Annotated in this window: 54 protein-coding genes (2 of these 54 running past the window's edge); 24 read left to right on the top strand and 30 right to left on the bottom strand. The window is 68.1% G+C overall.

Features of this window, described 5'->3' with window-relative positions; all coding sequences use genetic code 11:
- Positions 1 to 281 carry the 3' end of a response regulator gene (locus AC3WQR_RS06850; RefSeq protein WP_159276685.1) on the top strand. 358 nt of this gene lie to the left of the window's left edge, so 281 of the gene's 639 nt are visible here — the last part of the coding sequence; its start codon lies beyond the left edge, outside the window; it ends in the stop codon at positions 279 to 281.
- 28 nt (positions 282 to 309) lie between these two features.
- Positions 310 to 2,148: a sensor histidine kinase gene (locus AC3WQR_RS06845; protein ID WP_390343578.1), complete on the top strand. Its 1,839-nt coding sequence runs from the start codon at positions 310 to 312 to the stop codon at positions 2,146 to 2,148.
- 15 nt (positions 2,149 to 2,163) lie between these two features.
- Here the strand turns inward: AC3WQR_RS06845 and AC3WQR_RS06840 are convergent, their stop codons facing one another.
- The 4 genes from AC3WQR_RS06840 to AC3WQR_RS06825 form a co-directional block, all read right to left on the bottom strand.
- On the bottom strand, positions 2,164 to 3,648 hold the full coding sequence (locus AC3WQR_RS06840) for a Do family serine endopeptidase (protein ID WP_159276681.1): 1,485 nt from the start codon (positions 3,646 to 3,648) through the stop codon (positions 2,164 to 2,166).
- Positions 3,649 to 3,735: 87 nt separating this feature from the next.
- Entirely contained in the window at positions 3,736 to 5,064 is a 1,329-nt protein-coding gene (locus tag AC3WQR_RS06835; RefSeq protein ID WP_492741526.1) for an ATP-binding protein, read from the bottom strand.
- Between the two features lie 11 nt (positions 5,065 to 5,075).
- The gene (locus AC3WQR_RS06830) at positions 5,076 to 5,735 is read right to left on the bottom strand and encodes a response regulator (protein ID WP_062478105.1); all 660 of its coding nucleotides are present in this window, start codon (positions 5,733 to 5,735) and stop codon (positions 5,076 to 5,078) included.
- Positions 5,736 to 5,796: 61 nt separating this feature from the next.
- The gene (locus AC3WQR_RS06825; protein ID WP_070060906.1) at positions 5,797 to 6,567 is read right to left on the bottom strand and encodes an IclR family transcriptional regulator domain-containing protein; all 771 of its coding nucleotides are present in this window, start codon (positions 6,565 to 6,567) and stop codon (positions 5,797 to 5,799) included.
- Between the two features lie 154 nt (positions 6,568 to 6,721).
- Here AC3WQR_RS06825 and pobA point away from each other — a divergent pair, with 154 nt between their 5' ends.
- A complete protein-coding gene (gene pobA / locus AC3WQR_RS06820; RefSeq protein ID WP_492741525.1) occupies positions 6,722 to 7,903 on the top strand; it encodes a 4-hydroxybenzoate 3-monooxygenase in 1,182 nt (393 codons plus the stop codon).
- On the opposite strand, the gene AC3WQR_RS06815 is transcribed toward pobA, so the two are convergent.
- The 5 genes from AC3WQR_RS06815 to AC3WQR_RS06795 are packed head-to-tail and all read right to left on the bottom strand — an operon-like array spanning position 7,873 to position 12,365.
- Positions 7,873 to 8,316 (bottom strand): nuclear transport factor 2 family protein, encoded by a 444-nt coding sequence (locus AC3WQR_RS06815; protein WP_492727171.1) that lies wholly within the window; start codon positions 8,314 to 8,316, stop codon positions 7,873 to 7,875. The two genes, pobA and AC3WQR_RS06815, sit on opposite strands and share 31 nt — an antisense overlap.
- Complete coding sequence (locus AC3WQR_RS06810) at positions 8,313 to 8,720, bottom strand: SRPBCC family protein (protein ID WP_492727172.1); 408 nt, start codon at positions 8,718 to 8,720, stop codon at positions 8,313 to 8,315. Before AC3WQR_RS06810 ends, AC3WQR_RS06815 begins: the two co-directional genes overlap by 4 nt.
- Positions 8,721 to 8,739: 19 nt before the next feature.
- On the bottom strand, positions 8,740 to 9,099 hold the full coding sequence (locus AC3WQR_RS06805) for a VOC family protein (RefSeq protein ID WP_492741523.1): 360 nt from the start codon (positions 9,097 to 9,099) through the stop codon (positions 8,740 to 8,742).
- A complete protein-coding gene (locus AC3WQR_RS06800) occupies positions 9,078 to 9,995 on the bottom strand; it encodes a helix-turn-helix transcriptional regulator (protein WP_492741522.1) in 918 nt (305 codons plus the stop codon). The genes AC3WQR_RS06805 and AC3WQR_RS06800 overlap by 22 nt, the downstream gene beginning before the upstream one ends.
- A gap of 39 nt (positions 9,996 to 10,034) precedes the next feature.
- The gene (locus AC3WQR_RS06795; RefSeq protein WP_492741521.1) at positions 10,035 to 12,365 is read right to left on the bottom strand and encodes a xanthine dehydrogenase family protein molybdopterin-binding subunit; all 2,331 of its coding nucleotides are present in this window, start codon (positions 12,363 to 12,365) and stop codon (positions 10,035 to 10,037) included.
- 227 nt (positions 12,366 to 12,592) lie between these two features.
- On the opposite strand from AC3WQR_RS06795, the gene aat reads away from it, so the two are divergent.
- Genes aat through AC3WQR_RS06780 form a run of 3 tightly spaced genes read left to right on the top strand, consistent with a single transcriptional unit; the run spans position 12,593 to position 14,959 of the window.
- Positions 12,593 to 13,348: a leucyl/phenylalanyl-tRNA--protein transferase gene (aat, locus tag AC3WQR_RS06790; protein ID WP_492741520.1), complete on the top strand. Its 756-nt coding sequence runs from the start codon at positions 12,593 to 12,595 to the stop codon at positions 13,346 to 13,348.
- A gap of 6 nt (positions 13,349 to 13,354) precedes the next feature.
- The gene (locus AC3WQR_RS06785; protein WP_492741519.1) at positions 13,355 to 14,104 is read left to right on the top strand and encodes an arginyltransferase; all 750 of its coding nucleotides are present in this window, start codon (positions 13,355 to 13,357) and stop codon (positions 14,102 to 14,104) included.
- Between the two features lie 30 nt (positions 14,105 to 14,134).
- On the top strand, positions 14,135 to 14,959 hold the full coding sequence (locus tag AC3WQR_RS06780; RefSeq protein WP_159271612.1) for an IclR family transcriptional regulator: 825 nt from the start codon (positions 14,135 to 14,137) through the stop codon (positions 14,957 to 14,959).
- Between the two features lie 103 nt (positions 14,960 to 15,062).
- Here the strand turns inward: AC3WQR_RS06780 and AC3WQR_RS06775 are convergent, their stop codons facing one another.
- The 7 genes from AC3WQR_RS06775 to AC3WQR_RS06745 all read right to left on the bottom strand — a co-directional run bounded on the left by AC3WQR_RS06775 (position 15,063) and on the right by AC3WQR_RS06745 (position 24,418).
- Complete coding sequence (locus tag AC3WQR_RS06775; protein WP_062478078.1) at positions 15,063 to 16,229, bottom strand: serine hydrolase; 1,167 nt, start codon at positions 16,227 to 16,229, stop codon at positions 15,063 to 15,065.
- 117 nt (positions 16,230 to 16,346) lie between these two features.
- Positions 16,347 to 17,885 carry a 2-isopropylmalate synthase gene (locus AC3WQR_RS06770; protein ID WP_070060915.1) on the bottom strand — a complete coding sequence of 513 codons (1,539 nt, stop codon included), beginning with the start codon at positions 17,883 to 17,885 and terminating at the stop codon, positions 16,347 to 16,349.
- A 53-nt stretch (positions 17,886 to 17,938) separates the two neighbouring features.
- Positions 17,939 to 19,642 (bottom strand): 2-isopropylmalate synthase, encoded by a 1,704-nt coding sequence (gene leuA / locus AC3WQR_RS06765; RefSeq protein WP_492741518.1) that lies wholly within the window; start codon positions 19,640 to 19,642, stop codon positions 17,939 to 17,941.
- Between the two features lie 211 nt (positions 19,643 to 19,853).
- Positions 19,854 to 20,678 carry a CDP-diacylglycerol--serine O-phosphatidyltransferase gene (pssA, locus tag AC3WQR_RS06760; protein ID WP_062478071.1) on the bottom strand — a complete coding sequence of 275 codons (825 nt, stop codon included), beginning with the start codon at positions 20,676 to 20,678 and terminating at the stop codon, positions 19,854 to 19,856.
- 193 nt (positions 20,679 to 20,871) lie between these two features.
- Positions 20,872 to 21,888: a ketol-acid reductoisomerase gene (gene ilvC, locus AC3WQR_RS06755; RefSeq protein WP_062478069.1), complete on the bottom strand. Its 1,017-nt coding sequence runs from the start codon at positions 21,886 to 21,888 to the stop codon at positions 20,872 to 20,874.
- Between the two features lie 148 nt (positions 21,889 to 22,036).
- Positions 22,037 to 22,528: an acetolactate synthase small subunit gene (ilvN, locus tag AC3WQR_RS06750; RefSeq protein ID WP_062478068.1), complete on the bottom strand. Its 492-nt coding sequence runs from the start codon at positions 22,526 to 22,528 to the stop codon at positions 22,037 to 22,039.
- Between the two features lie 105 nt (positions 22,529 to 22,633).
- Positions 22,634 to 24,418, bottom strand: a complete 1,785-nt coding sequence (locus AC3WQR_RS06745; RefSeq protein ID WP_062478065.1) for an acetolactate synthase 3 catalytic subunit — start codon at positions 24,416 to 24,418, stop codon at positions 22,634 to 22,636.
- 283 nt (positions 24,419 to 24,701) lie between these two features.
- Here AC3WQR_RS06745 and AC3WQR_RS06740 point away from each other — a divergent pair, with 283 nt between their 5' ends.
- Genes AC3WQR_RS06740 through AC3WQR_RS06715 form a run of 6 tightly spaced genes read left to right on the top strand, consistent with a single transcriptional unit; the run spans position 24,702 to position 28,155 of the window.
- Positions 24,702 to 25,268, top strand: coding sequence for an RNA polymerase sigma factor (locus AC3WQR_RS06740; RefSeq protein ID WP_062478063.1), 567 nt, complete (start codon positions 24,702 to 24,704; stop codon positions 25,266 to 25,268).
- Entirely contained in the window at positions 25,265 to 25,690 is a 426-nt protein-coding gene (locus tag AC3WQR_RS06735; protein ID WP_062478060.1) for a DUF3619 family protein, read from the top strand. Before AC3WQR_RS06740 ends, AC3WQR_RS06735 begins: the two co-directional genes overlap by 4 nt.
- Before the next feature lie 59 nt (positions 25,691 to 25,749).
- Positions 25,750 to 26,565, top strand: coding sequence for a DUF3106 domain-containing protein (locus tag AC3WQR_RS06730; protein ID WP_492741517.1), 816 nt, complete (start codon positions 25,750 to 25,752; stop codon positions 26,563 to 26,565).
- A gap of 12 nt (positions 26,566 to 26,577) precedes the next feature.
- Positions 26,578 to 27,138 (top strand): RDD family protein, encoded by a 561-nt coding sequence (locus AC3WQR_RS06725; protein WP_492741516.1) that lies wholly within the window; start codon positions 26,578 to 26,580, stop codon positions 27,136 to 27,138.
- Positions 27,135 to 27,533 (top strand): diacylglycerol kinase, encoded by a 399-nt coding sequence (locus AC3WQR_RS06720; protein ID WP_062481435.1) that lies wholly within the window; start codon positions 27,135 to 27,137, stop codon positions 27,531 to 27,533. The genes AC3WQR_RS06725 and AC3WQR_RS06720 overlap by 4 nt, the downstream gene beginning before the upstream one ends.
- A gap of 31 nt (positions 27,534 to 27,564) precedes the next feature.
- A complete protein-coding gene (locus AC3WQR_RS06715; protein WP_492741514.1) occupies positions 27,565 to 28,155 on the top strand; it encodes an LOG family protein in 591 nt (196 codons plus the stop codon).
- 131 nt (positions 28,156 to 28,286) lie between these two features.
- On the opposite strand, the gene AC3WQR_RS06710 is transcribed toward AC3WQR_RS06715, so the two are convergent.
- Complete coding sequence (locus tag AC3WQR_RS06710) at positions 28,287 to 28,625, bottom strand: P-II family nitrogen regulator (protein WP_056580191.1); 339 nt, start codon at positions 28,623 to 28,625, stop codon at positions 28,287 to 28,289.
- Positions 28,622 to 30,319 carry an NAD+ synthase gene (locus AC3WQR_RS06705; protein ID WP_492741512.1) on the bottom strand — a complete coding sequence of 566 codons (1,698 nt, stop codon included), beginning with the start codon at positions 30,317 to 30,319 and terminating at the stop codon, positions 28,622 to 28,624. The genes AC3WQR_RS06710 and AC3WQR_RS06705 overlap by 4 nt, the downstream gene beginning before the upstream one ends.
- Before the next feature lie 19 nt (positions 30,320 to 30,338).
- Between AC3WQR_RS06705 and AC3WQR_RS06700 the strand changes: the two genes are divergently transcribed.
- On the top strand, positions 30,339 to 31,499 hold the full coding sequence (locus AC3WQR_RS06700) for a GNAT family N-acetyltransferase (RefSeq protein WP_492741511.1): 1,161 nt from the start codon (positions 30,339 to 30,341) through the stop codon (positions 31,497 to 31,499).
- 77 nt (positions 31,500 to 31,576) lie between these two features.
- Complete coding sequence (locus AC3WQR_RS06695) at positions 31,577 to 32,329, top strand: hypothetical protein (protein WP_492741510.1); 753 nt, start codon at positions 31,577 to 31,579, stop codon at positions 32,327 to 32,329.
- Between the two features lie 41 nt (positions 32,330 to 32,370).
- Here AC3WQR_RS06695 and ppa read toward each other — a convergent pair whose 3' ends face one another.
- On the bottom strand, positions 32,371 to 32,898 hold the full coding sequence (gene ppa / locus AC3WQR_RS06690) for an inorganic diphosphatase (protein WP_007834256.1): 528 nt from the start codon (positions 32,896 to 32,898) through the stop codon (positions 32,371 to 32,373).
- A gap of 254 nt (positions 32,899 to 33,152) precedes the next feature.
- Here ppa and AC3WQR_RS06685 point away from each other — a divergent pair, with 254 nt between their 5' ends.
- The 7 genes from AC3WQR_RS06685 to AC3WQR_RS06655 all read left to right on the top strand — a co-directional run bounded on the left by AC3WQR_RS06685 (position 33,153) and on the right by AC3WQR_RS06655 (position 41,615).
- Entirely contained in the window at positions 33,153 to 35,669 is a 2,517-nt protein-coding gene (locus AC3WQR_RS06685; protein WP_492741509.1) for a sodium-translocating pyrophosphatase, read from the top strand.
- A gap of 1 nt (position 35,670) precedes the next feature.
- Positions 35,671 to 36,039: a nuclear transport factor 2 family protein gene (locus AC3WQR_RS06680; protein WP_492741508.1), complete on the top strand. Its 369-nt coding sequence runs from the start codon at positions 35,671 to 35,673 to the stop codon at positions 36,037 to 36,039.
- A gap of 73 nt (positions 36,040 to 36,112) precedes the next feature.
- Entirely contained in the window at positions 36,113 to 36,844 is a 732-nt protein-coding gene (locus tag AC3WQR_RS06675) for a MerR family transcriptional regulator (protein WP_492741507.1), read from the top strand.
- Positions 36,845 to 36,849: 5 nt separating this feature from the next.
- Positions 36,850 to 38,286, top strand: a complete 1,437-nt coding sequence (locus AC3WQR_RS06670; protein ID WP_223301332.1) for a TolC family protein — start codon at positions 36,850 to 36,852, stop codon at positions 38,284 to 38,286.
- A 2-nt stretch (positions 38,287 to 38,288) separates the two neighbouring features.
- Positions 38,289 to 39,275: an HlyD family secretion protein gene (locus AC3WQR_RS06665; RefSeq protein WP_492741506.1), complete on the top strand. Its 987-nt coding sequence runs from the start codon at positions 38,289 to 38,291 to the stop codon at positions 39,273 to 39,275.
- Positions 39,276 to 39,288: 13 nt separating this feature from the next.
- Complete coding sequence (locus AC3WQR_RS06660; protein WP_492741505.1) at positions 39,289 to 40,473, top strand: ABC transporter permease; 1,185 nt, start codon at positions 39,289 to 39,291, stop codon at positions 40,471 to 40,473.
- A complete protein-coding gene (locus AC3WQR_RS06655; protein WP_492741504.1) occupies positions 40,473 to 41,615 on the top strand; it encodes an ABC transporter permease in 1,143 nt (380 codons plus the stop codon). Before AC3WQR_RS06660 ends, AC3WQR_RS06655 begins: the two co-directional genes overlap by 1 nt.
- On the opposite strand, the gene AC3WQR_RS06650 is transcribed toward AC3WQR_RS06655, so the two are convergent.
- Complete coding sequence (locus AC3WQR_RS06650; protein ID WP_492741503.1) at positions 41,612 to 42,241, bottom strand: TetR/AcrR family transcriptional regulator; 630 nt, start codon at positions 42,239 to 42,241, stop codon at positions 41,612 to 41,614. The two genes, AC3WQR_RS06655 and AC3WQR_RS06650, sit on opposite strands and share 4 nt — an antisense overlap.
- 117 nt (positions 42,242 to 42,358) lie before the next feature.
- Here AC3WQR_RS06650 and AC3WQR_RS06645 point away from each other — a divergent pair, with 117 nt between their 5' ends.
- Positions 42,359 to 43,195 carry a metal-dependent hydrolase gene (locus AC3WQR_RS06645; RefSeq protein ID WP_492741501.1) on the top strand — a complete coding sequence of 279 codons (837 nt, stop codon included), beginning with the start codon at positions 42,359 to 42,361 and terminating at the stop codon, positions 43,193 to 43,195.
- 5 nt (positions 43,196 to 43,200) lie between these two features.
- On the opposite strand, the gene AC3WQR_RS06640 is transcribed toward AC3WQR_RS06645, so the two are convergent.
- The 8 genes from AC3WQR_RS06640 to AC3WQR_RS06605 form a co-directional block, all read right to left on the bottom strand.
- Positions 43,201 to 43,794 (bottom strand): hypothetical protein, encoded by a 594-nt coding sequence (locus AC3WQR_RS06640; RefSeq protein WP_070060930.1) that lies wholly within the window; start codon positions 43,792 to 43,794, stop codon positions 43,201 to 43,203.
- Positions 43,795 to 44,020: 226 nt separating this feature from the next.
- Positions 44,021 to 44,269 carry a hypothetical protein gene (locus tag AC3WQR_RS06635; protein ID WP_056580179.1) on the bottom strand — a complete coding sequence of 83 codons (249 nt, stop codon included), beginning with the start codon at positions 44,267 to 44,269 and terminating at the stop codon, positions 44,021 to 44,023.
- Positions 44,256 to 44,615 carry a hypothetical protein gene (locus AC3WQR_RS06630; RefSeq protein ID WP_370680636.1) on the bottom strand — a complete coding sequence of 120 codons (360 nt, stop codon included), beginning with the start codon at positions 44,613 to 44,615 and terminating at the stop codon, positions 44,256 to 44,258. Before AC3WQR_RS06630 ends, AC3WQR_RS06635 begins: the two co-directional genes overlap by 14 nt.
- A 26-nt stretch (positions 44,616 to 44,641) precedes the next feature.
- Positions 44,642 to 45,553, bottom strand: coding sequence for a DUF6999 family protein (locus AC3WQR_RS06625; protein ID WP_492741500.1), 912 nt, complete (start codon positions 45,551 to 45,553; stop codon positions 44,642 to 44,644).
- Complete coding sequence (locus tag AC3WQR_RS06620) at positions 45,553 to 47,514, bottom strand: iron-containing redox enzyme family protein (RefSeq protein ID WP_492741498.1); 1,962 nt, start codon at positions 47,512 to 47,514, stop codon at positions 45,553 to 45,555. Before AC3WQR_RS06620 ends, AC3WQR_RS06625 begins: the two co-directional genes overlap by 1 nt.
- A gap of 4 nt (positions 47,515 to 47,518) precedes the next feature.
- Positions 47,519 to 48,460 (bottom strand): fatty acid desaturase family protein, encoded by a 942-nt coding sequence (locus AC3WQR_RS06615; protein ID WP_492741497.1) that lies wholly within the window; start codon positions 48,458 to 48,460, stop codon positions 47,519 to 47,521.
- On the bottom strand, positions 48,441 to 49,214 hold the full coding sequence (locus AC3WQR_RS06610; RefSeq protein ID WP_095950217.1) for a sterol desaturase family protein: 774 nt from the start codon (positions 49,212 to 49,214) through the stop codon (positions 48,441 to 48,443). The genes AC3WQR_RS06615 and AC3WQR_RS06610 overlap by 20 nt, the downstream gene beginning before the upstream one ends.
- Before the next feature lie 9 nt (positions 49,215 to 49,223).
- On the bottom strand, positions 49,224 to 50,789 hold the full coding sequence (locus AC3WQR_RS06605; protein ID WP_062473093.1) for a phospholipase D family protein: 1,566 nt from the start codon (positions 50,787 to 50,789) through the stop codon (positions 49,224 to 49,226).
- Positions 50,790 to 50,920: 131 nt separating this feature from the next.
- On the opposite strand from AC3WQR_RS06605, the gene AC3WQR_RS06600 reads away from it, so the two are divergent.
- On the top strand, positions 50,921 to 51,478 hold the full coding sequence (locus AC3WQR_RS06600; protein WP_492741496.1) for a peroxiredoxin: 558 nt from the start codon (positions 50,921 to 50,923) through the stop codon (positions 51,476 to 51,478).
- Between the two features lie 55 nt (positions 51,479 to 51,533).
- Complete coding sequence (locus AC3WQR_RS06595) at positions 51,534 to 52,967, top strand: aldehyde dehydrogenase family protein (protein WP_369646825.1); 1,434 nt, start codon at positions 51,534 to 51,536, stop codon at positions 52,965 to 52,967.
- A gap of 24 nt (positions 52,968 to 52,991) precedes the next feature.
- On the opposite strand, the gene AC3WQR_RS06590 is transcribed toward AC3WQR_RS06595, so the two are convergent.
- Positions 52,992 to 53,915 carry a ZIP family metal transporter gene (locus AC3WQR_RS06590; protein ID WP_492741495.1) on the bottom strand — a complete coding sequence of 308 codons (924 nt, stop codon included), beginning with the start codon at positions 53,913 to 53,915 and terminating at the stop codon, positions 52,992 to 52,994.
- Between the two features lie 19 nt (positions 53,916 to 53,934).
- Positions 53,935 to 54,385, bottom strand: partial view of a superoxide dismutase gene (locus AC3WQR_RS06585; RefSeq protein ID WP_062473098.1) — the 3' portion only. It continues 188 nt past the right edge of the window; only the last 451 of its 639 coding nucleotides appear in the window; its start codon lies off the right edge, out of view — the gene reads right to left on this strand; it ends in the stop codon at positions 53,935 to 53,937.

Raw genomic sequence — 54,385 nt, 5'->3', positions numbered from 1 at the left:
GCCACCTGGGCGCCGGCGGCTCCCCGCTGCCGCCGGGCATCGCGCGGCAGCTGCTGCGCCGCTGGCAGGCCTCCGACGGCGCGCCCGGGCACCTCTCGTCGCGCGAGGCCGAAGTGCTCGACCGGGTGTCTCGTGGTTTCACCTATGCCGAAATCGGCGCGCAGATGGGAGTCTCCGCATCGACGGTTCAAACCCATATCAGAAACATCTACGGCAAGCTGGATGCGCCCCCACCCTCGGACGCCGTGTTGGCGACCCGCCCTCCAGGCCGGCTTTCCTAGCCGCGTGAGCCGCCCCTTCTTTTCCCGCATGCAAGCCGTGCTGCAACTGCTGCTGTGGCTGGTGCTCGCAGCCCCCTTCGCCCACGCTGCCACCCCGCCGGGCACCACCGACGTGGACTGGGCCGAAGCCAGCCTCGAGCCCGACGGCCTGCCGATGCAGGTGCGGCAGGTGGCGCTACCCTTCCGCTGGGACCACGAGTTTCCGGGGCGCGGCGGCAAGGCCAGCTACCGCATCGTGCTGCCCCCGGACGCCGCCCGCGCGGACGACGCCCAGGCCCTGCTGATGTCGGGCCTGGGCAACCAGGCCGCCGTGTGGTTCAACGGCGCGCTGGTCGCCAACTACGGCGTGCTCGGCGACCCGGCCTACGACGCAGGTAAGGCCAATCTGCTGATCCCGCTGGCCGCCGCCCTGCGGCGCGGCGACGGCCAGCCGCAGGAACTGCTCATCCAGGCCACCATCCAGCGCCAGCGCGGCGGCGGGCTGGCCAGCGTGCTCTACGGCCCCGAGGCTTCGCTGGCCCCGCTGCACCGCTCGCAGCAGAACTGGCGCAACACCTCGGCCATCGTCTATGCCGTGAGCTTGCTGCTGATGGGCGGCCTGGCCGCGGGGCTGTGGCTGCGCCAGCGCGACGCGCTCTACGGCTGCTTCGCGCTGGCCGCGCTCTCGGGCGTGGCGCGCAACCTCGACCGCGTGCTGACCGAAGGGCCCGTGCCCTGGCCGCTGTGGGGCGCCGTGGTGGCGGTCTGCTACGCCTGCCACATCGGGCTGATCGCGCGCTTCGTGCTGCTGGTGCTCGACCGCAATCCGCCCTGGCTGGTGCGCTCCATCTACGGCGCGCTGGCGCTGTCGGTGGTGCTGGCCTGCGCCTCCTTCGCCTTCGCGCTGCCGGCGCTGTGGACCACGGGGCTGGCGATCCTGCAGGTCACGAGCACCATCTGCCTGCCCTACGTGGTGCACGGCGCGCTGGTGGCGCGGCGGCGCATCGCGGGCGTGCTGATGGCGGCGGGCACGCTGGCCATCCTGGCTGGCGCGCACGACCTGCTGCTGGTGCGCATGGGCCTGTTCGGCGGCGCCTACTACACGCTCACCTCGCACGCGATCTTCTTCTTCGTGATGATCCTGGCCGGCCTCGTGGTGGAGCGCTACAGCCGCACCGTGGCCGACTACCGTTCGCTCAACGCCAACCTCGCCGCGCGCGTGGCCGAGCGCGAAGAACAGCTGCGCGGCGCCTTCGAAACCGTGCGCAAGCAGCAGGAAGAACAGGCCGTGCTGCTGGAGCGCCAGCGCATCATGCGGGAGATCCACGACGGCGTGGGCTCGCAGCTCGTGGGCCTGCTCAATGTGGTGAATCAGCCCGCGCCCGACCGCGACGTGGTCGAGGAGCACGTGAAGCTGGCGCTCGACGAGATGCGCATGGCCGTCGATTCGCTGCAGCCCATGCACGACGACCTGACGACCGTACTGGCCACGCTGCGCTACCGCCTGCAGCCCCGGCTGGACGCGGCGGGCATCGAGCTGGTGTGGGACGTGGCGCTCATCCCCACGCTCGCGCCCTTTGCCGCGCAGGCCGCACTGCAGCTGCAACGCATCCTGCTCGAGGCCTTCACCAACGTGTTGAAGCACGCCGGCGCCACGCGCATCGTGATGCATGTGGGCTGGCACGGCGAGCAGACGCCGCCGCTGGTTCGCATCGTGCTCACCGACAACGGCCGCGGGCTGCCGGCGAACGAACGCCCCGGTGGCCACGGCCTCGCGAACATGCGTTCGCGGGCGCAGGCCATCGGGGCGCGGCTGCAGATCGAGCGGGCCGACGCGCAGGCCGGCGGCACGCGCGTGTCGCTCGACTGGCCCTGCGCGCTGCCCTGAGCCCGGCCGGGCCGGTCAGCCCAGGCGCACCGGCACGAAGATCTTGTCCTCGCCGCGCTGGATCAAGAGCGCCACCGACTTGTCCGCCTTGGCCACCGCCTGGCGCACCTGCTCCAGGCTCTTGGCCGGCGTGCCGTTGATGGCCAGCAGCACGTCGCCGGCCTGCACCCCGGCCATCGCCGAGGGGCCCGCCACGTCCTCGATCAGCAGGCCGCCGTCGACCGAGGCCGCGCGCTGTTCCTGCGGCTGCAGCGGGCGCAGCGCCAGGCCGAGCTTGCCCTGCCCCGCCGTGTTGTCGGCCTTGGCGACCTGCGCCGGCTTGTCGCTCGCGTCGCCCAGCTTGGCCTGCAGCTCCTGGCGCTCGCCCTGGCGCCACACCTCGAGCGTGACCTTCTTGCCCGGCGCCTGCTGGCCGATGACGGCCGGCAGGTCGCCCGAGGACACGATGGCCTGGCCGTCGACCTTGCGGATCACGTCGCCCGCCTTCAGGCCGGCATGGTCGCCGGGGCCGCCCTTCTCGATGTTCGAGACCAGCGCGCCTTCGGGCTTGTCGAGCTTGAACGAATCGGCGAAGGCCTGGTTCACCTCCTGCACCGCGACGCCCAGGCGCGCATGCGTGGCCTTGCCGGTGGCGACGATCTGGTCCTTCACCTGCACGGCCACATCGATCGGAATGGCGAACGACACGCCCTGGTAGCCGCCACTGCGGCTGTAGATCTGCGAGTTGATGCCGACCACCTCGCCGCGCGCATTGAGCAGCGGCCCGCCCGAGTTGCCGGGGTTCACGGCCACGTCGGTCTGGATGAAGGGCACGTAGCTGTCGTCGGGCAGCGAACGGCCCTTGGCGCTCACCACGCCCGCCGTCACGGTGTTCTCGAAGCCGAAGGGCGAGCCGATGGCCAGCACCCATTCGCCGACCTTCAGGTCCTTGGTGTTGCCCAGCGCGAGCACCGGCAGGTTCTTGGCGTCGATCTTGAGCACCGCGATGTCGGTCTTGGCATCGGCGCCCAGCACCTTGGCGCGGTACTCGCGGCGGTCGGTCAGCTTGACGGTGACCTCCTTCGCGTCCTTCACCACGTGGGCGTTGGTCATGATGATGCCGCTCGGGTCCACGATGAAGCCCGAGCCCTGCGAGCGCACCGGCACGGCGCGCTGCTGCTGTTGCTGGCCGCGCGGTCCCATCTGCCCCTGGAAGTGGCGGAAGAACTGGAACATCGGATCGTCGGGGTCGATGCCCTGCAGCTGCGCCATCGTGTCGTCGTCCGGGGCCTTCTCGGTGCCGGTCACGCTGATGTTGACCACGGCCGGGCCGTCGCGCGAGGTGATGGTCGAGAAGTCGGGCAAGGTGACCATCGCGGCCGGCGCGGCCACGGCGGCAGTAGTGGCCGGGGCATTCACGGCACGGGCGCTGGTGTAGGCCCCGGCGCCGACGGCGCCGATCACGCCGGCGCTGGCCAGCGCGATCACGAGGGCACGGGGGGAAGTCAAGGCGGTTTTCATTCTTCGATTCCTTTCAATCCTGCGCCGAAGCGCAAACACGGTGAAAGGAATGTCGCGGCCTTGACTTAGGCGTCGCTTAAGCGGAATTCACTCTTTGGCGGGAGCGAACGTCACCCGCACGCACAGCCCACCGAGGCTCGTGGACTTGTCCAGCGCCACCGTGGCGCCGTGCAGGTCGGCGATCGACTTCACGATGGCCAGCCCCAGCCCGCTGCCCGGCGCCTGCGGCTCGCCCGAGCGGTAGAAGCGATCGAGCACGCGCGCGCGCTCGGCCTCGGGCAAGCCGGGGCCGCTGTCGTCCACGCGCAGCTCCACCGCGTCGGCGCGCTTCACGAGACCGACGTCGACCCGCCCGCCTTCGGGCGTGTACTTCACGGCGTTGTCGATCAGGTTGCGCAGCAGCATGCGCAGCGCCTCGGGCTGGCCGCTCACGGTCGCGCCCGCGTCGGACTGCGCCACGCCGATGTCGATGCGGCGCGCCTGCGCAGCCGCCACCGCATCGGAGATCGCCAGGCGCGCCACCTCGGCCAGGTCGACCGTCTCGGGCTTGGCGCCCGCAGCCACGCTGGCCTCGTGCCGGGCCAGCGCCAGCATCTGCTCGACCAGGCGCGTGGCGCGGTCGATGCCGGCCGACAGCCGGCTCACGGCCAGCGTGCGCGCCGCATCATCGGGGGCGCGTTGCAGGCCCTGCACCTGCAGCTTGAGCGCCGCCAACGGCGAGCGCAGCTCGTGCGCGGCATCGGCCACGAAGTGCTTCTGCGCATCGAAGGCATGGCGCACGCGGCCGAACAGCAGGTTGAGTTCCTGCACCAGCGGGCGCACTTCTTCGGGCAGGTTCTCTTCGCTCACGGGCGAGAGGTCGTCGGCCTGCCGCGATGCCACCTGCCGGCGCACGCGCGCCACGGGCGCCAGCGACAGGCTCACCACCCACCACACGACCAGCATCAACAGCGGCGCCATCAGCGCCACGGGCACGATGGTGCGCAGCGCGAGCGAGCCGGCCATGTGGCGGCGCGCCGCCATGTCCTGCGCCACCTGGATCACCAGCCCGCGCGTCTGCATCGAGAACACGCGGTAGGTCGTGCCGCGGGCGCGCACGTCGGCAAAGCCCAGCACCGCGAGCTGCGGCAGCGCGGCTTCTTCGGCCGACTCGAAGATGCGCACGCCGTCGACGGTCCACACCTGCACCACGAAATCGAAGTTCTGCTCCGCGCCGCCAAGGCCACCCACGGCGGCGCTCGGCGGCAGGCCCGCGCGCAGCGACAGCGCCATCTGCTGCATGTGGTAATCGAAGATGTCGTCGGCCTCTTTCAGCACCGTGCGGTAGGCCACCAGCGCCTGCGCGCCGGCCGCGAGCACGATGGCGGCGAGCAGGAACACCAGCAGCCGCGCGCGCAGCGATCCTGTCCATCGCATCACGCGGCGCCTCATGCCTTGGGCACCATGTAGCCAACGCCGCGCACGTTGCGGATCAACTCGGCGCCGAGCTTCTTGCGCAGGCCGTGCACATAGACCTCGACCGCGTTGCTGCTGATCTCGTCCTTCCAGCCGTAGAGCTTTTCTTCGAGCTGGGCGCGCGAAAGCACCATGCCCGGGCGGGCCAGCAGCGGCTCGAGCACGGCCCATTCACGCGCCGACAGCACCACGGGCTCGCCGTTCACCGCGACCTCGCGCGTGGCGGGGTTGATGCTCACGCCCATGTGCTCGTAGACCGGCTCGGCGCGCCCCGATGCGCGCCGCAGCAAGGCGCGGATGCGCGCCAGCAGCTCGTCGAGGTCGTAGGGCTTGAGCACGTAGTCGTCGGCGCCGGCATCGAGGCCTTCGATGCGCTGCTGCACCGAGTCGCGCGCGGTGGCGATCAGCACCGGCATGCGCTGCTTGCGTGCACGCAGGGCGCGCAGCACCTCCAGGCCGTCGCGGCGCGGCACGCCCAGGTCGAGCAGCACGAGGTCGTACTGCTGGGTGCGCAATGCAGATTCGGCAGCATCGCCGTCTTTGACCCAATCGACCGCGTACTGCTCGGCCCGCAGCAGGTCGAGCACGGCCTCGCCGATCATCACGTCGTCTTCGAGAAGCAGGAGTCGCATGGTGGTGTCCGTTTCGGGGGTTCGAGGCCGTGCTGGCGTCGAAAGTTCAGCGCGCCTTCGTTCACAGGAGGGAGCGCACCTCGCGCGCCGCCTCGAACAGCAGCGGCAGCATCTCGCGCTGCAGAGTCTCTTCCTGGTAGCGCGTGCCCGACAGCACCACGTTGAGCGCGGCCACCGTGTGGCCCTGCATGTCGCGCAGCGGCACCGCCAGCGCCTGCACGCCGAGTTCGTGCTCTTCGCTGGCGAAGCAGTAGTCGTCCTTGCGCACCTGCGCGATGCGCTGGCGCAGCGCGCGCGCCTGGGTGATGGTGTGCGGCGTGAGCCGCGCCAGGTGCCGGCCCTTGAGCCACTGCGTGAGCTGCGTGGCGGCCATGGCGGCCAGCAGCACGCGCCCGGTCGAGGTGGCGTGGGCCGGCAGGCGCGCCCCCAGGTGCAGGCCGTAGGCCAGCACGCGCGTCGGCGTGCCGTAGCTGCCGCTGCGCGCGACGATGACCACCTCTTCACCGTCGAGCACCACGGCCGAGAACGACTCGCCCGTCTGCGCCGCGAGCCGGTTCAGCGTGGGCTGCAGCGCGCGCGGCAGGCGCGACGAGGCCAGATAGCTGCCCGAGAAGCGCAGCACCTTCGGCGCCATCCAGAAGTAGCTGCCGTCGGTTTCCAGGTAGCCCAGGTGGGCCAGCGTGAGCAGGTGCCGCCGGGCGGCGGCGCGCGTGAGGCCGGCGCGCTCGGCCGCCAGCGTCGCGTTCAGGCGCTGGCGCTCGGTGTCGAAGCTTTCGAGCACCGCCATGCCCTTGGCGATGCCCTCGATGAAGTCGGCGCGGGCGATGGTCATTCGTCGTCGGGAGTTCGTCGTGGATCGGTCGGCTGAAGAAGTGTTGCGCGATGATCGCGCACGCGTTCGCATGATCGCACAGAGCCTCGCCAGCCGCCGCCCCAACCGGCCGGCCGCGCCCTACGCTTGGCAAAACCCTTTCGGAGACACGAACATGCGCACCCAGGTCGCCATCATCGGCGCAGGCCCCGCCGGCCTTCTGCTCGGCCAGCTGCTGCACAAGGCAGGCATCGACAACATCATCGTGGAGCGCCAGAGCGGCGACTACGTGCTGGGCCGCATCCGCGCCGGCGTGCTCGAACAGGTCACGATGGACCTGCTGGCGCGCGCGGGCGTCGACACCCGTGCCAAGGCCGAGGGCCTGCCGCACGACGGCATCGAGCTGCTGTTCAAGGGCGCGCGCCATCGCATCGACATGCATGGCCTCACGGGCGGCAAGCAGGTCACGGTGTACGGCCAGACCGAGGTGACGCGCGACCTGATGGAAGCGCGCACGGCCGAAGGCCTCACGACGATCTACAGCGCAGCCAACGTCAGCCTGCACGACTTCGATTCGGCCAAGCCGCGCGTTCGCTACGAGAAAGACGGCCAGACGCACGAGATCGAGTGCGACTTCATCGCCGGCTGCGACGGCTACCACGGCGTGAGCCGCGCCAGCGTGCCGGCCGACGCGATCCAGACCTACGAGAAGGTCTACCCCTTCGGCTGGCTCGGCGTGCTGGCCGACGTGCCGCCGGTGTCGCACGAACTCATCTACGCGAACACCGAACGTGGCTTTGCGCTGTGCAGCATGCGCAGCGCCACGCGCTCGCGCTACTACGTGCAGGTGCCGACCGAAGAGAAGGTGGAGAACTGGAGCGACGAGGCCTTCTGGAACGAGCTGCGCGCGCGCCTGGACCCCGAAGCGCGCGAACGGCTGGTGACCGGCCCGTCGCTCGAAAAGAGCATTGCGCCGCTGCGCAGCTTCGTCGCCGAGCCGATGCGCTTCGGCTCGCTGTTCCTGGCCGGGGACGCCGCGCACATCGTGCCGCCGACCGGCGCCAAGGGGCTCAACCTCGCGACCGCCGACGTGGGGTACCTGTCGCGCGCACTGGAGATTTTCTACAACGAGAAGTCGGCTTCGGCGCTGGACCGTTATTCCGACATGTGCCTGCGCCGGGTCTGGAAGGCCGAGCGCTTCTCGTGGTGGTTCACCTCGCTGATGCACCGCTTTCCCGAGACGGGCGCCTTCGGCCAGAAGATCCAGGAAGCCGAACTCGACTACCTCGTGCACTCGCGCGCGGCGTCGACCGCGCTGGCGGAAAACTACGTGGGGCTGCCGCTCGAAGACTTCTGAGCGGCGGGCGACAGCATCTCGTCGACGAGCCGCTGGTCTTCGTCGTAGATCCAGCATTCGCGGAGCTTGCCGTCTCTCACGGCGTAGCGCAGCTGGCGCTCCAGCTCGACCGGGCGCCCCTGGTGTTCGAACTGCTCGACGGCGACGATCAGCCCGAAATGCTCGCCGGCCAGCACGTCGCGGATCGCGACGAGCCGGCGGTTCGTGCGCTCCTTCACCTGCTTGAGCACCGCGAGGCAGGCCGCCTTGCCCCGGTGCGTGCCCGCGAGCGGGCTGCAGCCGAAGTAGTGAAAGACGACCTCGTCGTGGTAGCAGTCGACGATGGCCTTGAGGTCGTTCGCGGCCCAGGCCTGCGCGTAGCGCTGCACGACCGCCAGGATCTCGTTCGCGGCCGGTGTTGTCGGCGTGCTCATCGTGCGTTGGCCTTCTCCAGCGTCTTCTTCATGGCAGCGCCGCCCTGCGCCATCATGGGCTCGACGTACGCCGCGAGCCCGTCGGGCAGCACATCGGTGATCCAGACGAAGCGCGACCGGCCTTCGCCGTGCGCGAACACCTGGGCCGACGCGTGGTGGTGCGTGGCCTTGCCGTCGGTCACGGTGTAGGCCAGCCGGCGGTTCTCGTCGTCGAGGGCCACGAGCAGCTCGCGCGCCACGAGGCCGTTGGCGAAGTGGACGATGCGGGCGCCCTGCCCGTCGAGTTCGCAGCCGGTGAGAAAGCCCGGCGCGAGGCGCGTGTGCACGGCGCCGAAGTCGCGCAGCGCGTCCCACACCTGCGCGGCATCGGCCTCGACGATGAATTCCTTGTAGACGGTGGCCATGGGGTCGGTGCCTTTCGTGTCAGGGACAGACGGCCTCGACGTTGTTGCCGTCGGGGTCGATGAGGAAGGCCGCGTAGTAGGTCGGGCTGTAGTCGGCGCGCGGCCCCGCGCCGCCGTTGTCGGTGCCGCCGGCCTTCAAGCCGGCGTTGTGGAAGGCGGCGACGGCCGCATGGTCGGGCGCGCGAAACGCGATGTGCGTGCCGGGGCCCTTGGCATCTTTCGTGGCATAGAGCCACAGCGCCGGTTCGCCGGCCGGGCCGAGGCCGGCGTAGCTGTCGTCGTGGGAGCCCAGCACATGGCCGAGCGGCGCGAGCGCGGCTTCGTAGAAGCGCCGGCTCACGGCGAGGTCTTTGACTTTCAGTCCGATGTGGTCGTACATGGCGATGACTTCCTGCTTGAAGGGTGGATCAAGCGGTCATCGTGAAGCAGCGCGGCCAGGCGGTCTTGGAAAATCTTGCGGTCGCCCTTGGCGGCGAGCCGGAACCCGCGCGGCGACACGCCGGCCGCGCGGTGGAAGGTGCGCACGAAGTTGCTCAGGTCGGCAAAGCCGGCTTCGAGGGCGACGTCGGTCACGGCAAGGTCGCTGTCCGCCAGCAGGCGGGCCGCGCGGCGCAGTCGGGAGCGCACGAGGTACTGGTGCGGCGTGACGCCCAGCACCTGGGAGAACAGGCGCAGGAAATGGAAGGCGCTCAGGCCCGCCTGGGCGGCCGCGTCTTCCAGGCCGATCTCGCCGGAGGCATGGGCCTCGATCCAGGTCGCGGCCTCGACCGCGCGGCGACGGTCGCGCGGCGTGGCCGATGGCGGCGGCGCCGCGGGCTTGCCGCGCCCCTTCACCATGTCGAGGAAGCGGCTGGCGAAGCCCATGCCCAGCTCGTCCAGGCCCACGTCGCTGCCGCCTTCGACCGCGACCTGCGCGAGTTCGCCCAGCACCATGAGCTCGGGCAGCGGCGGCAACGCCGAGGCATGCCAGCTGCGCCGGTCGGCGCCGATCAGGTCGACAAAGCCCGGCGAGAAGTGGAACGACAGGCATTCGTCGCCACAGGCGAAGTGCTCGTGGGTGCAGACGTAGTCGTCGCCCGGTGCACCGACCAGCACCGCGCCGGCCACCAGCTCGTAATCGCGGCCGAGCGCGCGGCAGCCGAAGCTGCCCTTGCGCACGTACGAGACCGAGTGCGTCTCGTGCATCTCGGTGAACGGCGCCGCGCCGACGCCCGCGTCGCAGCGGTAGGTCGAGACGCGGATCGCGTCGGTCTGCAGTTCGGTGGTGACGCGCATGATGACTTTCGTCGCCCTTCGATCACCGGCCGGCGGCGCTCAGTCGATCGTCTGCATGGCCTGCCAGACCCGCGACGGGCTCAGCGGCATGTGCAGGCGGGGCGCGCGGGCGCCGAGGCCGTTGCGCGCGAAGGCGTCGGCCACCGCGTTGACGATGGCCGGCGTGGCGCCGATGGTGCCCAGCTCGCCGACGCCCTTCACGCCCAGCGGGTTGTTCTTGCAGGGCGTGGATTCGTCCATTTCCATCTGGAACATGGTGTCGACGATGTCGGCACGCGGCGCGGCGTAGTCCATGAGGCTGCCGGTGACGGGCTGGCCGGTTTCGCTGTCGTACACCACCTGCTCGTACAGCGCCTGGCCGATGCCCTGCACCGCGCCGCCTTCGAGCTGGCCGCGCACGATCATCGGGTTGACCACGCGGCCCACGTCGTTGACCGAGCTGTAGGCCACGACGCTGATCTCGCCGGTGGGCGGGTCGAGCTCGATCTCGCAGATGTGGCAGCCGTTGGGCCAGCTCGGGCCGGCCACGGTGCTGGTGGAGTCGACGAAGATCTCGCGCCCCGGCTGCTTGGCGGCCAGGGTGAACAGGTCGAGTTCGAGGTCGGTGCCGGCCACGATGAAGGTGCCGCGGCTGTAGACGATGTCGTCGATGGAAGCCTCGAACTCCTGCGCCGCGAGTTCGCGCGCCTTGTCGATGGTGCGCTCGGCCCCGATGCGCACGGCCGAGCCGCCGGTGAACAGCGAGCGCGAGCCGGCGCTGCCGAAGCCGTCGCCGCGGTCGGTGTCGCCGAGCACGACGCGCACCTTCTCGATGGGCACGCCGAAGGCATCGACGGCCAGTTGCGCGAGCGAGGTCGCGATGCCCTGCCCCATGGCGTTGACGGCCGAGAACACCTCGATCACGCCGTCGGCCTGCACCGACACGGTCACGCGCTCTTCGAACACGTTGCCGCCGGTCCACTCGAGGAACGTGGCAATGCCCAGGCCGCGTTGCTTGCCGCGCGCCGCGGACTCGGCCGCGCGGGCCTCGAAGCCCTGCCAGTCGGCCAGCTGCAGCGCCTGGTCCATCACCGACTCGAACTGGCCGGTGTCGTAGGTCTGCGCCATCGGGTTCTTGTAGGGCATCTGCTCGGGGCGGATGAAGTTGCGCCGGCGCAGCGCGATGCGGTCGATGCCGGTCTGGCGCGCGGCCTCGTCCATCAGGCGCTCGATGGTGAAGATGGCCTCGGGCCGGCCCGCGCCGCGGTAGGCGCCGGTGGGCGCGGTGTTGGTGAGCACCGCCTTGAAATGGAAGTCGATGGTCTGGATGTCGTAGACGCTGGTCTGCACCCACGGGCCGATCAGCAGCTGGATCGCGACGCCGGTGCCGGTGGCGTAGGCGCCCACGTTGGCGAGCGTCTTGATGCGCAGGGCCAGGATCTTGCCGTCGGCGTCCAGCGCCATTTCGGCGCGCGCCTCGATGTCGCGGCCGTGCGCGCTCGACAGGAACTCTTCGCTGCGGTCGGCCACCCACTTCACGGGCCGGCCCACCTGCAGCGCGGCGTAGGCGACTGCGATGTCTTCAGGATAGGCGCCGGTCTTCATGCCGAAGCCGCCGCCGACGTCGCCCACGACCACGCGCACTTTTTCTTTCGCCAGGCCAATGGCCGCGCAGACGGAATCGCGCACGCCGGAAGGCATCTGGGTGCTCATGCGGATCGTGAGGCGGTCGGTCTTGCTGTCGTGCGTGGCAAGCACGGCGCGCGGCTCGATGGTGAGCGCGACCACGCGCTGGTTGTTCACGTCCAGGGCGATCACGTGGGCGGCGCGCTCGAACGCGGCGGTGGCGGCTTCGCTGCTGCCGTGACGCATCTCGGCGGCGATGTTGCCCGTGGCCTCCTCGCACAGGAGCGGCGCGCCTTCGGCGGTCGCGCCCGGCAGGTCGACCACCATCGGCAGCTCTTCGTAGTCGACCATGACGGCCTCGGCCGCATCGCGCGCCTGCTGCACGGTGTCGGCAATGACGGCTGCCACCGGCTCGCCGACGAAGCGCGCGCGCTCGTGCGCCAGGGCGCGACGCGGCGGGCTGGCGCTGTCGCTGCCGTCCGCGCGCTTGAAGCCGGCGGCGCCGGGCATCGGCTTGACGCCGGCCTCGGCCAGGTCGGCCCCGGTGATCACGCGCAGCACGCCGGGCATGCCGACGGCCGCGGACGTGTCGATGGACACGATGCGCGCATGCGGATAGGGGGAGCGAAGGAAGACGAGGTGCGCCTGCTCGGAGAGCGTGACGTCGTCGGTGTAACGGCCGGCGCCTGCGAGCAGGCTTTCGTCCTCGAGGCGGCGCACCGCCTGGCCGCTGCCGAAGCGCGTGGGATTGGATTCAGTGGTCAACGTGGTCCTCTTGTGCTGATCCCCGGCGCCCTGCACATGCCTGCCGGATCCGCTGTGGTACTGCGAAAGCAAGCTGTGCACTATAGGTTTTTCGACGGGTCTTGTGGGGTTGTCTCGCGTGCCATCGGCGGTGGCACCAGGGCCGCAGCCTTGTGGACTGTTCCCGTGTGAGCGGGATTTTCCCTCAACTGGCTTGCGTTTTCGAGAAGCCGTGTATACCTGCATCCATGCGACAACTGCCTTGGCTCGAACCCGGAGATGCACTGCCCGACCCCTCTTCGGCGTGGGACGAACGGGACCCGGTGCCCGGCCTGCTGGCGGCCGGCGGCTCGCTCGATGTTGATACTCTGATGCAAGCCTACAGCCGCTGCGTCTTCCCCTGGTTCAGCGACGACCAGCCCATCCTGTGGTGGAGCCCCGACCCGCGCATGGTGCTGCGGGTGAACGACTTCCGGCTGCATCGCTCGCTGCGCAAGACGCTGGGCCGTTTTGCCGCGACGCCCGGCTGCGAGCTGCGCATCGATCACGATTTTGGAACGGTGATCCAGGCGTGTTCGCAGTCGGCGCGGGCCGGCCAGTCGGGCACCTGGATCGTGCCGGACATGGTGAAGGCCTATACGCAATTGCACCGCGCCGGGCACGCCCACAGCGTTGAAACCTGGATAGACGGCGAGTTGGCGGGCGGGCTCTACTGCGTGGCGCTGGGCCGCGCGGTGTTCGGCGAGTCGATGTTCACGCGCCGCCCCGACGCCTCGAAGATCGCGCTGGCTGGCCTGGTCGCGCTGTGCCGCCGCGCCGGCATCGCGATGATCGACTGCCAGCAGAACACCGCGCACCTCGCCAGCCTCGGCGCCCGCGAAATGCCGCGCGCGCGCTTCGTCGCACACGTGGCCCAGGCCCGAAAACAGGAGGGCCCGCAGTGGCAATTCGACCCCGTATACTGGTCTGAACTCCTTTCCGAGCGACCTTTTCTTTCGACGTGACGTGACGTGACGCACCTCAAGGATCTTCCGCTTCACACGCTGCAGTTCTACGCGACGGCGCCCTATCCCTGCAGCTACCTGCCGGATCGCCAGGCCCGCTCGCAGGTGGCCACGCCCAGCCACCTGATCCACAACGACGCCTACTCCGACCTGGTGCTCAGCGGCTTCCGGCGCAGCGGCATGTTCACCTACCGGCCGTATTGCGACGGCTGCCGCGCCTGCATCCCGCTGCGCGTGCTGGCGCACAGCTTCAAGCCGAACCGCAGCCAGCGCCGCACCGCCAAGCAGCACGCCGACCTGCAGGCGCGCGTGCTCAAGCTGTGCTTCGTGCCCGAGCACTACCAGCTCTACCTGCGCTACCAGACCGGCCGCCACTCGGGCGGCGGCATGGACCACGACAGCATCGACCAGTACACCCAGTTCCTGCTGCAAAGCCGCGTCAACTCGCGGCTGGTCGAGTTTCGCGAAACCCTGCCCGACGGCAGCCCGGGCGCGCTGAAGATGGTGTCGATCCTCGACGTGCTCAGCGACGGCATCTCGGCCGTCTACACCTTCTACGAACCCGAAGACGGCGCCGGCTACGGCACCTACAGCGTGCTGTGGCAGATCGAGCAGGCCCACAAGCTGGGGCTGCCGCACGTCTACCTGGGCTACTGGATCGAGCGCAGCCCCAAGATGCACTACAAGGCCCGCTTTTCCCCGCACGAAGTGTTGGTGGACGGCCACTGGCAGGCACCGAGCGATTTCACAAGGTAAAATGGCGCACGGTCATCACCGCATTGCGCCATGAGAAAAAACCTATCCGACGTTCCCGCCACTCCCGTCATCCAGGTCATCGAGCGCATGTTCTCGCTGATCGACGTCCTGGCCTCGCGCGAAGAAGCGATCTCGCTGAAGGAAATCAGCGAAAAGACGGGGCTGCACCCGTCGACCACGCACCGCATCCTCAATGACCTCGCGGTCGGCCGCTTCGTCGACCGGCCCGAAGCCGGCAGCTACCGCCTCGGCATGCGCCTGCTGGAGCTGGGCAACCTGGTCAAGGGCCGCCTGAACGTGCGCGACGCGGCCCTGGGGCCGATGCGCGAACTGCACAAGCTCACGCAGCAGCCGGTCAACCTCAGCATGCGCCAGGGCGACGAGATCGTGTACATCGAGCGCGCCTACAGCGAACGCTCGGGCATGCAGGTGGTGCGCGCCATCGGCGGCCGTGCCGCCCTGCACCTGACTTCGACTGGCAAGCTGTTCCTGGCCGCCGACGATCCGCAGCGCGTGCGCAGCTACGCCACGCGCACCGGCCTGGCCGGCCACACCCGCAACAGCATCACCCAGCTGCCCGCGCTCGAGCGCGAGCTGTCGAAGGCGCGCCAGTACGGCATCGCGCGCGACAACGAAGAACTGGAACTGGGCGTGCGGTGCATGGCCGCCGGCATCTACGACGACCAGGGCAAGCTGGTGGCGGGCCTGTCGATCTCGGCCCCGGCCGATCGCCTCGACGAAGGCTGGCTGCCCAAGCTGCAGGCGACCGCCAATGAAATCTCGGGCGCGCTGGGCTTCAAGGACGGAATGGCCGCGACGCCTGCGTCGGGCACGAACGTGACAACGGGCGCCTGAGCGCCCGATTGCTTTCGACTCTTCTTCTTTCCAGCGAGCCGGCCGGTAAGCCCTCCACGAGGGCAGCAGGCAGGCCGCTAACGGCCTCCCCGCTCAATCGATCTCAGCCGGCAACCTGGAAGCCGCGCGGACCCGACACGGCGTGCGTGGCCTCGACCCAGCGGCGAACCCGCTCGGCGTCGGCGATGCGGCTGAACTTGCCGGCCGAATCCAGGAACACCATGATTAGCTTGCGCCCGGCCACCTTGGCCTGCATCACGAGGCACTGGCCGGCTTCGGAGATGTAGCCGGTCTTCTGCAGGCCGATGTCCCATTCCGGGCTCTTCACAAGGCGGTTGGTGGTGTTGAACTGCAGCACGCGGTTGCCGACTTCGACCTGGTATTCCGGCGACGTGGACAGCGAACGCACGGTGGCGTCCGAATAGGCGGCATTGACCAGCAGCGCCAGGTCTTGCGCGCTCGACTGGTTGCGGCTGGACAGGCCCGTGGGCTCCACGTAGCGCGTGTCCTTCATGCCGAGCATGCGGGCCTTGGCATTCATGATGCTCACGAAGGTCGTGAGACCGCCCGGGTAGGTGCGGCCCAGCGCGTGCGCCGCGCGGTTTTCACTCGACATCAGCGCCAGGTGCAGCAGCTCGCCGCGCGACAGCGTGGTGCCGACGGTCAGGCGCGAACGGCTGCCCTTTTCGGTGTCGACGTCGTCCTGCGTGATGGTGATGAGCTCGTCGTTCGGCAGGTGGGCTTCGCTGATCAGCAGGCCGGTCATGAGCTTGGTGAGCGAAGCGATCGGCAGCACGGCGTGGTCGTTCTTGCTGAACAGCACCTCGTGGGTGTCCTGATCGATCACCAGGGCGACGCTCGACTTCAGGTCGAGTGCGTCGTCGGTGCTGTGCAGGCCGGCCATCTGGCCGAAGGACTGGCGGGCTGGCGTCTCGACGCGCACCACCGAACGGCGCTGCACGGCAACGACGGTCTTGCCGTTCTTCTTGTGGATGGTGGCCACAACATTGCGACCGCCGCGCACGACCTTGTCGGCCTGCTCGGCGCGACCGCCGCGTGCCACCTTGGAAGCGGACGCATTGCGCTGCTTGGTTTCGGCGGGGGCCTTCGCCTTCTTGGCGACGGCGGACTTGGCGGCAGCGGGTTTTTCCTTCTTCGCGGCCTGGGCGCCAGGCAGCAAAAACGCCGAGGCGCACAGCGCCACGGCGAGGAACTTGAAGGCGGGTAGGAACCGCTGGATGGAAACTCGACGTAGACGGGTTTCAGGCATCAATAAATCTCCAGCGGCAACAAACGAGGACCGCAGTGTATCGAAATCAAAAAAGACACGCAATATCAGTTACTTGCATCCTCTTCTTCATTCGAATACCAAGGAACGCCTGAAAACCTAACCTTGTGCCGCCACTCTCTCAGCTTGGCTCTGTAACTTGTTGAGCGCACTCAAATAAGCCTTTGCCGAAGCGACCACGATGTCGGGGTCTGCACCCACACCGTTGACCACCCGCCCTGCGTTTTGTAACCGGACTGTAACTTCTCCCTGGCTTTCCGTCGAGCCGCTGATGGCGTTTACAGAGTAAAGAACCATCTCGGCGCCGCTCTTGACGTGGGCCTCGATGGCCTTGAGGGACGCATCGACCGGCCCGTTGCCGTCGGATTCGCTGGTGACTTCCTTGCCCTGGACCGTGAACACGATCTTGGCTTGAGGCCGTTCGCCGGTTTCGCTGTGCTGGGAGAGAGAGACGAAAGCAAACTGTTCACCAACGTGCGAAAGCTCTTCCGCGCTGACCAGCGCCAGGATGTCTTCGTCGAAAATTTCGGACTTGCGGTCGGCCAGCTCCTTGAAGCGCGCGAACGCGGCGTTGACCTCGGTTTCACTTTCCATCGTCACGCCCAGGTCCTGCAGGCGCTGCTTGAAGGCGTTGCGGCCGCTGAGCTTGCCCAGCACGATCTTGTTGGCGGTCCAGCCCACGTCTTCGGCGCGCATGATCTCGTAGGTGTCGCGCGCCTTGAGCACGCCGTCCTGGTGGATGCCCGAGGCGTGCGCGAACGCGTTGGCGCCCACCACCGCCTTGTTGGGCTGCACCACGAAGCCGGTGGTCTGGCTGACCATGCGGCTGGCGGCCACGATGTGCTGGGTGTCGATGTTCAGGTCGAGCCCGAAGTAGTCCCTGCGCGTCTTCACGGCCATGACCACTTCTTCGAGCGAACAGTTGCCCGCGCGCTCGCCCAGGCCGTTGATCGTGCACTCGACCTGGCGCGCGCCGCCGATCTTCACGCCGGCCAGCGAGTTCGCCACGGCCATGCCCAGGTCGTTGTGGCAATGCACCGACCAGATCGCCTTGTCGCTGTTGGGAATGCGCTCGCGCAGCATCTTGATGAAGTTGCCGTACAGCTCAGGAATGGCGTAGCCGACGGTGTCGGGCACGTTGATGGTGGTGGCGCCCTCGTTGATCACGGTCTCGAGCACGCGGCACAGGAAGTCGGGGTCGCTGCGGTAGCCATCTTCGGGGCTGAACTCGACGTCGGCGATCTGGTTGCGCGCGAAGCGCACGGCCAGCTTGGCCTGCTCATGCACCTCGTCGGGCGACATGCGCAGCTTCTTCTCCATGTGCAGCGGCGAGGTCGCGATGAAGGTGTGGATGCGCCCGCGTGCCGCGCCCTTCAGGGCTTCGGCCGCGCGCGCGATGTCGCGGTCGTTGGCACGCGACAGGCCGCACACCGTCGAGTCCTTGATCGCGTTGGCGATGGCCTTCACGGCCTCGAAGTCGCCGTTCGAACTGGCCGGAAAGCCGGCTTCGATGACGTCGACCCTGAGCCGCTCCAGCAGCTTGGCGATGCGCAATTTCTCGTCGCGCGTCATCGAGGCGCCGGGCGACTGCTCGCCGTCGCGCAAGGTGGTGTCGAAAATAATGAGTTGGTCGGTCATCGTGGATCTCCTTGGTTCGTTCCCACCTTGCGCGTCAGGCTGGTGCCGGTGCGTCAGGCGACTTCAGCCACCGATTGTGCGCTGCGCGCGCCCCGGCCCCTGGCCCGCTGCACCCCCGACACGATCGCCTTCAGCGAGGCCGAGATCACGTTCGCATCGATGCCGACGCCGAACAGCGTCTGCGACTCGTCCACGCGCAGCTCGAGGTAGGCCACCGACTTGGCGTCGGCGCCTGCGCCGATGGCGTGCTGGTGATAGTCCATGACGCGCACCGTGTGGCCGGTGGCCTGGCTCAGTGCCTGCGTGAAGGCGTCGATCGGGCCGTTGCCACGTCCTTCGATGGCGCGCGTTTCACCGTCCCACGGCAGGTCGCCGCGCAGTACCACCGTGGCCTCGGCGCCCTCGCCTTCTTCCTGGATCACGCGGTGTTGCAAGGCCTTGGCGGTCTCGATGCCGTATTCGTTCACGAAGATCTGCCAGAGGTCGGCGGCAGTGAGCTCTTTGCCGCCCACGTCCATCACGCGCTGCACGACCTGCATGAACTCCATCTGCAGGCGCCGCGGCATCTCGAGGCCGTACTCGCTCTCGAGCAGGTAGGCCATGCCGCCCTTGCCCGACTGGCTGTTCACGCGGATCACGGCTTCGTAGCTGCGGCCTACGTCCTTCGGGTCGATGGGGAGGTACGGAATGTCCCAGATGTCGCCGTCCTTGCGCGCGGCGAAGGCCTTCTTGATCGCGTCCTGGTGCGAGCCCGAGAACGAGGTGTAGACGAGGTCGCCGACGTACGGATGGCGCGGGTGTACGGGAATCTGGTTGCAGTGCTCGACCGTGGCGCGGATCTCGTCGATGTTCGAGAAGTCGAGTTCCGGCGAAACGCCCTGCGTGTAGAGGTTAAGCGCGACGTTCACGAGGTCGAGGTTGCCGGTGCGCTCGCCGTTGCCGAAAAGGCAACCTTCGATGCGCTCGGCACCGGCCATCAAGGCCAGTTCGCCGGCCGCCGTGCCGGTGCCGCGGTCGTTGTGCGGGTGCACGCACAGCACGATCGAGTCACGGCGCGCGAGGTTGCGGTGCATCCACTCGATCATGTCCGCGAAGATGTTCGGCGTGGAATGCTCCACCGTGGTGGGCAGGTTGACGATGCACCTGCGCTCGGGCGTCGGCGCCCAGACTTCGGTGACCGCATCGACCACACGCTTGGAGAACACCACGTCGGTGCCCGAGAACATCTCGGGCGAGTACTGGAAGGTCCACTTCGTGTTCGGCTGCTTTGCGGCGAAGTCGTTGAACATGCGGGCATGGCTGCTCGCGAGTTCGACGATCTGGTCTTCGTCCATGCCGAGCACCACGCGGCGCATCACGGGGGCCACCGCGTTGTAGAGGTGGACGATGGCGCGCGGTGCACCTTGCAAGGCTTCGAAGGTGCGTTCGATGAGGTGGTCACGCGCTTGCGTGAGCACCTGGATCGTCACGTCGTCGGGAATGCGGTCTTCTTCGATGAGCTTGCGCACGAAGTCGAATTCGACCTGCGACGCCGAGGGAAAGCCGACTTCGATTTCCTTGAAGCCGATGGCCACGAGGGTTTCGAACATGCGCATCTTGCGCGCGATGTCCATGGGTTCGACCAAGGCCTGGTTGCCATCGCGCAGGTCCGTCGACAGCCAGATCGGGGCCTTCGTCAGCACGGCATCGGGCCAGGTGCGGTCCTTGAGACCGATCGGGGCGAATGCGCGGTATTTGGCTTGAGGTTGCTTGAGCATGTCGATTTCTCTGTGATGGTTGGAACTCAACCAGCAACCCCAAAAGACAAACGGCCCGTTGCTGGTGCGAACGGGCCGTGATGAGGGATTAGCGCGTGCGCTACCGTCTCCGCCCGTGAGGGAGGGCTAGTAGGGCCAGCAGCGAAATCTTGGTCATGAGGGTTGCGAATGTAGCACAGCCTTCGCGGGCCTGTGAAGGCCCGGGGCTTCTTCAGTTGTGCAGCCCCCGCTCGTCGGGCTCTTCGGTCGAGGTGCTGATCACGCTCACCGGCTGGCCCTTGGCCTTGCGCCATGCGTACACCACGTAGCCGCTCAGGCCATAGGCCACGAAGAGGCTGAACAGCACCGTCGGCGGATGGATATTGATGACTGCGATGCCCAGTGCGATCAGCACGATCACGACGAAGGGCACGCTCTTCTTCATCTGGATGTCCTTGAAGCTGTAGAACGGCGCATTGGTCACCATAGTGAGACCCGCGTAGAGCGTGAAGGCGAAAGTGACCCAGGTGATCTGCGTCCACGAGAGGTACAGCACCTCGCCACCACGCTTGCCCCATTCGTTGACGAGCCAGATGAAGCCCGCCACCAATGCCGCGGCCGCCGGGGACGGCAGGCCCTGGAACCAGCGCTTGTCGACCACGCCCGTATTGACGTTGAAGCGCGCGAGCCGCAGCGCGGCGCAGGCGCAGTACACGAAGGCGGCGATCCAGCCCCAGCGTCCGAGGCCCTTGAGCGACCACTCGTAGGCGATGAGCGCGGGCGCGGCGCCAAAGGACACCATGTCGGACAGCGAGTCCATCTGCTCGCCGAACGCGCTTTGCGTGTTAGTCATGCGGGCCACGCGCCCGTCGAGGCTGTCGAGCACCATCGCGGCGAACACGCCGAGCGCGGCCAGGTCGAAGCGCGCGTTCATGGCCATCACGACCGAGTAGAAGCCGCCGAACAACGCCGCCAGCGTGAACAGGTTCGGCAGGATGTAGATGCCCTTGCGACGCTTGCGCGGCTGCGCGTCGTCGGGGACAGTGTCGTCATGCATTGAAATAGCCTCCGTCCCTCGTGGGAACTGCCCGATCAGCTATCCATTCGATAGCATCTTGGTCTGTGAATCGCATGCTTCGCAGTGTAGTTCAGGGGACCCGTGCACTCCCCTTCAAACAAAAGGGCCACCGCGACGGGTGGCCCTCCGAAACAGGGTGCCGAAGCACCCTGTTGGCTCTTGCCTCTGAAGATCAGTTGCGGGTCTGGTCGACCAGCTTGTTCTTCTTGATCCAGGGCATCATCGCGCGCAGCTTTTCGCCGACGACTTCGATCTGATGCTCAGCGTTCAGGCGACGGCGGCTGATCAGCACCGGCTGGCCGGCAGCGGCTTCGAGCACGAAGCTCTTGGCGTACTCGCCGGTCTGGATGTCCTGCAGGACCTTCTTCATGGCCTTCTTGGTCTCGTCGGTCACGATGCGCGGGCCCGTGACGTACTCGCCGTATTCGGCGTTGTTCGAGATCGAGTAGTTCATGTTGGCGATGCCGCCTTCGTAGATCAGGTCGACGATCAGCTTCAGCTCGTGCAGGCATTCGAAGTACGCCATTTCGGGCGCGTAGCCGGCTTCCACCAGCGTTTCGAAACCAGCCTTGATCAGCTCGACCGTGCCGCCGCACAGAACCGCTTGTTCGCCGAACAGGTCGGTTTCGGTTTCTTCGCGGAAGTTGGTCTCGATGATGCCGGCCTTGCCGCCGCCGTTGGCGGTGGCGTAGCTCAGCGCGAGGTCACGCGCCTTGCCGCTCTTGTCCTGGTGCACCGCGATCAGGTGCGGCACGCCGCCACCTTGCGTGTACGTGCCGCGCACGGTGTGACCCGGAGCCTTGGGAGCGACCATCCACACGTCGAGGTCGGCGCGCGGCTGCACGAAACCGTAGTGCACGTTGAAGCCGTGCGCGAAGACGAGCGAAGCGCCTTCCTTGATGTTCGGGGCCACGTCGTTCTTGTAGACGGCGGCGATCTGCTCGTCGGGCAGCAGGATCATGACGACGTCGGCCGACTTCACGGCGTCAGCGACTTCAGCGACCTGCAGGCCGGCCTTGCCGACCTTGTCCCACGAAGCGCCGCCCTTGCGCAGGCCGACCACGACCTTGACGCCGCTGTCGTTCAGGTTCTGCGCGTGTGCGTGACCTTGCGAGCCGTAGCCGATGATGGCAACCGTCTTGCCCTTGATGAGGCTCAGGTCCGCGTCCTTGTCGTAATAAACCTTCATGATGTTCTCCAGATAGATAAGCGAGTTGCAGTGTGTTGTTGTGCCGTTCGTCCTGAGCCTGTCGAAGGGCTCAATGCAGTCCCCGCTCGCGCGGAGGCTTCGACAAGCTCAGCCCGAACGGGCAGCGACTGAGCTCCGAATCATGGTGTCAGACCCGCAGGATGCGTTCGCCGCGCCCGATGCCGCTGGCGCCGGTGCGCACCGTCTCGAGGATGGCGCCGCGGTCGATCGCTTCCAGGAAAGCGTCGTTCTTGCCGTGGTCGCCAGTCAGCTCGATGGTGTAGCTCTTGTCGGTCACGTCGATGATGCGGCCACGGAAGATTTCCGCCATGCGCATCATTTCCTCGCGTTCCTTGCCCACCGCACGCACCTTCACCATCATGAGCTCGCGCTCGGTGTAGGCGCCTTCGGTCAAGTCGACCACCTTCACGACCTCGATGAGACGGTTCAGGTGCTTGGTGATCTGCTCGATCACGTCGTCCGAGCCGTTGGTGACGATGGTCATGCGCGAGAGGCTTGCGTCCTCGGTCGGCGCCACGGTCAGCGATTCGATGTTGTAGCCACGGGCCGAGAACAGGCCCACCACGCGGGAAAGAGCACCCGGCTCGTTTTCCAGCAGCACTGCAATGATGTGTTTCATGTTGGCGTGACTCCTCTTTTCGCCGCCCTCCCCCGTGCACGGTAATGCGCGGGCTTGGCGGGCAATAGATTCGTCAGTAAAGGTTGAACGAACGAATGTTCCGGATCAGAGATCTTCGGAACCCAGCAGCATCTCGGTGATGCCCATGCCGGCCTTGACCATCGGGAACACGTTCTCGGTGGGGTCGGTACGGAAATCCATGAACACCGTGCGGTCCTTGAGCTTGCGCGCCTCGCGCAGCGCCGGCTCCACGTCTTGTGGACGCTCGATCAGCATGCCGACGTGGCCATAGGCCTCGGCGAGCTTCACGAAGTTGGGCAGCGCGTCCATGTAGCTGTGGCTGTAGCGGCCGGAGTATTCGATCTCCTGCCACTGGCGCACCATGCCCAGGTAGCGGTTGTTGAGCGAGCAGATCTTGATCGGCGTGTTGTACTGCAGGCAGGTCGACAGCTCCTGGATGCACATCTGCACCGAGCCTTCGCCGGTGATGGTGAACACTTCCGAGTCGGGCTTGGCGAGCTTGATGCCCATGGCGTAGGGAATGCCCACGCCCATGGTGCCCAGGCCGCCCGAATTGATCCAGCGGCGCGGCTCGTCGAAGCGGTAGTACTGGGCGGCCCACATCTGGTGCTGGCCGACGTCCGACGTGATGTACGTGTCGGCGTCCTTGGTCATGTTCCAGAGGGTCTCGACCACGAACTGCGGCTTGATCACGTCCTTGTTGTCGCGGTCGTACTTGAGGCAGTCGCGCGAGCGCCAGCTTTCGATGGTCTTCCACCAGTCGGCCAGCGCGCCGGCGTCAGGCTTGGTGGTGCTCTCGCGGATCATCGAGATGAGCTCGGTGAGCACGTCCTTCACGTCGCCGACGATCGGGATGTCGACCTTCACGCGCTTGGAGATGCTCGACGGGTCGATGTCGACGTGGATGATCTTGCGTTCGTTCTGCGCGAAGTGCTTCGGATTGCCGATCACGCGGTCGTCGAAGCGCGCCCCCACGGCCAGCAGCACGTCGCAGTTCTGCATCGCGTTGTTGGCTTCGATGGTGCCGTGCATGCCCAGCATGCCCAGGAACTTGCGGTCGCTCGCCGGATAGGCGCCCAGGCCCATCAGCGTGTTCGTGACGGGGTACCCCAGCATGTCGACCAGCGTGCGCAGCTCGTTCGTGGCGTTGCCCAGGAGCACGCCGCCGCCGGTGTAGATGTAGGGGCGCTTGGCCGCCAGCAGCAGTTGCAGCGCCTTGCGGATCTGCCCGCCGTGGCCCTTGCGCACCGGGTTGTACGAGCGCATCTCGACCTTGTCGGGATAGCCGCTGTACGGGATCTTCTTGAAGGAGACGTCCTTCGGCACGTCCACCACCACGGGGCCGGGACGGCCGCTGCGTGCGATGTGGAAGGCCTTCTTCATCGTCATGGCCAGATCCTTCGGATCCTTGACGAGGAAGTTGTGCTTGACGATGGGGCGCGTGATGCCGACCGTGTCGCATTCCTGGAAGGCGTCCAGGCCGATGGCGGCCGTCGGCACCTGGCCGGAAATGATCACCATCGGGATCGAGTCCATGTACGCCGTCGCGATGCCGGTGACCGCATTGGTCAGGCCGGGACCGGAAGTGACCAGTGCCACGCCGACTTCGCCGGTGGCGCGCGCATAGCCGTCGGCTGCGTGCACGGCGGCCTGTTCGTGGCGCACCAGCACGTGCTGGATGGTGTCCTGCTTGTAGAACGCGTCGTAGATGTAGAGAACCGCGCCGCCCGGGTAGCCCCAGATGTACTGGACGCCTTCGGCCTGCAGTGCCTTGACCAGCACTTCAGCGCCCATGAGTTCTTGCGTGGTGTTGCCGGCGCCAGAGGACGCGGCTGCTGCGGAAGCGAGTTCCGCCTTCGAGATTTCCATGATCAACCTTTGTGTTTTTTCGGGAACGAAAAACCTTGGGTGCCCCTTGCCAGCCCTTGTGGGGCCGCGCCAGGACTTGAGGCCAAAGCCATGAGCGGACTGATGTTCCGCCGGACCGTGACCCGTTTGCCTTTTGACTTGCAAGGCGGATTATGACACTACCGGCGCGTTCAGACTCGCTTCAGGTGCCCTGTCTTGGCACAAAGGCATAATCCGCGGCATAAAAACATGAGCGTTCGCCAAACATCCTCCCCACGCGGCGCGTCCCGCCGCCCCCTCTCATTTGGCTACTGAACACGAACTCTCCGACTTCCTGAAAAACGTCGAACGACGGGCCTTCAAGCGCTCGGTCTATCACGTGCGGGACGAAGAAGCGGCCTTGGACATCGTGCAGGACAGCATGATGAAGCTGGCCCAGCACTACGGCGACAAGCCTGCCGAGGAACTGCCGATGCTGTTCCAGCGCATCCTGTCGAACTGCACGCTCGACTGGTTCCGCCGCCAGAAGACCCGCCGCGCCCTTTTTTCCAATCTGAGCGACTTCGAACCGGCCGACAACGGCGAAGATTTCGACCTGCTGGAGAACTTCGTCTCGCCAACCGACTCCAGAGAATCGGAGAGCGCCGAAGACACCACCCGCCGCAGCCAGGTCTTTCACGAAATCGAAGAACAGATCGCGGCTTTGCCCGGCCGTCAACGCGAGGCTTTCCTGATGCGTTACTGGGAGGAAATGGACGTCGCAGAGACGGCCGCCGCAATGGGCTGCTCCGAGGGCAGCGTCAAAACCCATTGTTCGCGAGCTGTCCACGCTCTGAGCAAGGCGCTCAAGGCCAAGGGAATATCGCTATGAACACTAAGGTTCCAACCTCTCAATCCAGCGCAGCAGAAGACCGCTTCGGCCAACGGCTGGCGGCCCGGCTGTCGGACGGCAATCAAGCCTTGCCGCACGACATCAGCGAGCGCCTGCGTGTTGCCCGTTCGCAGGCCGTGGCCGCGCGCAAGCAGGCGCCGCAGCTGCGCACGGCGCCCGTCGCGGTCCAGTCGGGCCACACGGTCACACTGGGCGGCAGCTGGTGGACGCGCATCGGTTCCGTGGTGCCCCTGATCGCTCTGGTAGCCGGCCTGATCACCATCAGCGTGCTGCAGGACGACGACCGCGCCAGCGAACTCGCCGAGGTCGACTCGGCCCTGTTGACGGGCGACCTGCCGCCCGCCGCCTACACCGATCCCGGCTTCGCCCAATTCCTGAAGTCCGACAGCGCCTCCGACTGAACACCTTGCCCGACCGAATGCGACGCCGCTCCGTTTCCCGTGCGAAAGCCCTGCTTCCGTTGCGCCCGCTCCCGGCGGGCGCCGTCGTTTGGGCGGGTGCGCTGGCAGCCGCGGCCTTCGGCCTGACGCTGGCCGATGCACAGACGCTGCCCGAGGCCGCCAAGCCCGCCACGCACGCTGCGCCCACCAATGGCGCGGCAAGCCCCAAGGCCGTTGCCACGACCAAGCCCCTGTGGAACGAACTGAGCAATGAGCAGCAGCACGCCCTGAAGCCGCTGGCTTCGCACTGGAACACGCTGAACGCCGGCCAAAAGCGCAAGTGGCTGGCCTTGTCGCGCAACTACGCGAACATGCCCGCCGACGACCAGGTCACGCTGCACAGCCGCATGATCGAATGGGCGGCGCTGAGTAACCAGCAGCGCGCCCAGGCCCGCCTGAATTTCGCCGAGGTCAAGCGCGTGCCTGCCGACGAGCGCAAGCTCAAGTGGGAGCAGTACCAGGCGCTGAGCGAAGAAGAAAAACGCAAGCTCGCCGAGAGTGCCCCGCCCAAGCCCCGCGGCGCCGCCCTGCCGGTGCGCCCGGTCTCGTCGCAGAAGCTCGTGCCCGTGCCGGCCGTCACGCCGCCCGGGCAGCACACGCCCCGCATCGTGCCGGCCACGCCCCCCACGCCCGTGCTGCCGCCGGCGGCCATCGTGGTGAGTTCGCCGGCGACGCCACCTGCCGCCGTGGAACGCCCTGCCATGCCGGCCAGCACCGTCGTCGCTCCAGCGGCGTCGGCACCGAGCAGCCTCACGCCGCCGCCAGTGCCCGCCGAGGCCCAGGTGCCGGCGCCGTCCGCGGCCACGGCACCCGCGGCCTCGTCCTCCGCCCCCTGACCGAAGGTTTCGATGGTTTCCAGTTCGCCCGAGGCCTCGGGACCCGGCCAGTCCGCCTCGCCCTCTTCATCCACCCCCAACGCTCCCGCGGTGCCCGGCCTGTGGCGGCGCATGGCCTGCTGGCTCTATGAGGGCATGTTGCTGTTCGCGGTCGTGTTCGTGTCCGGCTGGCTGTTCAGCACGCTGGGCCAGATGCGCGACGCCATGGACGAGCGGCGGCACCTGCTGCAGGCCTTCCTCTTCGTGGTGTTCGGCGTCTACTTCGTCTGGTTCTGGACCAAAGGCCAGACGCTGGCCATGAAGACCTGGAACATCCGCATCGTCGACCGCAACGGCCGCCCCGTCAGCCAGGGCCGCGCACTCGCGCGCTACCTGCTGAGCTGGGTGTGGTTCCTGCCGCCGCTGGCCGCCATCGCCCCATTCAAGCTGTCGGGCGGCGAATCGACCGTCCTGATCTTCGGCTGGGTCGCCATCTGGGCGCTGCTGGCCCGTTTTCACCCCGAGCGCCAGTTCTGGCACGACGCCTGGGCCGGTACGCGGCTCATCACCTCCAAGCCGATGAGCCGCCAATGAGTGCCCTGCCCGACCCCGCCGTGAATCCGCAGAAGGCCCGCAAGGGCTTCGAGCGCGTCTGGCATGCCACCCTGATCTCGCTGCACGGCCTGCGCGCCGGCTGGAGCGAGCCGGCGTTCCGCCAGGAAGCCATCCTGTCGATGCTGATGATCCCGGCCGCCTTCTGGCTCGGGCGCAGTTGGGTCGAGGTGGCGCTGCTCGCCGGCAGCGCCATCCTGGTGATGATCGTGGAGCTGCTCAACACGGCGGTGGAAGCCGCTATCGACCGCATCGGCCCCGAATGGCACGACCTCTCCAAGCGCGCGAAGGACATGGGCAGCGCCGCCGTCCTGCTGTCGCTCACGCTGTGCGGTGGCATCTGGGCCGCGGCCCTGTGGCAACGCTTCGTGTCATGAGCGGGTCCGCCGCCTGCGGCATGATCGCAGGATGACCCCTGAATTTTCGATTTGCGTGTATTGCGGCTCGCGCCCCGGCGAGCGCCCCGAGTTTTCCCAGGCCGCCCAGGCCGTGGGCCAGTGGATCGGCAGCCACCGCGGCCAGCTCGTCTACGGCGGCGGCCGCACCGGCCTGATGGGCACGGTGGCCGAGGCCACCCGCCAGGCCGGCGGCCGCGTCGTCGGCATCATCCCCAAGGCCCTGGTCGACAAGGAACTGGCCAACCCCCTGTGCGACGAACTGCACGTGGTGGACACCATGCACGAGCGCAAGGCCATGATGGGCGAGCGCGCCGACGCCTTCCTCGCGATGGCGGGCGGCATCGGCACCTTCGAAGAACTGTTCGAGATCTGGACCTGGCGCCAGCTCGGCTACCACGACAAGCCGACCGGCATCCTCAACACCGCCGGCTACTACGACGGCCTGCTGAGCTTCCTGGCGCACAGCGTGCGCGAGGGTTTCATGGGCGAATGGCAGATGGACCTGGTGCGCACCGGCACCGACGTGCCCGAACTGCTGACCGCGCTGCGCGCCGAAGTCCCCCTGCACCCCCGCGACGACAAGCTGTCAGAAAACCTCTGACCGAAAACCCCAAGAGCCTCGGGGTCCCATTCCAGCGAACACCGCGGAACCGGCTTTGCCGGGCCGCAGGTGTTGCCCCCGGTAGGGGGTTGGCGAAGCGACACGAAGTGCGCGCAGCCTGGGGGCGAGCTCTAGACTGCGTTTTCGTTTTCTTCGCCGGTGCGGATGCGCACGATGCGCTCCACCTCGGTCACGAAGATCTTGCCGTCGCCGATCTTGCCGGTGCGCGCCGAGCTCACGATGGCCTCGATGCAGCGCTCCACGTCGCTCTCGTTGACGACCACTTCGACCTTCATCTTGGGCAGGAAGTCGACCACGTACTCGGCGCCGCGGTACAGCTCGGTGTGGCCCTTCTGGCGGCCGAAGCCCTTGACCTCGGTCACCGTGAGGCCGGTGACACCCACCTCGGCGAGGGCTTCGCGCACGTCCTCGAGCTTGAAGGGTTTGACGATGGCGGTGATCTGCTTCATGGTTTTTGTGCTCCGGCGGTTTCGTTGAACTTGCTGGTGATAGGGTAACGCCAATCCTTGCCGAAGCTTCGGTGGGTGACCCGGATGCCTACGGGCGCCTGGCGCCGCTTGTACTCGTTGATCCTGATGAGCCGCGCAACCCGCTCGACCACCGCGCGGTCGTAGCCCGCGGCAATGATCTCGTCGATGCCTTCATCGTCCTGCATGTAGCGTGCCAGGATGCCGTCCAGCACGTCGTAGGGCGGCAAGCTGTCCTGGTCGGTCTGGTCGGGGCGCAGCTCGGCGCTCGGGGGCCGCGTGATGATGCGCCCGGGAATCGGTGCCACCCCGGTGCCGTACGGATCATGGGCATTGCGCCAGCGCGCCAGCGCGAACACCGTGGTCTTGAGCAGGTCCTTGATGACCGCGAAACCGCCCGCCATGTCGCCGTAGAGCGTGCAGTAGCCGGTGGCCATCTCGCTCTTGTTGCCGGTGGTCAGCACGATGGCGCCGAACTTGTTCGACAACCCCATGAGCAGCGTGCCGCGGATGCGGGCCTGGATGTTCTCTTCGGCCGTGTCTTCCGGCCGGCCCGCGAACTCCCCGGCCAGCGCGGCCTTGAAGGACTCGAAGGTGTGCCGGATCGAAATTTCGTCGTAGCGCACGCCCAGCCGGCCGGCCATATCGCGCGCGTCGATCCAGCTGATGTCGGCCGTGTAGGGCGACGGCATCATCACCGCGCGGACCTTGTCCTTGCCCAGCGCGTCCACCGCGATCGCGAGCACCAGCGCCGAGTCGATGCCGCCCGACAGCCCCAGGATCGCGCCCGGAAAACCGTTCTTGCCGATGTAGTCGCGCACGCCGAGCACCAGCGCGTCCCACAGCTGCGCCTCGGCGTCGCGCGGCGCGGCGATGGCAGCAGCGTCGGCCACGACGGCGACGCCACCCTGCGCCCCGCGCGCGAGTTCCATGAAGACCAGCCGCTCGCGAAAGCTCTCGGCCTGCGCGGCCAGCGCGCCGTCGGCCTGCAGCGCGAAGGAGGCACCGTCGAACACCACCTCGTCCTGCCCGCCCACCAGGTGCGCGTAGACCAGCGGCAGGCCCACGGCGCGTGCGCGGTCGGCCATGCGCGCCACGCGCTCGCCTTCCTTGCCCACGTGGTACGGCGAGGCGTTGATCACCGCCAGCACCTCGGCGCCGCCGGCGCGCGCCAGCTCGGCCGGCGCGTCGAACCAGGCGTCCTCGCAGATCAGCAGGCCCACCGACACGCCGCCCGCCTCGAACACGCAGGTGCCCTGCCCCGGCGTGAAGTAGCGGCGCTCGTCGAACACCTGGTAGTTCGGCAGCTCGCGCTTGGCGTAGGTCTCGAGGATGCGGCCTTCCTTGATGACACTGGCCGCGTTGTGACGCAGCTGCACGGCCACAGACCGGCTGCGCAGGCTGCCGCCGCTGGGATGCCCCACCACCACGACCATGTCTTTGAGGTCGGCCAGCGCGGCCGCGATGCCTTTCACGGCATCATCACAGGCTTCGGTGAAGGCGGGACGGAGGAACAGGTCCTCCGCCGCATAGCCGGCAATCGAGAGTTCGGGTGTCAGCAGAAGGCGCGCGCCTTGCGCGTAGGCCTCGCGTGCGGCGCCGACGATCTTCTGCGCATTGCCGACGAGGTCGCCCACCACAAAATTGAGTTGCGCGATGGCGAGCTTGAGCGTCATACAGAAGGAAGAAAAAGGCTTGAACGATTATGTCATTCGGGTTCTGGCGTCGCCGTCGGACATCGACCCGCAAGCCTGGAACGCCCTGCTCGCCGCGCAGCCCGAGCCCTCGCCCTTCATGCGCCACGAATACCTCGCGGCGATGCACGACAGCGGCAGCGCCTCGCCCGAGCGCGGATGGACGCCGCAGTTCGTCACGCTGTGGCGCGGCGATGTGCTCGAAGCCGCCTGCGCGCTCTACCTCAAGGACCATTCCTACGGCGAGTACGTGTTCGACTGGGCCTGGGCCAACGCCTACGAGCAGCACGGGCTCGCCTATTACCCGAAGGCCGTGGTGGCGGTGCCCTTCACGCCCGTGCCGGGCGCCCGGCTGCTGGCACGCGACGCGCCAAGCCGCACGCTGCTGGTGCAGGCGCTGGTGGCGGTCTGCAAGGAACAGGAACTTTCGTCTTTGCATCTGCTGTTCGGCGCCGACGCCGACATCGCCGCGTGCACCGAAGCCGGGCTCATGCGGCGCCATACGGTGCAGTTCCATTGGACGAACACGCAGCCGAGCTACACAGACTTCGACGCCTTCCTCGCCAGCCTCGCGCACGACAAGCGCAAGAAGATCCGCCAGGAACGTCGCAAGGTCGCCGAGGCCGGCGTCAGCTTCCGCTGGTCGCGCGGCACCGACATCTCGACCGCCGACTGGGATTTCTTCTACCGCTGCTACGAGCGCACCTACCGCGAGCACGGCAACCCGCCCTACCTCACGCACGATTTCTTCCAGCGCATGGCCGACACGCTGCCCGAGGCGTGGCTGCTGTTCGTGGCGGAGCGCGACGGACGCCCCATCGCGACCAGCCTGATCGCGCTTTCCACCGACCAAGCCCAGCCGCTGGTGGCCTACGGCCGCTACTGGGGCGCGCTGGAGCGCGTCGACTGCCTGCACTTCGAGGCCTGCTACTACCAGCCCATCGCCTGGTGCATCGCGCACGGCGCGGTGCGCTTCGAAGGTGGCGCGCAGGGCGAGCACAAGATGGCCCGTGCGCTGATGCCGGTGCGCACCACCAGCGCCCACTGGCTCGCGCACTCGTCGTTCGCCGATGCCGTCGAGCGCTTCCTCGAGCGCGAAGGCGCCGGCATCGAGAACTACATGGACCACCTCGGCGAACGCAGCCCGTTCAAGGCGACCTGATCGGTGCGGGAGCGCCGGGGGCTGCTATAAAGCCGCCCGGCACTCAAACAACCACACACAACACACAGGGAGCACCGATGCCATTCGTCGGACTGGGACTGCACATCCTCATCGCGCTGTACTTCGCCGTGCATGCCATGCGCCACGGCAAGCAGATGTACTGGCTCATCATCCTCTTCAGCTTTCCGCTGCTCGGCAGCATCGTGTACTTCGTGGTCGAGTACCTGCCGGCCTCGCGCATGCAGCGCACCGCGGGCAAGGTGGCGAACGCGGCCATCGGCTTCATCGACCCCGAGCGCGAGTACCGCGCCGCTGCCGACGCCTACGACCTCGCGCCCACGGCGCAGAACAAGCTGCGCCTGGCCAAGGCCGCGCTGGACCGCGGCCAGGCGGCCGACGCCGTCGGGCACTACCGCGACGCGCTGAAAGGCCCCTTCGCTTCCGACCCCGAGCTGCAGTTCGGCCTGGCCAGTGCGCTGATCGCCGAAGGTAGCCCGGCGTCGGCCCGCGAAGCCTCGCAGGCACTGCAGAGCCTGCGTGCCACGCGCGACGACTACCGCAAGGACGAGGTCGCCGTGCTCAACGCCCGCGCGCTGGCCGCCGAGGGCCGCACGCCGGAAGCGCGCGAAGCCTTCGAGGCGGCGCTGAGCACCTACAACACGGTGGAAACGCGCGCCCGCTACATCGCGTGGCTGGCGCAGCAAGGCGACACCGCCGGTGCGCAGCGCCATTGGAACGAGCTGCAGCAGGCGGCGCGCCACTGGAACGCGCATGCGCGAGGCGTCAACCGCGAATGGATGCGGCTGGCCGGGGATGCGGTCCGGGGCTGACGGCCCGGAGCCTCCAGGCCGTTTCTTTCAAGCGAAAGAAATTACTTCTTGTACGCGGCGATGCCGTCGAGAACTTCCTTCTTGGCGGCGTCGATGCCTTCCCAGCCCAGCACCTTGACCCACTTGCCGGCTTCCAGGTCCTTGTAGTGCTCGAAGAAGTGGCTGATGGCCTTCAGGCGCATCGGGTTCACGTCGTCGACCGACTTCCAGTGGCTGTAGATCGGCAGCACCTTGTCGGTGGGCACGGCCAGCACCTTGCCGTCGACGCCGGCTTCGTCTTCCATCATCAGGATGCCCAGGGGGCGGCAGGGCACGACCACGCCCGGCAGCAGCGGGTACGGGGCGATCACCAGCACGTCGACCGGGTCGCCGTCGCCCGACAGGGTCTGCGGCACGTAGCCGTAGTTGGCGGGGTAGTACATGGCCGTCGTCATGAAGCGGTCCACGAAGATCGCGCCCGATTCCTTGTCGACTTCGTACTTGATCGGGTCGGCGTTCATCGGGATTTCGATCACGACATTGAAGGCGTCGGGGACGTTCTTGCCGGGGGAGACTTTGTCGAAGGACATGACGTTTTTCGAGTAGTTGAAAAGTATGAGACGGATGGGGACAAACCCGGAGTTTACTTTCCGTGTCACGGGCCGGTCGTACGCGTGTGTGTTTTTGCCTGTAAATTGCAAGCGTTGGCCAATCGGCTCCGCACCTTCGGTGCAGCGAGCTTCGAGGAAGCAACGCGGCGGAGAACATGGTCCCGTACGCGTTGCGCGCAGGGCCCAGGCTGTCCGTCTCCACAAGTCACAACGAACGAATGGAGAAGCAAAGCATGAGCGGCAACACCCCCCTGATTCTTGCCATCGTCTGCGGCCTGGTGGCCGTAGGCTACGGTTTCTGGGCCCGAAGTTGGATTCTCGCCAAGGACCCGGGCAACGCCCGGATGCAGGAAATCGCCGCGGCCATCCAGGCCGGCGCCTCGGCCTACCTCGCCAAGCAGTACACCACCATCGCGGTGGTGGGCGTGGTGCTCGCGGTGCTCATCGCCCTCTTCCTCGACCTGACCACGGCCGCCGGCTTCGTGGTCGGCGCGGTGCTCTCGGGCGCCTGCGGCTTCATCGGCATGAACGTGTCGGTGCGCGCCAACGTGCGCACCGCGCAAGCCGCGACCAAGGGCATCGGCCCGGCGCTCGACGTGGCGTTTCGCGGCGGCGCCATCACCGGCATGCTGGTGGTGGGCCTGGGCCTCTTGGGCGTGACGGGCTTCTACTGGTTCCTGGCCGGCAGTGCGCCGAAGGCGGACCACAGCCTGGCGGCCATCCTCAATCCGCTGATCGGCTTTGCCTTCGGCTCCTCGCTGATCTCGATCTTCGCGCGCCTGGGCGGCGGCATCTTCACCAAGGGCGCTGACGTCGGCGCCGATCTGGTGGGCAAGGTCGAGGCGGGCATTCCGGAAGACGACCCGCGCAACCCGGCGGTGATCGCAGACAACGTGGGCGACAACGTCGGCGACTGCGCCGGCATGGCGGCCGACCTGTTCGAGACCTACGCGGTGACGCTCATCGCCACCATGGTGCTGGGCGCGCTGATGGTCACGGCGGCACCACTGGACGCGGTGCTGTACCCGCTGGCGCTGGGCGGCGTGTCGATCATCGCGTCGATCATCGGCTGCTTCTTCGTGAAGGCCTCGCCGGGCATGGTCAACGTGATGCCGGCGCTCTACAAGGGCCTGGCGGTGGCGGGCATCCTGTCGCTGATCGCGTTCTGGTTCGTCACGAGCTGGATCATTCCGGACAACGCCATTGCCGCCAGCGGCAGCCAGCTGAAGCTGTTCGGCGCCTGCTTCGTGGGCCTGGCGCTCACGGCCGCGCTGGTGTGGGTCACCGAGTACTACACCGGCACGCAGTACAAGCCCGTGCAGCACATCGCGCAGGCCTCGACCACCGGCCACGGCACCAACATCATCGCGGGCCTGGGCGTGTCGATGCGTTCGACGGCCTGGCCGGTGATCTTCGTGTGCATCGCGATCCTGGCCTCGTACGCCCTCGCGGGCCTGTACGGCATCGCGGTGGCCGCCACGTCGATGCTGAGCATGGCTGGCATCGTGGTGGCGCTGGATGCCTACGGTCCCATCACCGACAACGCCGGCGGCATCGCCGAGATGAGCGAGCTGCCCGCCAGCGTGCGTGACATCACCGACCCGCTGGACGCGGTGGGCAACACCACCAAGGCCGTGACCAAGGGCTACGCGATCGGCTCGGCCGGCCTGGCCTCGCTGGTGCTCTTTGCCGACTACACCCACAAGCTGGAGAGCTTCGGGCTGAACATCAGCTTCAACCTGAGCGATCCGATGGTGATCGTCGGCCTGTTCATCGGCGGCCTGATCCCCTACCTCTTCGGCGCGATGGCCATGGAGGCCGTGGGCCGCGCGGCCGGTGCGGTGGTGGAAGAAGTGCGCCGCCAGTTCCGCGAGATCCCCGGCATCATGGAAGGCACCGGCAAGCCCGAGTACGGCAAGGCCGTGGGCATGCTGACCGGCGCGGCCATCAAGGAAATGATGATCCCGTCGCTGCTGCCGGTGGTGGTGCCGATCCTGGTCGGCCTGGTACTGGGACCGAAGGCGCTGGGCGGCCTGCTGATGGGCACCATCGTCACCGGCCTGTTCGTCGCCATCAGCATGTGCACGGGCGGCGGTGCGTGGGACAACGCCAAGAAGTACATCGAAGACGGCCACCACGGCGGCAAGGGCTCCGAGGCGCACAAGGCGGCGGTCACCGGCGACACCGTGGGCGACCCGTACAAGGACACGGCCGGCCCGGCGGTGAATCCGCTGATCAAGATCATCAACATCGTGGCGCTGCTGATCGTGCCGCTGGTGGTCAAGTTCCACGCCGGCGATGCGGCCGCGGCCGTGCCGACCAAGGTCGAGACGCCGCCTGCAGCCACCGCTCCCGCCGCGATGGCGCCGGCGGCCACGCCGGCCGCCACCCTCGCCTCGGCGGCCGTCGGGGCCACCGAAGCCGCCGCCGTGAAGGTCGAGAACGGCATCGTGAAGTTCTACTTCGCGAGCGCCAGCGCCGAGGTCGCACCCAATGCCAAGGAGGCGCTGTCCGATGTCATCAAGGCCGTGCAGAGCGGCAGCACCGTGCTGGTGAGCGGCTACCACGACGCCAGCGGCGACGCGGCCAAGAACGCCGAGCTGGCCAAGCAGCGCGCCATGGCCGTGCGCGACGCCATCAAGGCCGCAGGTGCGCCCGAGGACAAGATCGAACTCGCCAAGCCCGAGCAGTCGCAGGCCGACGGGCCGGCCTCGGAAGCACGCCGCGTCGAAGTGAAAGTGAAGTCCTGACATGCCCACGCCCGCCCGGCTCGAAGCCTTCATTGCCGCCGTCGAAGGCGGAGCGCATGCGCAGGTCATCGAAGATTTCTACACCGAAGACGCCACCATGCGCGAGAACCAGGCCGAGCCGCGGCGCGGGCGCAGCACGCTCGTTGCGCAGGAAAGCGCCGTGCTCGCGCGCACCGAGTCGGTGGCGTCGACCTGCGTGCGGCCGGTGCTGGTGAACGGCGACCACGTCGCCATCCACTGGATCTTCGAGTTCGTCTTCAAGGGCGGCGGCCGCATGCGCATGGAAGAGATCGCCTGGCAGCGCTGGGACGGCGAGCGCATCGCCGAAGAACAGTTCTTCTACGACCCGGCGCAGCGCAAGTCGGGCTGAGGATGCCCCGCCCGGACCGCGCGATCCGGGCTGGTTTTATGCAACATTTTCGATGTAACATTGAAACTGTCACATGAACGCATCCACCGCCACACCCGATTCCACGGCCCCGCAGGACCTCTCCATCGAGGCCCTGGCGGCGCGCACGGGCGTCACGGTGCGCAACATCCGCGCCTACACCACGGGCGGCCTGCTGCCGCCACCGCGGCTGCAGGGCCGGCTCGGCCTGTACGGCCCCGACCACGCCCAACGCCTGGCGCTGATCCGCGAACTGCGCGAACAGGGCTTCGGCATCGAGGCGATCCGCCGCATCTTCACGCGCGCGCCGGCCTCCACCTGGCCCGACCTGCTGGCCGTGGCCCGCTCGGTGTCGGGCAGCCTGTTCGCCGAAGAAACGCCCGTGGTGGTGTCGGCCCAGGCGCTGGCCACCAAGTGGCAGGGCCAGATGACGCCTGCCCTGCTCGGCCGCGCCACCCGCGCCGGCCTCATGCGCGAATTGCCCGACGGCCAGGTGCAGGTGCTGAGCCCGGCGCTCGGCCAGGTCGCAGAACAGCTGGCCGCGCTGGGCCTGCCGCTCGAAGCGGTCATCGGCATGCAGGAAACCATGGTCCGCACGCTGCGCACCGTGGCGCGGCGCTGGCTGCGTACGCTGGCCGACAGCCTGCTCTCCGGCGACACCCTCGATGCCGGCCGCGCCGCGCAGCTGCTCGAGAAAGCACGGCCGCTGGCCACCGGGGCGGTGCAGGCCGCCTTTCCCGTGATCCTGCAGCAGGAGCTCGACGCCCTGCTGCACAAGACCGCCTGATGCCGATGACACGACCTCGCCTCGCCCTTCTTCCGTCCCTGCTGCTGTTGCCGGCCTTCCTCGGCGGCGCGGCTTTCGCGCAGCAGCAGGCCCGCGGCGACACCACCTCCACGCTGGCGCTGAGCTTCGACGCCGCGCGCCAGCGCATGGTCGAACGCTCCGACAAGCTGGCCGCCGCGCGCATCGCCGTCGAGGCCAAGGAACTGCAGAGCGAAGGCGTCAAGCGCCTGGGCGGGCCGGTGGTCAGCATCTCGGGGCTGGCCTATGCGTACAACGCGAACCTGAACCTCGACCTCGACCCGCTCAATCAGAAGCTCGGCCAGATCGGCTCGTCGCTGCCGCCGTCGATCCAGAGCTTCGTCTCGCGCGTGCCGATTCCGCAGCTGCCCAACAGCTACACGCTCAACCGCCACGACACCGGCGCCAACGCCTCGGTGTCGGCTGTGTGGCCGCTCTACCTGGGTGGCGCGACCGACGCGGTGCGCGGCTTCGTCTCGGCGCAGGCGCGCGAAGCCCAGGCCGATGCCGAACAGGCCGGCCACGAGGTCGACACGCTGCTGGTGCAGCGCTACTTCGGCGCCCAGCTCGCGCAGCGCGCGGCCACGCTGCGCCTGCAGGCCGAGCGCACCATCGCCCAACATGACGCGGCGGCGCAGAAGATGCTCGCGGCCGGCGTGATCTCGCGCGTCGAGCGGCTGCAGGCCAGCGCCGCCTACGAAGAGGCGCGCCGCAACGCCCGCAAGGCCGAGAACGACGCCGCACTCGCGGGCGTGGCCCTGGCGCGCACCGTGCGCGCCGAAGGCAGCGTCACGCCACAGACGCCGCTGTTTCTCATCAGCGCGCCGATCGAGCCGCTCGGCCACTTCATCGATGCGGCGCTCACGCGGCATCCGGGTCTGGGCAAGGTCGCGGCCAAGAAGGCGCAGGCCGAGCAGCTGCACGAGGGCGAAGAGGCCCTGCGCCGCCCGCAGGTGATCGCCTTCGGCACGCGCGAGATCAAGAGCGGCAACGCCGACTGGGTGGCCGGCCTCGGCGTGCGCTGGACGCTGTATGACTCGGTCGACCGCAACGCGCTGTCGGCCGCCTCGCACAAGCAGGTCGAACAGGCCGAGCGCACCGACCTGCAGGCGCGCAGCGACATCTCGCTGCTGGTCGAACGCAACTGGCGCGCGCTGGACAACGCGCGCCGCCAGTACCTCGAGATGAAAGTCTCGGTCGAACTCGCGCAAGAGGTGGTCAAGCTGCGCACCGCCGGGCTGCGCGAAGGCACCAGCACCACGCTCGACCTGATCGATGCCGAGACCAATCAGGCCAAGGTGCTGACCGAACGCGCGCAGGCCGCCAACGACTACGTGCAGGCGCTCGCGCAGCTGCTCGAGAGCGCGGGCCTGTCCGAGACTTTTTCTGACTACATCGCGCGCGCCGACGTGAAGGTGAACTGACCATGATGAGTGCCAAGACCCGCCGACTGATCGCCATCGCCGCCGCACTGCTCGTGCTGGTGCTGCTCGTCTGGGGCTTCTGGCGCGCCGCGCAGCCGGCGCCCGAGATATTCCAGGGCCAGATGGAAGCGCGCGAGACCGACGTGGCCGGCAAGGTCACGGCGCGCATCGCCGAAGTGGCGGTGAAGGAAGGCGAGCGCATCCAGGCCGGCGCCCTGCTGGTGCGCATGGACAGCCCCGAGGTGCGCGCCAAGCTGGCGCAGGCCACCGCCGCCGAGCAAGCCGCACAGGCCGTGGCCGACAAGGCGCAGAACGGTGCCCGCCCGCAGGAGATCGAAATGGCGCGCATGCAGTGGCAGCGCGCCGAAACCGCCGCCCAACTCGCGCAGACCTCGTTCCGCCGCGTCGACGGTCTGGCACGCGACGGCCTCGTGGCCGACCAGAAGCGCGACGAAGCCGAAGCCAACTGGAAGGCCTCGCGCGACGCCGCCGTGGCGGCCAAGGCGCAGTACGACATGGCGCGCACCGGCGCCCGCCCCGAGGACAAGGCCGCCGCCAACGCACAGGCGCGGCAGGTGGCCGGCGTGGTCGCCGAGGTGGAGGCCGCCAAGGCCGAGACCGAGCTGCGCAGCCCGGTCGCCGGCGAGGTGGCCAAGGTGCTCGCCAAGGTCGGCGAACTCTCGCCGCAGGGCGTGGCCGTGGTCACGGTGGTCGACCTGAACGACCAGTGGGTGGTGCTCAACGTGCGCGAAGACCGGCTGGCCCGCTTCGCGCTCGACAAGGAATTCGACGCCCGCCTGCCCGCCCTGCCCGAGGACCGGCGCACCGCCCGCTTCAAGGTCTACTACAGCGGCGTGCTGCCCGACTTCGCCACCTGGCGCGCCACGCGCGGCGGTGCCGGCTTCGACGTGCGCACCTTCGAGGTCCGCGCCCGGCCGCTCAAGCCGATCGAAGGCGCGCGCCCCGGCATGAGCGTTCTGGTCGACTGACGCCGCGCCCGCCATGAGCCTGCGCGGCTTTTCCACCGCCAGCGCCCGGCGCGAATTCGCGCTGCTGCGCACGCGTCCGTGGGACCTGGCCATGATCTCGTGGGTGCCGCTGCTCGCGGTGTTCCTGATCTGGTGGATCTTCTCGGCCGGCCTGCCCGAGCGCCTGCCGATCGGCGTGCTCGACCAGGACCACTCCGCCCTCTCGCGCCAGCTGGTGCGCTTCCTGGACGCCACGCCGGGCCTGCGCGTGGCGCAGCGGTACGCCGACGAAGGCGAGATGCAGCGCGCGCTCACCAGCGGCGCCGTCGATGCGGCGGTGCAGTTGCCGCGCGAGCTGAGCCGCGACGTCAAGCAGGGCCGCGTCGGGCAGGTCGTGCTGCTGCACAACGCGCAGCTGGGTACGCATTCGAGCCTGATCCAGCGCGACGTGCGCACCGCCGTCGCCACGGTGTCGGCCGGCGTCGAGCTCGCGGTGCGCAACAAGCGCGGCGAGTCGATGAAGGCCGCGCGCGTGAGCATGGACCCGGTCAAGGCCAGCATGGTGGCGCTGTTCAACACCTCGACCGACTACGAGCAGTTTCTCGGTGCCGCGCTCATTCCGGCGCTGCTGCACATCCTCGCGATGACGGCCGGCGCCTGGGCCGTGGGCCGCGAGCTGCGCGACCGCAGCCTGGGCGGCTGGCTCGGCGCGGCGCCGCGCTGGCCCGAAGCGCTGGCCGCGCTGGCGGGCAAGCTGGCGCTGCCGTTCGCGAGCCTGTCGGCGGTGGGCCTGGCCGCCATGCTGTGGATCACGGCGGGCCGCGGCTGGCACCCGGTCGGCTCGGTGGGATGGACGCTGTTCGCGCTGATGGTGTTCCTGGCGCTGTCGATCGCGCTCGGCGCCTTCGTGGCCAGCCTCACGCGCTCGCTGCGCACCGCGCTGTCGGCCACCGGCTTCATCACCGCGCCGGCCTTCGCGTTCGGCGGCGTGGGCTTTCCGCTGGTCGCCATGCCGGTGCTCGCACAGCTGTGGGCCGGACTGCTGCCCTACACGCATTACATCCGCGTGCAGATGGAGCAGCTGCAGATGGGTGCGCCCCTGGCCTACTCGGCCGCCACGCCGCTGTGGATGGTGGTGGGCACCGCGGTGCTGCTGGCCGTGTCGGCCACGCTGCTGGTGCGTGCGGCCGGTGCGCCCGAGACGTGGGGAGGCCGCTGATGAGCACGCGCATCCAGGGCTTCGCCGACGCCTGGCGCGACACCGCCCTCGGCGTGCTGCGCGACAAGGGCGTGCTGCTGATCATGCTGCTCGCGCCCATCATCTACGGCTTCTTCTACCCGTGGCCCTACGGCACGCAGGCCGTCACGCGAGTGCCGGTGGCGGTGGTCGACCAGGACCACAGCGGGCTGTCGCGGCAGATCGCGCGCTTCGCCATGGCCAGCCCGCGGCTGGATGTGCGCATGGTCACGTCCGACGTGCACGAGGCGCAGCAGGCGCTGTGGCGCGGCGAGATCGAAGGCTATGCGCTGCTGCCAAAGGACCTCAAGCGCAACGTGCTGCGCGGTACGCCGGCGGTGGTGAGCATCGAGGGCAACGGCGCCTACGCGCTGCTGAACAAGGCGGTGCTGTACGGCTTTTCGGAGGCGGTGGGCACGGTGTCGGCCGGTGTGGAGATCCGCAAGCTGCAGGCCGGCGGCCAAAGCGCGGTGCAGGCTGCGCGCAGCCGCAGCCCGCTCAACACGCAGCTGGTGGCGCTGTTCAACCCGACCGAGGGCTACGGCAGCTACGTGGTGCCGGCGGTGGCGCTGCTGATCCTGCAGCAGACGCTGCTGATGGGCGCCGCGATGCTGGCCGGCACCTGGGCCGAGGCCGGCCGGCTGCGCGCGGGCATGGGCGCGTGGCTGGGGCGGCTCGGTGCGCTGTCGGGCTTCGGCGTGCTGAGCGGCCTGTTCTATTTCGGCTGGGTCTTCTTCCTGCAGGACTATCCGCGTGGCGGCAATCCATTCGGCGCGCTGGTGCTGCTGCTGTTCTACGTGCCCGCGATCTGCGTGCTCGGCCTGCTGCTGGGCTGCTGGTTCCGCGACCGCGAACGTGCGCTGCAGGTGCTGCTCTTCACTGCGCTGCCGATGGCCTTTCTCTCGGGCTTCTCGTGGCCTGTCGAGGCCCTGCCCGCGCCGCTGCAGGCGCTGCGCTGGCTGTTCCCCAGCACGGCGGGCATCCAGGCCTCGCTGCGGCTCAACCAGATGGGGGCGCCGCTGCACGACGTGCTGCCGTACCTCGGGGCGCTGGCGGCGATGGTGGTCGCGGGGCTGCTCGTGTTGTGGGCTGCGGCCACGCCGTGCCAGAACGAGCGTGACTAGCGTCGGCTGTCCGCCGCCACGGCGCGCACCAGCCGCGTGGCGGGCGCCACCAGCTCGCGCAGGTCGCCCACGCGGTCCTGCTCGATGGCCTGCAGCACCAGTTCGTTGATGCCGCCCACCACCGTCATCGCCATCTGACTGCTCATGTGCGCCGCGGGCACCTCGCCTGAATCGCTGCTGTTGATCGCCACCTGGATGAAGTTGGCGATCTCGCCGTTCACGCGGCGCCGCGCCGCCAGGCCCGGCAGGCCCAACCCGAGGATCTCGACGAACAGTGTGCGCAGCAGCACCGGGTCCTGCGCGAGGTAGTCCATGTAGGCGGTCATCGCCTGCTCCACCTGCGTGTGCCACGGCTGGGCCGGGTCGAAGGCCTCGCTCACGGCCTGCAGGCCGAGCCGGCTGGCCGTTTCATACAGCGCGATCAGACACTCGGTCTTGGTGCTGAAGTGCTCGTAGAACGTGCGCCGCGACACGGCGGCCTCGCGCACGATGTCGGCGATGGTGGTGTCGGCGTAGCCCTTGGCCGCCACGGCATGCGCCATGCCCTGGAGCAGCCGCGCGTAGTGCTCGCTGGCCGCGCCTTCGGCGGCATCGGGCGTGGCGGTTTTGTCGATGGTGGCAGTCATGTGCGATTCATTTTCCTACGCCTTGGTACTTGACAGTACCAATTCACAATTGCACCATGGCGGCACGCGGTACGGAGTTGTACCAACTTTTACCCACGAACTCAGGAATTGCCCCCCATGACCGAACTCGTTGTCCGCCGCCTGCTGATCGACCTGCAATCGCCCTTCTCGCGCGACTGGTGCGGCGGCGATGCCTTTTCGACGGCTTTCTTCAACGCCTTGTCGATGAGTTTCCCCTTCGGCGAGCAGTTCTTCATCGACGCCGTGCGCGACGCCATGGCCACGCTGCCGACCGAGGTGCAGGAGCGCTACCGCGCCGACGTGCGCGGCTTCATCGGCCAGGAGGCGACGCACCGGCGCATCCATTCGCTGTTCAACGCGCACCTGGAGCAGCAGGGCCTGGTCGACCGCTGGACTGCGCGCGCCAGCCAACGCATGGAACTGATGGACGGCGCCGATCCGCGCCACGCGCTGGCCGTGACGGCGGCCACCGAGCACTTCACGGCGATGTTCGCCGAGTGGCTGCTGGCCCGCCCCGAGATCCTGGACGGCGCCGAGCCCCGGCTGCGCACGATGTGGCTGTGGCACAGCGCGGAAGAGCTGGAGCACAAGAGCGTGGCCTTCGACATCTACAAGGCCACGGGCGGCTCGGACGAATGGCGCACGCGCTGGTTCCGCCGCGTGACGGTGATGTTCCTCGGCGACCTGATGCGCCAGACGGTCGACAACCTGCGGCATGAAAAACAATTGTGGAAGTGGGCCACCTGGAAGAGCGCCGCGCGCATCCTGCTGGGCCGCGGCGGCCTGCTGCGGGGCAATCTCGCGGGCTGGCGCCAGTACCTGCGCAGCGACTTCCACCCCGACCAGCAGGACAGCAGCCTCTCGGCACGCTGGCTGGCCGACAACGGCGCGCAGTTCACGCCCGTGGGCGCGCCTGCGGCAACGTCGGCCTGAGTTCGTCAGTAGATGCTGGCGCGGTGCGGGCTCAGCGCGCCCGCCTGCGTCGGCTGCCCGTCGGCGCGCAGCGTGAGGTCGTGCAGCGTGTCGAAATCGGACGGCGCATCGGGCACGCGCATCACCACTTCGAGTTCGTGCATGGAAGCGACCCAGCGGCCGGCCGGCGATTCGGCGGGCTCGTCATTGGCGAACACGCCGTCGCGGATGTAGAGCGTTTCGCCTTCGGGGCGTTCGCCGTGCAGCTCGATCAGGCGTGCGATCGAGAAGTTGTAGGTCACCAGCTTTTCGCGCGTGCGGCGGTCCTTGCCACCGCAGTTGAACGAGCCCTCGGCCGCGATCACGATGCAGGAGCCGTCCACCCCGCCGTCGATGGCGATCTCGTTGCCCGAGCGCCAGATGGCGTTGGGCAGGCGCACGCGGACCTTGTCGATCACGAGGTCGCGTTGCTTGTTGAGGGCACCCAGCGGCGGCACCAGCGAGCGCAATTGGCGCAGGCGCTCGGCGAAGTTGTCGTCCATGAGGAATTCGACATGGTGCGTGGCGCTGCCGGACGAGCGCTTGACGACCTGCATGACGACGTGACGTGGCTTGTTCACAGCTCAGGCCCTCCACGCAGAGAAAAATCCACGCCCGCTGCGGGGCACCGATCGCCTTCTTGCTGGATTTGAGTGGTCATCGGCTACAAATTAGAACTTTAGATTAAATGCAATTACTTGCATCATTTGTGTCCAACTGTATATCGATTGCGACCGGGATGGAAGGCAATCGACGACATGCCGATGAGGCCATGTCGCCAACGCGACGCGGCGCCGTGCTAGGCGCTCAGCTCGACGATGCTTCGGCCTCGAGGGCCTCGTCGAGCGCCTTGCACGAAGGCGCGCAGACGGTCTGCGACTTGCCCAGCACCTGACGCGTGCGCAGCTGCGAACGCACGCGGTGCTTGCCGCACATGAAGCAGGACATCGTGGCCCCGCTGAACGACGCCGAGGCGCGGAACGGAGAGCCCGGCGCCTTCGATTTGTAGCGCAGCCCGTCCGCCACCACTGCCGTTTTCACTTCACCCTTGGCCATGCATCTTGTCCTTGTTCGATTCGTCACCGCGCATGGCGCGGGCAATGGCTTCCCTGGCTGCGCCTTCGGCGGCCAGGGAAACGTCCAGCGCCGAGCGGCAAAGGCCGGCGTGCTGGTAATTCATATTTTCGTAGACCTCGGAGGCGGCCGGATAGGCATCGAGCAACTGGCCCAGTTCGGCACCGGGCTCGACGTCTTCGAATTCATGCACCAAGTGCTCGACCACCGAGCGGTACTGCTCGGCGCCAACCGGCACGGCGCTGTGCTCAAGCCTCTCCAGCAGTTGAGCCAGCACGTGGGTCACTGCCAGATCGGTCTTGGGAGACGGATTTCGGGTCGTGTTCATGGTTTGCATGTGGGGACAGCATACCCCTATGCAAGGGGCGGGTCGCGCGGAAGTGTCTCTGCCGACATGGCTTCCTGCGCCGCGCGCATGCGCTGGAGCAGGCTGTGAAGCATTTCGGTCGACAGGCCGTGGATCACCAGCCGGTGCCCGGCCCGCAAGGTCGACAGCGGCACCAGCGGATGCTTGTTGTTGACCAGGATCAGGTGCTCGGGCGCGTTCAGGATCGTCGCCGCGTAGATGCCGATGGTTTCGTCCAGTTGCAAGGAGTTGGCGGCGCGCCAGAAATCGTTGTCGGTCAGCATCAGCTGGTACAGCGGCGTGAACAGCTCGATGGCGCTTTGCAGGTCGAGAAAATTGAGCTTGCCCTGCGGCATGTCTTCCAGCCGCAACGCCGGCGGCTGGATCATCGAGAAATCGACCTGCTCGGCCTTGCACAGCGCCAACCCCTTGTCGCGCAGCGCCGTGTTCAGCCGGATCACGAAGTTGAACAGGTTCAGGTCGTGCTTCAGGAACATCTCGTCCTTCAGCGCGTCGATGTCGGCCGGCTCCAGCGGCGAGGTACCCACGGGCGCGGGCGAGTTGCGCCCGATGAAGGCCAGCACCTGCGAGCCCAGGTGAAAGTGCCTCAGGATCAGCCAGTTGGCCTCGGGCGACACGAAGCGCTTGAGCCCCCACGCCAGGAAGCGGTGCAGCAGCATCGAGTGCGACCAGTTGCGCGGCACGAACACCTTCACGATCTGGATCAGGATGATCGTCAGCCGCGCAATCGGCCGCAGGAACGGCAGCAGGTACTGGCGCGAGGCCGAGCTCGAATCGGCCAGCCACGCAGCCTTCACGTCGTCGGGCAGCGGCGTGCTCTGGTCGAGGTAAAGCGCCAGCCAGGGGCTGGGGTCGCGCTCGTCGTGGGCTTGCGTCAGGAATTCAGGCGTTCGGCTCACTAGAAACCTCCGCCTTCGGCTGCGGTATTCGCCTTGGGGCGGCCCGGCGGCTCATGGGGCATTCGTTCGGTGATGTGCTGGAACTGCATCAGGTACAGCGCCGCCGTATGGCGTGCGGTGTCGGCAATCTGTCGGGCGGCGCGGGCCTGCCCTTCCACGGCCATCACCATCTCGACCGCGGCGAGCCAGCGGTTCAGGTGGTGCTCGTCGTTGTGGCCGTGGTACTCGAGGAAACGGAACGCATCGGGCGGCAGCTTCAGGCTGGCCTTGAGCAGCGGCAGCAGCGCCGGCACGATGCGCTGGCCCGTGCCTTCGATGATGTAGATCGCGCCCAAAAGGCCAATCGGGTCGCGCGTGGCGGCCAGGCCGTGCAGGTAGGCGTTGAGTGCCTCGCCGCCGGGGTTGCGGCGCAGCTCGTCGATCGATTCGACCGTGCCGCCGGCCTTGCGATAGTCGCTGAAGAGGATGTTGAAGTCGTTCTGCTCCTCGCCCGCGTGCACGTCGATCAGCGACGACAGCATGCGGTACGGCTCGCTCAGCGAAGCGGCGCCTTCGCGCATCCACAGGCTGCCTTCGCGCACCTGCGGCACCCACTGTTCCATCCAGTTCAGGTAGTCGGGCACGGCAAAGCGGCGCTCGCGGATCTGGCGGATCAGCGGCGTGCGCCACACGCGCGAGCGGTAGTCGTGCCAGATGGCGGCCAGCTCGGTCAGCAAGGCGCCCAGGCCTTCGGGCGCTGCGGCCGGGTCGTGCGGGGGCGCAATGACGAGGTCGTCGTCGGGCGCCACTGCCGCCGCCGCGCGGGGCGCGATCACGACGGGCGCCGCATCGACGGCCTCGACCTCGAGCAGCATGTACGCTGCCATGAAGCGCCCCGACTCCGGCACATAGCAGAAGATCTGCTCGCCCGGCTTCAGCGCCTTGGTGTGCAGGAACTCGGCGAGCATCACGAGGATCGATGCCGCGCCCGTGTTGCCGCGCCAGGCCAGGTTGCTCCACCAGCGCTCGCGCGGAATCGCCAGGTCGGCCTTGGCCATCAGGTCTTCGACCACCGGGATGAATTTTTCCGACGAGTAGTGGCACAGGAAATGGTCGACCCGCTTCGGATCGACCCAGCCGTCGCGCACCAGGCCCGCGTATTCGTGGATGCCGATGTCGAACAGGTGCGGCAAGAGCCGGATGTCCTGGCGCAGCGACAACGCGCCGGCTGCCTCGGCCTCGGCCCACGAGCCGAAATCGAGATGCCCGCGCGCGCGGTCTTCGGTGAGGCCCAGCTGCATGCACACCGGGTAGTCGCCCGAGAACGCGCGCTGGTGCACCCACTTCAGCTTCAGGCGCAGCCCCGGCTTGCCGGCCAGCGCGGGCGTGCCGTCGGACAGCAGCAGCGCGCCCGCGCCATCGGACAGCATCCAGCGCAGGAAGTGCGAGTCGAAATCGGTCTCGTAGCCGCGCGCGGCAAAGCGCGAGCGCTTGAACAGGCGCGACGGCATTTCGCTGGCCACCGCCAGCGCCGAACGGTGCGCACCCAGTTCGATGCCCTGCGCGGCCGTCTGGATCGCCGACACGCCGGCCGCGCAGATGCCGTGCACCGAATGCGTTTCCATCGGCTGCGCCGCCAGCTCGCCCTGGATCATGTTGGCGAAGCCGGGCATCAGCGTGTCGCCGCCCGAGGAGCCGCTGGCCAGCAGCGACACGCGCGACAGCTCCGCGCCGCCACGCTGCAGGCAGTCGCGGATCGCACCGGCCGCCAGCTGCGCGTTGGTGTGGCGCGTCACGCCCTCTTCGTCGATCGCGTAGTGCCGCGTGAGGATGCCGTTCTCGGCCAGGATGCGGCGCTTGATGCGCTCCGACATGCGGTTGAGCGGCGCGATGTACGCGTCCATGCGGTCGTTGGGAACAGGCTCGCCGGGCATGAAGTAGCCGGCACTTTCGAGGTACACGCGTTGGAATGAAACGGGCATGGGTTCAGGAGATGGGTGAATCGGGAGGCATCAGCGAGCGGCTGCGAAAACGCGGCCACACGGTCCCCAGCACGAAGACGCGCACCATGTACGGCACCAGCCCGCCCTCGTTGAGCGCGGGTGCGACCTGCGCGCGGTAGCGCGTGTGATGCAGGTGCGTGAGCTCGGACCAATGGGCATGCGGGTTCTCGTGGTGTGCGGTGTGCAGGCCGATGTTGAACAGCAAGGGGTTCACCAGCCCCTCGAAATTGCGCGCGTAGTTCAGCTGGCTACCACGGGTATCGCCGGATGCGTCCTTGCGCGGCGTCTTGCGGCCGTCGGCATGCGCGTGCTGCAGGTAGTTGGTGGCCAGCAGCCAGTGCAGGCCGTGCAGCTGCGGCACGATCACGAAGAGCAATGCCTTGCGCCAGTCGATCGCCAGCAGCACGCTCCAGCTGGCCAGCCACAGCGCGTACTGCGCCATGCAGTAGCGCCACGCGCCGCGGTGATGACGGTGCAGCCGCGCGAGCCAGCCGAAGAACAACGGCATCAGCACCCACACGGCCTGAAACGGATGCAGCAGGTAGCCCCACAGATGGTTGGTGTCGCCGCCGAAGCGGTAGGTGCGCGCCACGTCCTTCGGTCCATGACGATGGCGATGGTGGTTGGCCACATGCGCGGGCCAGAAGACGAAGGTCGGGTGGCCCTGCAGCAGCGTGATCCAGAAGTCGGTCAACCGGTTCATGCGCCGCCCGCGCCACATGCGCAGGTGCACGTGGTTGTGGTGGATCACGCCGATGCCGAGCGTGAGGAACAGCATCAGCGCATACGGCACCACGTGAAAGCCGTGCACCCACTGCCACGCCGCCAGCGCGGGCAAGGCGACGAGGTACGCGAGGCTTTGCCAGTCGCGCCAGTGGCGCAGCCGCGGCAGCCGATGGCGCGCGTCAGGCCGTCGTGGCGCCATGCTTCTTTCGAAACGCCTGGAACAGCGGCTCGGCCGCGTCGGCCGCGATGCGCGTGCGGAACAGCCGGTCCATGAAGGTGAACTGGAAGCCGTAGTTGCCGTTGTGCACAGCATGGTGCAGGTGATGCCGGCGGCTCGCGGCGAACCAGTGGCTGTACGACACGCCGGGCACGAAGTCGTAGTTCGAATGCCCGACGCAGTTGAAGAACAGGCTGAACACCGGCACCGACGCCAGCGACCAGAAGCTGAAGTCGTGCAGCACCATCGGCAGCAGGATCACGTTGCCGAGCATCAGCGCCTCGATCGGGTGAAAGCTGTAGGTGGCCCACGGCGTGGTCACGAACGAGCGGTGGTGCGGCCCGTGGAAGCGGCGCAGCCAGCGCGTGTGCAGCAGCCGGTGGTTGAGCCAGAAATGCACGTCGTTCCACACCGCGAGCACGAGGATCTCGATGCCGATGCGGCGCCAGCCCGCGTCGGGCTCGAGCCGCGCCCAGCCCAGCTGCAGCAGCCCCCATGGAAACACCATGCCCAGCCCGAAGATCAGCACCGAGATGCCCGACTGCGTGAGCTCGCGCCGCAGCTGGCCGGGCTGCAACGGCCGCGGGTCGAGCGCGCGCCCGATGCCCAGCGCCGGCAGCACGCGCTTCGTGAGCAGCCAGGTGAGCGCGCCGAAACCCAGGTAGATGCCGCCGAAGAACAGCAGGCCCCACAGCATGACCTGCGGGGCCGAAAGAGAAGTGAAGGTCTGCGCCATCCCCCGAGGCTACAACAGCATCTCGGGCACCAGCGGGGAGATCAGGGTGTTGTACAGGCGCTGGAAGAAACCCGACTCGGGTTCCGAAGTGAGGATCACCTCTTTCTCGCCGTCGTTCGTGAGCCATTCGAGCGTACCGCCCTCCTTCGACAGCCGCAGCCGGTACGAGTTCTGCAGCTTGCTCACGTGGATGATGCGCAGCATCTCGCGCGCCAGTTGCGGGTTGTCGACCACCACGCCCATCTCGGTGTTCTGGCTGGCCGAACGAGGGTCGAGGTTCATCGAGCCGATGAAGATGCGCGTCTTGTCGATGGCGGCGGTCTTGGCGTGCAGCCGGCCCAGCGAGTTGCCGAAGCTGCCGAAGCGCATGCTGGCAGTGGTGCGCTGCGGGCTCAGCTCGTACAGGTCGGCGCCGCCTTTCAGCAGGCGCTCGCGGTATCGCGCGTAGCCGGTGTGCACCAGCGGCTCATCGTTGGCCGCCAGCGAATTGGTCAGCAGCGTGAGCTTGACCTTGCGCTTGGCCAGGTCCTCGAACGCGGCCATGCCGCGCTCGCCCGGCACGAGGTAGGGCGAGGTCAGGTCGACCTCGGTCTTGGCGTCGAGCAGCAGCGCCCAGACCTTCATCGTCACGCTGGTGGCAATGGCATCTTCGGCCGTCAGCGTCGTGGGCTTGGAGGGCGGGTCGGCGATGGCGCGGGCCTCGCCCCACAGCAGGCCCATGCGGCCGCCGTCGAGTTCTTCGGCGATGGGGCCGTAGCCGAGGATGTCCGAGGGCGGCAGCACGACCTTCGGCGGCGGGCCCGACATGCCGATCTCGGCATCGAAGGTGGCGGCGCCGGCCTCTTTGCGCACGATCTCGGCAATGGGCCAGATCTGGTCGCTGTTCCAGTAGGCGTCGAAGATGCTCTCGAGCTGCGGCACCACCTTGCCGACCACCAACGCGTCCATGTCGATGAAGTTCTGCGCCTCGCTCAGCACGAAATACTCGTCGGCGATGTTGCGCCCACCCACCACCGCCATCGCGCCGTCGGCAATGAAGAGCTTGTTGTGCATGCGGTGGTTGAGGCGGTGGATGTCGAAGATCGACACCACGAAGCGCGACAGGAACCCGTCGCGCGCACAGCAGAACGGGTTGAACAGGCGCACCGACACATTGGGCGTCTCGGACAGCGCCAGCAACAGCTGCTGGCTCTTCACCGTGTACAGGTCGTCCACCAGCACCCGCACCTTCACGCCGCGCGCCGCCGCCTCGCGCAGCGTGCGCAGCAGCAGCCGGCCGGTGGCGTCGTTCTCGAGCTGGTAGTACTGCACCACCAGCGAGCGCTCGGCGCGCTGCGCGAGCTGCAGGCGCGCGTCGAGCGAGTACACGCCCAACGGCATCAGCCGGAAGCCCGAATGTTCGCCGGGCGGCGTGGAGGCCGCGACGATCTTCGCGAGCGCGGTACCCGGGTCGGCAGCGGCCGCGTGTTCGGCCGGGCGTTCGCGCGCCGGCGGCAGCGAGCCGCACGCGCCGAGCAATGCCAGCAGCACGCCGGCCAGCGCCGTGCGCAGAAGAGATCGGGCCCAGGCGTTCATGGTCGGGTTCCTCTTGTCGTTGTGGATGCCACTGCCCTGATGTACGCCGGTCCTCCCGCGGCGGTTTCAACGGGGCCCATTTGGCGAAGCGTCGTCCTAGAATTCGATTCACTTCGCTTCGGAGTTACATCATGGCTCGATCGCTCCTTTTGCGCACCGCTTTGTGGGCCGCGGCCCTCGCCGCCGGGGTACCCAGTGCCCACGCCGCACTCGACATCGGCGACCCGGTGCCCAAGTTCACGGCCACGGCCGCGCTCGGCGGCAAGACCTTCCGCTACTCGCTGGCCGAGGCGCTGGCCAAGGGGCCGGTGGTGCTGTACTTCTTTCCGGCGGCCGACTCCAACGACTGTTCCATCGAGGCCCACGCCTTCGCCGAGGCGGTCGACCAGTTCGCCGCACTCGGCGCCTCGGTGATCGGCGTGTCGGCCGACGACATCGACACGCTCTCCAAGTTCTCGGTCAAGTCGTGCCAGAGCCGCTTTCCGGTGGCCTCCGACCAGGGCAAGACCGTGATCCAGGGCTTCGACGCGCTGATGCAGACCCGGCCCGACTTCGCCAACCGCCTGTCGTACGTGATCGCGACCGACGGCAAGGTCGCCTACTACTACCAGAACCTCAACCCCGACAAGCACGTCGAGCGCATGCTGAACGCCGTGCGCGCGCTGCCCAAAGCCACCGCGGCGAAGTAAGGCGGGCCGGCCGGGGCGCCACGCGCGGGGCGGGCTTCGCGCAAAATCTCGCCCCATGCAGCTCAACTACATCGCCAACGCGGACGTTCCCTCCGCCTCCGGCCGCACCCTCCCCGTCATCGACCCGTCGGACGGCCAGCCTTTCGACGAAATCCAGCGCAGCAACGCCGCCGACATCGACGCCGCCGTGCGCGCCGCGCGCGACTGCTTCGAGGGCGTGTGGCACAAGGTCAGCGCCGCCGACCGCGGCCGCCTGCTCTTCAAGCTCTCGCAGAAGATCGCAGAGCACGTCGACGAGCTCGCGCTCATCGAGCAGCGCGACTGCGGCAAGCCCGTGAAGCAGGCCCGCGCCGACGCGGTGGCGCTGGTGCGCTACTTCGAGTTCTATGCCGGCGCCTGCGACAAGCTGCACGGCGAGACCATTCCCTACCAGGACGGCTACAGCGTCTTCACCTGGCGCGAGCCGCACGGCGTCACGGGCCACATCATTCCGTGGAACTACCCGATGCAGATCTTCGGGCGCAGCGTGGGCGGCGCCCTGGCGGCCGGCAACGTGTGCGTGGTGAAGCCCGCCGAAGACGCCTGCCTGTCGCTGATCCGCGTGGCGCAGCTGGCGGCCGAGGTGGGCTTTCCGGCCGGCGCGCTCAACATCGTGACGGGCTACGGCCATGAGGTGGGCGACGCGCTCGCGCGCCACGAAGGCATCGACCACATCAGCTTCACGGGCAGCCCGAAGATCGGCACGCTGATCCAGCAGGTGGCGGCCGAGCGGCACTGCCCGGTCACGCTCGAACTCGGCGGCAAGAGCCCGCAGATCGTGTTCGCCGACGCCGACCTGGACGCGGTGATTCCCGTGGTGATCAACGCCATCGTGCAGAACGCCGGCCAGACCTGCTCGGCGGGCTCGCGCGTGCTGATCCAGCGCGACATCTACGAGCCCCTGCTCGAGCGCCTGGGCCACGCCTTCGAAGCCCTGCGCGTGGGCCCCGCGGCGATGGACCTCGACGTCGGTCCGCTGATCCGCCAGACGCAGCAGCAGCGCGTGTGGGACTTTTTGAGCGATGCGCAGCACGCCGGCATCCCGATGGTGGCGCAGGGCGTGGTGGTCGAGGAAGCGCCCGAGACCGGCTTCTACCAGGCGCCGACCCTGCTGCGCGACGTGCCCGTGAGCCACCGCCTGGCGCAGGAAGAAGTGTTCGGCCCCGTGCTCGCCGCGATGCAGTTCGCCGACGAGGACGAAGCCGTGGCCCTCGCCAACGCCACCCAGTTCGGCCTCGTGGCCGGCGTCTGGACGGCCGACGGCGCGCGCCAGTTCCGCATGGCCCGGCGCGTGAAGAGCGGCCAGGTGTTCATCAACAACTACGGCGCGGGCGGCGGCGTCGAGCTGCCGTTCGGCGGCGTGAAGTCGTCGGGCTACGGGCGCGAGAAGGGCTTCGAGGCGCTGTACGGCTTCACGACGCTGAAGACCGTCGCAGTCAAGCACGGCTGAGGCTGACGACGCCGCGCCCGGGCGTCAGCCCAGCGCGGTGTCCAGCAGCATCATCAGCACGAAGCCGATCATCAGCCCGCTGGTCGCATAGGCCTCGTGCCCCTTGCGGTGCGATTCGGGAATGATCTCGTGGCTGATGACGAACAGCATCGCGCCTGCCGCGAAGCCCAGCCCCCAGGGCAGCAGCATCGCCGAATGCCCCACCACCGCCGCGCCGAGCACGGCACCGAGCGGCTCGACCAGCCCCGAGGCCATGCCGATCAGCACCGCGAACAAGCGGCTGTAGCCGGCGGCCAGCAGCGCCACGGCCACCACCAGCCCCTCGGGCACGTCCTGGATCGCGATGCCGGTGGCGAGCGCATCGGCGCGCACGCCGTTGTTGGCCGAGTAGCCGACGCCGATGGCCAGGCCCTCGGGCACGTTGTGCAGCGCGATCGCGAACACGAAGAGCCAGGTGCGGCGCAGCTGCCGCCCGCTCTGCCCTTCGCGGCCCTTGATGAAATGCTCGTGCGGCAGCACGCGGTCCATGGTCATGAGCACCAGGCCGCCCAGCAGGATGGCCGTGCCGATCACGCCGCCGGCCGCCCAGTCGCCGCCGCCGAAGACGCCGATCGACTTGGCGGCGTCCAGCCCGGGAATGATCAGCGAGAAGGCGCAGGCCGCGAGCATCACGCCGGCGCCGAAGCCGAACAGCGTGTCCTGCAGCTTGTCGGGCAGCTTCTGCGAGAACAGCACCGGCAGCGTGCCCAGCGCGGTCGCCAGTGCCGCCACCGAACCGCCGCGCAGCGCGTTCCACACCAGCGGGTCGGCGCGCACGAAGGACCAGAACTGCGACGCCAGCGCCAGCGCGCCGGCCGCGACGATGGCAAAGCCGATCCATTCGCGCAACGGGCGCGGCGACCTGGGCGGCGGCGCTGTGGCCACCGTGCCCTGCGGCGTGTCGTTCATGGGCGGGCTCCTCTTCGGCTCATCGGCCGCCGGTCGCGGCGGCATGGCGGCGGGCCACCTCGGCCCAGTTCACCACGTTGTAGAAGGCCGCGATGTACTCGGGGCGGCGGTTCTGGTACCTCAGGTAGTAGGCGTGCTCCCACACGTCCAGGCCCAGGATCGGGGTCTTGCCCGAGCCGATGCCACGCATCAGCGGGCTGTCCTGGTTGCCGCTGCTTTCCACGGCGAGCTTGCCGTCGGCACCGACGACCAGCCAGGCCCAGCCGCTGCCGAAGCGCGTGAGCGCGGCCTTGGTGAAGGCGTCCTTGAAGGCGTCGAAGCCGCCCAGGTCGGCGTCGATGGCCTTTGCGAGCGCGCCCGACGGCGCCCCGCCACCGCCCTGGTCCACGGGGGCCATCACGGTCCAGAACAGGCTGTGGTTGGCGTGGCCGCCGCCGTTGTTGCGCACGGGTGCGCGCAGCGCCTCGGGC

The sequence above is a fragment of the Variovorax sp. FW305-3-2-15-B-LB1 genome (assembly GCF_058787635.1).
Note: the sequence above shows the minus strand (reverse complement) of the source record. Positions and strands in the feature narration are given on the sequence as shown.

What these genes read in the sequence shown, in the direction of transcription:
- AC3WQR_RS06845 (WP_390343578.1), top strand. Translation starts at nt 310, where the DNA reads ATGCAAGCCGTGCTGCAACTGCTGCTGTGGCTGGTGCTCGCAGCCCCC.
- AC3WQR_RS06840 (WP_159276681.1), bottom strand. Translation starts at nt 3,648, where the DNA reads ATGAAAACCGCCTTGACTTCCCCCCGTGCCCTCGTGATCGCGCTGGCC.
- AC3WQR_RS06835 (WP_492741526.1), bottom strand. Translation starts at nt 5,064, where the DNA reads ATGCGATGGACAGGATCGCTGCGCGCGCGGCTGCTGGTGTTCCTGCTC.
- AC3WQR_RS06830 (WP_062478105.1), bottom strand. Translation starts at nt 5,735, where the DNA reads ATGCGACTCCTGCTTCTCGAAGACGACGTGATGATCGGCGAGGCCGTG.
- AC3WQR_RS06825 (WP_070060906.1), bottom strand. Translation starts at nt 6,567, where the DNA reads ATGACCATCGCCCGCGCCGACTTCATCGAGGGCATCGCCAAGGGCATG.
- pobA (WP_492741525.1), top strand. Translation starts at nt 6,722, where the DNA reads ATGCGCACCCAGGTCGCCATCATCGGCGCAGGCCCCGCCGGCCTTCTG.
- AC3WQR_RS06815 (WP_492727171.1), bottom strand. Translation starts at nt 8,316, where the DNA reads ATGAGCACGCCGACAACACCGGCCGCGAACGAGATCCTGGCGGTCGTG.
- AC3WQR_RS06810 (WP_492727172.1), bottom strand. Translation starts at nt 8,720, where the DNA reads ATGGCCACCGTCTACAAGGAATTCATCGTCGAGGCCGATGCCGCGCAG.
- AC3WQR_RS06805 (WP_492741523.1), bottom strand. Translation starts at nt 9,099, where the DNA reads ATGTACGACCACATCGGACTGAAAGTCAAAGACCTCGCCGTGAGCCGG.
- AC3WQR_RS06800 (WP_492741522.1), bottom strand. Translation starts at nt 9,995, where the DNA reads ATGCGCGTCACCACCGAACTGCAGACCGACGCGATCCGCGTCTCGACC.
- aat (WP_492741520.1), top strand. Translation starts at nt 12,593, where the DNA reads ATGCGACAACTGCCTTGGCTCGAACCCGGAGATGCACTGCCCGACCCC.
- AC3WQR_RS06780 (WP_159271612.1), top strand. Translation starts at nt 14,135, where the DNA reads ATGAGAAAAAACCTATCCGACGTTCCCGCCACTCCCGTCATCCAGGTC.
- AC3WQR_RS06775 (WP_062478078.1), bottom strand. Translation starts at nt 16,229, where the DNA reads ATGCCTGAAACCCGTCTACGTCGAGTTTCCATCCAGCGGTTCCTACCC.
- AC3WQR_RS06770 (WP_070060915.1), bottom strand. Translation starts at nt 17,885, where the DNA reads ATGACCGACCAACTCATTATTTTCGACACCACCTTGCGCGACGGCGAG.
- leuA (WP_492741518.1), bottom strand. Translation starts at nt 19,642, where the DNA reads ATGCTCAAGCAACCTCAAGCCAAATACCGCGCATTCGCCCCGATCGGT.
- pssA (WP_062478071.1), bottom strand. Translation starts at nt 20,678, where the DNA reads ATGCATGACGACACTGTCCCCGACGACGCGCAGCCGCGCAAGCGTCGC.
- ilvC (WP_062478069.1), bottom strand. Translation starts at nt 21,888, where the DNA reads ATGAAGGTTTATTACGACAAGGACGCGGACCTGAGCCTCATCAAGGGC.
- ilvN (WP_062478068.1), bottom strand. Translation starts at nt 22,528, where the DNA reads ATGAAACACATCATTGCAGTGCTGCTGGAAAACGAGCCGGGTGCTCTT.
- AC3WQR_RS06745 (WP_062478065.1), bottom strand. Translation starts at nt 24,418, where the DNA reads ATGGAAATCTCGAAGGCGGAACTCGCTTCCGCAGCAGCCGCGTCCTCT.
- AC3WQR_RS06735 (WP_062478060.1), top strand. Translation starts at nt 25,265, where the DNA reads ATGAACACTAAGGTTCCAACCTCTCAATCCAGCGCAGCAGAAGACCGC.
- AC3WQR_RS06725 (WP_492741516.1), top strand. Translation starts at nt 26,578, where the DNA reads ATGGTTTCCAGTTCGCCCGAGGCCTCGGGACCCGGCCAGTCCGCCTCG.
- AC3WQR_RS06720 (WP_062481435.1), top strand. Translation starts at nt 27,135, where the DNA reads ATGAGTGCCCTGCCCGACCCCGCCGTGAATCCGCAGAAGGCCCGCAAG.
- AC3WQR_RS06715 (WP_492741514.1), top strand. Translation starts at nt 27,565, where the DNA reads ATGACCCCTGAATTTTCGATTTGCGTGTATTGCGGCTCGCGCCCCGGC.
- AC3WQR_RS06710 (WP_056580191.1), bottom strand. Translation starts at nt 28,625, where the DNA reads ATGAAGCAGATCACCGCCATCGTCAAACCCTTCAAGCTCGAGGACGTG.
- AC3WQR_RS06705 (WP_492741512.1), bottom strand. Translation starts at nt 30,319, where the DNA reads ATGACGCTCAAGCTCGCCATCGCGCAACTCAATTTTGTGGTGGGCGAC.
- AC3WQR_RS06695 (WP_492741510.1), top strand. Translation starts at nt 31,577, where the DNA reads ATGCCATTCGTCGGACTGGGACTGCACATCCTCATCGCGCTGTACTTC.
- ppa (WP_007834256.1), bottom strand. Translation starts at nt 32,898, where the DNA reads ATGTCCTTCGACAAAGTCTCCCCCGGCAAGAACGTCCCCGACGCCTTC.
- AC3WQR_RS06685 (WP_492741509.1), top strand. Translation starts at nt 33,153, where the DNA reads ATGAGCGGCAACACCCCCCTGATTCTTGCCATCGTCTGCGGCCTGGTG.
- AC3WQR_RS06680 (WP_492741508.1), top strand. Translation starts at nt 35,671, where the DNA reads ATGCCCACGCCCGCCCGGCTCGAAGCCTTCATTGCCGCCGTCGAAGGC.
- AC3WQR_RS06675 (WP_492741507.1), top strand. Translation starts at nt 36,113, where the DNA reads ATGAACGCATCCACCGCCACACCCGATTCCACGGCCCCGCAGGACCTC.
- AC3WQR_RS06670 (WP_223301332.1), top strand. Translation starts at nt 36,850, where the DNA reads ATGACACGACCTCGCCTCGCCCTTCTTCCGTCCCTGCTGCTGTTGCCG.
- AC3WQR_RS06665 (WP_492741506.1), top strand. Translation starts at nt 38,289, where the DNA reads ATGATGAGTGCCAAGACCCGCCGACTGATCGCCATCGCCGCCGCACTG.
- AC3WQR_RS06660 (WP_492741505.1), top strand. Translation starts at nt 39,289, where the DNA reads ATGAGCCTGCGCGGCTTTTCCACCGCCAGCGCCCGGCGCGAATTCGCG.
- AC3WQR_RS06655 (WP_492741504.1), top strand. Translation starts at nt 40,473, where the DNA reads ATGAGCACGCGCATCCAGGGCTTCGCCGACGCCTGGCGCGACACCGCC.
- AC3WQR_RS06650 (WP_492741503.1), bottom strand. Translation starts at nt 42,241, where the DNA reads ATGACTGCCACCATCGACAAAACCGCCACGCCCGATGCCGCCGAAGGC.
- AC3WQR_RS06645 (WP_492741501.1), top strand. Translation starts at nt 42,359, where the DNA reads ATGACCGAACTCGTTGTCCGCCGCCTGCTGATCGACCTGCAATCGCCC.
- AC3WQR_RS06635 (WP_056580179.1), bottom strand. Translation starts at nt 44,269, where the DNA reads ATGGCCAAGGGTGAAGTGAAAACGGCAGTGGTGGCGGACGGGCTGCGC.
- AC3WQR_RS06630 (WP_370680636.1), bottom strand. Translation starts at nt 44,615, where the DNA reads ATGAACACGACCCGAAATCCGTCTCCCAAGACCGATCTGGCAGTGACC.
- AC3WQR_RS06620 (WP_492741498.1), bottom strand. Translation starts at nt 47,514, where the DNA reads ATGCCCGTTTCATTCCAACGCGTGTACCTCGAAAGTGCCGGCTACTTC.
- AC3WQR_RS06615 (WP_492741497.1), bottom strand. Translation starts at nt 48,460, where the DNA reads ATGGCGCCACGACGGCCTGACGCGCGCCATCGGCTGCCGCGGCTGCGC.
- AC3WQR_RS06610 (WP_095950217.1), bottom strand. Translation starts at nt 49,214, where the DNA reads ATGGCGCAGACCTTCACTTCTCTTTCGGCCCCGCAGGTCATGCTGTGG.
- AC3WQR_RS06605 (WP_062473093.1), bottom strand. Translation starts at nt 50,789, where the DNA reads ATGAACGCCTGGGCCCGATCTCTTCTGCGCACGGCGCTGGCCGGCGTG.
- AC3WQR_RS06600 (WP_492741496.1), top strand. Translation starts at nt 50,921, where the DNA reads ATGGCTCGATCGCTCCTTTTGCGCACCGCTTTGTGGGCCGCGGCCCTC.
- AC3WQR_RS06595 (WP_369646825.1), top strand. Translation starts at nt 51,534, where the DNA reads ATGCAGCTCAACTACATCGCCAACGCGGACGTTCCCTCCGCCTCCGGC.
- AC3WQR_RS06590 (WP_492741495.1), bottom strand. Translation starts at nt 53,915, where the DNA reads ATGAACGACACGCCGCAGGGCACGGTGGCCACAGCGCCGCCGCCCAGG.